Genomic DNA, 48,295 nt, shown 5'->3' with positions numbered 1-48,295 from the left:
CGCAAGCTCGCCCTCAACATCATCAAAGCCAATGACGACAAAGGCTCCATCAAGGGCAAAATCAAACGCGCCGGATGGGATGATGCCTTCCTCACAAAGCTCTTCGCTCATATGCGATAGCCCTGCCCCTTGAGGGGGGGGGTAAAATATGGGGCTCCCCTCCTCAAGGGGGGAGGGCAATAGAAAGTTCTCATGCGATGGGCGGGACCAGCTATCCGTCCTTAGAATTCAGTTTGAAATTTTAGTTCCAAAGCCATTTTCTTCGGCGACGCTCAGCGTATGGATGGCAATGGCGGTGTCTTGTACGCCGGTGCCGGTCAGGTCACAGATAGTCACATCACTGGCGGATTTGCGTCCCTTTTTCGGGGTGCTTAGGATAGCGCCCAACTCTGCAACGGGCATGTCTTCTGGCACGATTCCGGCCCCGACCGCGTGATGCAATTCGCCCAGGCGGGCCGACTGGCTGTGACGGTCACAGGTGAACAGATCCGCTTCTGCGATCACATCAGGCGCCAGTTCGTTCTTATGTTCCGCATCCGACCCCATGGCGGTGATGTGCAGGCCGGGATGCAGCATGCTGGCATCAATCAAGGGTTTACGGCTGGGGGTGGTGGTGACCACGATGTCGGAGTCCCGCACCAGACCGGCGATTGAACTGGAAACCGTAACATTGGCCGATGTCAGGCGTTCAATATCCTGGGCGCAGGCTTTGGCCTTATCGGCATCGCGCCCCCAGACATGGACCGTATCAATAGGCCGCACCATCGCCAGGGCCTGCATTTGCAGCCGGGCCTGAACGCCGGTGCCGATCACACCGGCGCGTGTCGCCCCTTCCGGGGCCAGACAGCGGGCGGCGACCGCGCCTGCCGCTGCGGTGCGCATGTCAGTCAGATAACCATTGTCCAACAGCACCGCGCGAACCTGGCCTGTCGTGGCATCATGGACAACCATCAGTCCGCTGGTGGTTGGCAGGCCGATTTTGGGATTGTCAAAAAAGCCGGGGCTGATCTTGATCGCAAATCCTTCCAGACCGGGGACATAGGCGGTTTTTACGTCCACTTCGCCATTCTTGTCTTCCATATCCATCCGCAGGATGGGCGGCATGGAGACTTTGCCCGCCGATAGTTTCTTGAAAGCATCTGCGATCAAATCGATCAGGGGCATATCCAGCGATACCGCCTGGCGCAGCTCGTTTTCTGTCAGGATCAGAATTTCCCGCATTGGGTTATGCTCCTCCGTCGGGTTGCACAGTGGCAAGGTCAACATCTTCCCCACCTGCGATGCGGGTGAAGATATCCATATCAACATTTCTGCCGCTGATCACAACGGCAATTCGTTTGCCTTTGGCTTGTATTTTATCGGCCAGCAGGGCGGCGACGCCAACGCTGCCCCCACCTTCTGCAACAATTTGTTGATCGCGATACAGGGCGCGCATGCCTGCTGCAATCTCTGCCTCGCTGACCAACAATGTCTCATCCACCAGATCGCGGCACATGGCGAAGGTATAGTCATTCTCCAGGCCAATGCCGCCGCCAAGCGAATCCGCCAGCGTCGGCGTTTCAACCACTTCAACAGGATGGCCTGCGCGGATGCTGTCATACATGGCGGGCCCGCGTTCCATGGTGACGCCGATAATTCTGGTGTCGGGCTTCAGGGTTTTCACAGCCTTGGCAATACCCGCCATCAGGCCGCCCCCGGATAGCGGCACGATGACCATATCCAGTTCCGGCCAATCCTCGATCAATTCAAGCCCAATCGTGCCCTGACCGGCAATGACATCGGGATGATCAAAGGGGGACAGATAGACCAGGCCTTCCTCTTTCATCAGGCGCAGGGCTTCCACCTCTGCCTCATCCTGGCTTTTGCCACAGATGCGGACCTCGCCCCCGAATCGTTTGATGCCATCGATCTTCACTTTGGGCACCAGTTCGGACATGCAGATCACCGCGCGCACGCCCAGCAAATTGGCTGCATAGGCAACGCCGCGCCCATGATTCCCGGTGGAGCATGTCACGACCCCCTTGGCACGGTCTTCCTTCGATAGAGTCATAATCGCATTGGTCGCACCGCGCAGTTTGAACGCGCCGGTCGCCTGTAAGGTTTCCAGCTTCAGGCGAACCTCTGCCCCACACGCATCGGACAGCGGAAAGGCTGGCACCAGGGGGGTGCGCAGCACATGCGGGGCTATTTGATCGCGGGCCGCCTCAATCGCGGAAAAGGGAACGTGTTTCTGTGTCATCCTGCCAAGGTATGTGCCTGAACCCGATAGCACAAGATACCGATGTATTGTCGGCGAAACACGAACCTGCTCTAGTATGGGAAAGCCTGTTTTCATATCACTGCCCCCATGCTTCTTCTCCGAAAGGCCAATTGACGATGAACATTACACGGCAATCCGCTGGTGTTCTGGTGGCTGAAATGCGGACGGGTCGGTTGCGTTGTGTTGAGGTGATGGAAGCTTTTGCTGATCGGATAGAGCGGTATAATTCACGCGTGAATGCGATCATTCAGTTGGACCTGGTCAAGGCTTTAGATGCTGCTGCGGTCGCAGATAAGGCGCGCGATGCCGGACAGGCGATGGGGCCGTTATTCGGCCTGCCGGTTGCGGTGAAGGATAATTATGATGTGGTCGGGTTTCGCACCACCTATGGCGCGCCCGCCTTGCGCAACAATTGGCCCGATTCAGACAGCCTGCATATCGCGCGGATGAAGGCGGCCGGTGCCATTGTCGTGGGCAAAACAAACATGCCGGAATTCGCCTTTGGGGAGGATACGGATAATCCCCTGTGGGGGCGCACGCGCAATCCCTATTGCCTGAGCCGCACGGCCGGATCCAGTTCCGGCGGGTCCGGCGCAGCACTGGCATTGGATCTGGTCGCGTTGGCCGATGGCAGTGATCTGGGCGGATCAACCCGCATCCCCGCCAGTTGGTGCAATATCGTCGGCTATCGCCCGACCACTGGGGTGGTGCCTAAGGTTCCCAGTGTGGCCCCGTTCGACCGGTTGCATGTGATGGGGCCTATGGCGCGCCGGGTGGATGATATCCGTCTTTCCCTGTCAGTGGTGTGTGGCCGTGATGTCAGAAGCCCGATTACCGCCCCGTTCGGACCACAGGAATTCGCCGCGCCGCTGACAGGCAATCTGGCGGGAATACGGATCTCCTTTTCCGTGGACAGCGCGATGTTTCGCATCGATTCCTCGGTGACGGACGCCCTGACCGCCTGTGCGGATGTATTGTCAAGGGCGGGGGCCAGGGTAACCGACGCCGCGCCAGACGTTCGCTTCCTTGCCCGCAGCCAGCCCATCTTTCGTGCCCTGTGCGCGGCGGAATATGCCGGCTGGGCAGTGGATGAGCATGGTTTGGAACTGGGGCATCTGATCCTGGACCTGGTGGGCCAGTCCCGCCGTCTGACAGGGTATGAGATTGAGCGCGCCAATATGATGCGGGTCAAGGCCTGGCACCGCATGGCAAATTTCTTCGACAGTTATGATCTGGTCTGTTGGTCAACCAGCAGCGGTTCCCCCTTTGCGCCGGATATGCCGGGCCTGAAGGAATTTGACTGGGATACCGTTTGCATCAGCCCGGCGCTGGATTTGCCCAGCATCTCTGTGCCGGCAGGGTTCACCCAGGATGGATTGCCAACAGGCCTTCATATCCTGGGCCCGCCCGGCAGCGACCGGCTGGTGCTGGAAGCGGCGGAGGCAATAGAGCGCGGTCTGCAAATGTGGCAGCGCAATCCCCCGAATGAGAAACTGGAATTGGCCGTTTCCAAATGAAAAGACACTTCCAGTGGACCCGGAAGTGTCTATATTCATTCTGGTAACTGGATTATTGCCAGATAACAGATTTACTGCATGCCCTGATAGCGCTGCCGCAATTCGGGGTCGGTCTGTAACGTTTCAAAGATCATATTGTATTGTTCAACACTCAGGCCCGCTTGCTCGACCGCCATTGCCATCTGGGTCCTGATGTCTTCGACCGCTTGTGGGTCGTTGGGGTCAACCTCGCCGCTATCGACCCGGCTTTGCCATTCTTCCTGTATGGCGACCACTGAGCTTTGTGCAGAGGCAAAGGATTGCAGTTGTGCATCGCTAATGTCGGCAGCAGCTGACTGAGTCAGCTGAAATTCCTGAGTGATTTTCTGGCTTGCGGGTGTGCTGGAGTCAGCTAGGGCCGGGCCGGTCGCTGCGCCGATGGTCAATGCGCCGACCACAATCATGCTTTTGATCATGGCGCTAGATCCGATTGCCTTGAGCTGTGTCTTGATGGTCAAGATTCTGTCCTCCTGAGAGTGTCAATTAGGTGTGTCATGCATCTTGTGATGCCAGTAAGCGTGTCATGCATCTTGTGATGCGGGCACCCCGCAATGCGGGGCGTCACACTATCGACAGCCGGGAGGAGAAATAGTTCCATCCAAATGTGTGCTTTTTTCAGGGAACTTTTCTGGCGTGGCGGCGTCCCTATATTACGATACGCAAGGGAGCCTGTTTCGTATGTCGAAGGAAAAGTTTGAGGTCACGTCCAGGATCGCAGCGGAATTGCCTCATTTGCGCCGTTTCGCGCGGGTTCTGACAGGGCATCCCGAAATGGCGGATGATGTGGTGCAGGATACGGTAGAGCGCGGATTGCGGAAATGGTCAAAATGGCGGCGCGACGGGTCGATCCGAAGCTGGTTATTTGGCATTGAATATCGCGTTTTTCTGGATCACTGCAAACATCGCGCGCGCCCGGCAGAGGTCGGTGTCGCCCAAGATTTGGATGCGATGTCAGAGTCACGTGCGGATTTTGCCGATGATCCGGCGCAAATCCACCATCTGACGTTATCGCGGGTTATGGCAGCGGTTGAGGAATTGCCCGTGCAACAGCGTTCTGTGCTCTCTCTGGTGATATTGGAGGGGATGAGTTATGACGAGGTGGCGAAGATTGTGAATGCGCCGATTGGCACGGTACGCTCGCGGCTGTTTCGCGCCCGGGAGTCATTGCGAACCGTGTGTCCAGACGACGCAGATATGGATCAGGAATCCGAAACAGCGACAGACGCCCCCTATTTGAGGCAGGTCAAATGAGGAATATTCTCAAAACTGTATTCGCATTCAGGTGGATCGGAACTTCCGAAGGGGAAGACGCGATTCTGAAATCGCGTGAGATACGGGTGATCAATGCCGTGGATGGCCCCCGAATAGGCGGGACGGCCCGTTCGAAGGTCAGCCATCCCCATCGTGATGAGACCCGTGCGAATGTGGCAGAACTGGAAACGATCGCGGCACATCGTCGGGTCGACGGGTATCTTCATGCGTGTTTTGATCCGGTCCTCACAGAGGAAATTCCCCCGCGACTACTTCGCGCCCTTGAGTCCGATCAGGAAGTATATCGCCGTCAGGACGAAAAGAATGGACCCATTGGCACACGCGGTATGTTGATCATTCCCCATAAACAGGCGATTGCCGCCTGCCTTGTGATCTGTGCCTTTTCCGTTTTTATCGGATGGCATGTGGCGGATATGGTCTCGCCCGGTAGCAATGGGACAAGTCCCGTCGCCTCAGGGGGGACAACCGGGACAGAGGCATCGATAGTTGGCGGCCTGCCACAATCAACCCTACAGGAAACGTCGACCCATTATCCAAACGCCAATGGCAATGTTGAAAAAGCAGGCATGCCGACCCAGCAGACGGCTGGCACGTCAGCGGAACTGGCCTTGCCTGATGGCTATGGTGTCAGTCCCGCGGTCACTCCAATAACCGGCGATACGACCGCCCCGATCACTGTTGAAAATTAGGAAATCTGTGGAATTGGATCCAGGTTCAACAGCCTTTGTCGGATGGATTGTTCGCTGATATCGAACCGGCGGACGACATCCTGGCAATAGGGGTTAAAGCGGCAGACTTCTTCAAACAACTGCATATCATGGCGCACGCTGTCGACCGCATCCATCAGGAAGCCGAAGGACACCGTGTCGATCTCTGTGCGCTCAAATCCGCTATGGGAGATGATCTGACCGATGTAATGGGTCAGGAACAGCGTTTCTGCCAATTCCCGGTCATGGGTGTCGGCAGTTTTTTCCACCACGACAAAGCCTTCCTGGCGCAACCGATCCCGGAAGGGCTGGTCCAGTTCAGGGCTTAGATTCGATTCCGTGATGACGATGCGGAAACCAGAGACATTTCCCGCCTTCTTCGCATAGCTTTCGGGCCCGAACATCGGGTGGGTGCAAATATAGGGCTGATTGGGCACCAGATCGCGGATCAGCTGGCCCGTATAGCCTTTGACGGTTGCGACATCGATCAGGATGGTATCCGGGCGCAATCGGTCGCGGATCGAGAGCAGCGTATCGGCATAGGCACTGATTGGCATGCACAACAGCAAGGCATCACAGTTCAAAGCGTCTTCCAGCGTTGTGAACAGGCCGTCTCCCGGTGTGGCGCGACGACGATACAGGCGCACGGATACATCTGGCAGAAAACGCTCTGCCAATTTGTGCAGGAACGAGCCGAAATGCCCATAACCCAAGATACCCAGCGAGAAGCCCGCCATTTTCACCACTCCATACTGCGATAATGCCGCGTCTTTATCGGCTTCGTCGCCAATGGGCAACCGTGCTGCCATGCAAACGCAACAATTGAAGCATTGGACGAACCGGGTTTAGGGGCGATATACTAGGGGAAACATAAGGAGCAATGCGGAATGGCGGATTTTGAGAAGAAGACTTTGGCGGAATGGCGCGCCCTGTTGGAAAAGGAATCCAAGGGGAAGGGCGAAGCCGATTTGACCTGGGACTCCCCGGAAGGAATATCGGTAAAGCCGCTGTACACCGCTGAGGATCTGGCCGGGCTTGAGCATATCGACACGATGCCGGGTTTCGCGCCCTTCACCCGCGGCCCCAAGGCATCGATGTATGTTGGTCAGCCCTGGACCGTGCGCCAATATGCCGGTTTCTCTACCGCCGAAGAATCAAATGCATTCTATCGCCGCAATCTGGCGGGTGGGCAGAAGGGGTTGTCTGTTGCCTTCGATCTGGCGACCCATCGTGGCTATGACAGTGATCATCCTCGTGTCGTGGGCGATGTGGGCAAGGCGGGTGTTGCGATTGACAGCGTTGAGGATATGAAGATCCTGTTCGACCAGATTCCCCTGGATCAGATGTCGGTTTCCATGACCATGAATGGGGCGGTGCTGCCGGTTCTGGCAGGCTATATCGTCGCGGCGGAGGAACAGGGCGTATCCCCGGAAAAGCTGTCCGGGACGATCCAGAATGATGTGTTGAAGGAATTCATGGTCCGCAACACCTATATCTATCCCCCCAATCCATCGATGCGGATCGTGGCGGATATTATTGAATATACCGCCCAGAACATGCCGCGTTTCAACTCAATCTCGATTTCTGGCTATCACATGCAGGAGGCGGGATCGACGCTCACTCAGGAACTGGCGTTTACGCTGGCTGACGGGCTGGAATATGTGCGTGTGGCGGCTGCCAAGGGATTGGATGTGGATGCCTTTGCGCCGCGTTTGAGTTTCTTTTTCTGTATCGGTATGAATTTCTTCATGGAGGTCGCGAAGCTGCGCGCGGCGCGGTTCCTGTGGGCCGATCTGATGAAAAAGCACTTCCAGCCGAAGAATCCAAAATCGTTGATGTTGCGCACCCATTGCCAGACATCCGGCTGGTCGCTGACGGAACAGGACCCCTATAACAATGTCGTGCGCACGGCGGTTGAGGCGATGGCAGCCACGCTGGGCGGCACGCAATCGCTGCATACCAATGCTTTTGACGAGGCAATTGGCCTGCCCACGGATTTCTCTGCCCGGATTGCCCGCAATACGCAATTGATCCTGCAGGAGGAAACCCAGATCACCCGCACCGTCGACCCGATGGCAGGCTCTTATTACGTGGAAAGCCTGACCGGTGCGATGATTGAGGAAGCCCGCAAGCTGATCGATGAAGTCGAAGCCATGGGTGGTATGACCAAGGCGGTCGATACCGGTTGGCCAAAGATGAAGATCGAAGAAAGCGCGGCAGCCCGCCAGGCCCGAATTGATCGGGGCGAGGAAACCATTGTTGGTGTCAATAAATACAAATCCGGCGATAAGGACCGCATCGATATTCTGGATATCGACAATGATCAGGTGCGCGAGAAACAGGTTGCGCGGTTAAAGAAAATCCGCGCCAGCCGGGATCAGGCGGCGTGTGATGCGGCCCTGGACGCCCTGACCGCTGCGGCGCAGGATGGTTCTGGCAATTTGCTGGACCTGGCCGTTAAGGCCACGCGGGCGCGGGCTACAGTGGGCGAGATTTCTGATGCGATGGAAAAGGCGTTCACCCGGCACCGGGCCGTCATTCGCTCCATTACCGGGGTCTATGGCTCCGCCTATGACGGGGATGCGGGCTTTATGAAGATACAAGAGGATATTGCCGGATTTGTCGAACGCCAGGGCCGCCGCCCACGCATGCTGGTGGTGAAAATGGGCCAGGATGGGCATGATCGTGGCGCCAAGGTCATCGCCACCGCCTTTGCCGATATCGGCTTTGACGTGGATATCGGGCCACTGTTCCAAACCCCGGAAGAGGCCGCCAACCAGGCGATTGAGGCGGATGTTCATGTAATTGGTGTTTCTTCTCAGGCAGCGGGTCACAAAACACTGGTGCCCCAGATGATCAAGGCCCTGAAGGACAAGGGCGCCAATGATATCCTGATCGTCTGTGGCGGCGTCATTCCGCCTCAGGATTATGACTTCCTGCTGGAAGCAGGCGTCTCAGCAATTTACGGCCCGGGAACAAATATCCCGGCGGCTGCGGGCGAAATTCTGGGCCTGATCGAAGAGGCGGTGGCAGCACAGGCAGCTGAGTAGGGTTGCAAAAAGGACCATATAGACAGCGTCGCTATTAGTGCCTATATTAACATCATAAGATTTAGAGGTGAGAACGGCCTCCTCACGCACCCGGGAACGGGTATAGTAGCCGAAAGGTGAAGAGATCCAGGGGTGGGCAACCTGGCTAAATCTGATTGAATTGGTAAGGCTCTCACAGAAATGTGGGAGCTTTACTTTTTGGGCACGCTTTTAAGGTATCCCTTTCCACATCGATTGGTGATTTTAGCAAAGGAAACAGGATAGAATGAAGCGATATGATAGTTTCCTGATGAATCTCTTTGAATTGAAAGTGCAATCAAGAGGCCATTCCCAAGTTCAGGAATCAGCGAAATCAACTCAATCTTATTCTCATTTTTAAAATCATCTCCAATATAATCGGGTGTTGAGATAACGCGCTGTAAATAGGGCAGACAGCGGGAAAAATCTTCAGGATGACGACGTGCCGCGTGAATTTGAGCATTTGATGAAAGGATAACATCTCCTTCTTCCAACTCTATACCCTGGCATTCAAAAATTAAATTCACTGGCATTGGGCCAAAGTTAAGTGGTGAGTAGACTTGAGGTGTTCTGATTATTTTGTTGGACGTTGTCATTTTACAATTTTCACTAGTTTTCTGTTTTTAACTCTCTCCTCATCTTGTTAGCATTCAATGTTGCTAGAATCATTGACCTTTTTCCGGCATCCGTTTTACGCAACACGGTAACTGCAAGGTTTTGGTTTGCAGTGTTAGGATTTAGTCTGTGCCGGGCTTGTTGTCCCGGATGAGTCCGCGCCTGCGGGAAAAGTCGCTGAGGCGCAGTTGGGTGCGTTGGCGCATCAACTGAACATGGCTGCGCAGGGTGGGGGTCTGTTTGGGTTCCAGGACCAGGCCAATTTCTGTGATTTTTCCATCCTCATCAATGGTCCGTACCACCAGTTCGACGCTGCCCAGGCGGGCGCGGTCGCCTTGGGCGGGCTGGCCATGGAATTCCTGGGTCATGAAGTCCGCCAGGGACAGTTGGGCATTTGCGGCAGGAACGGTCGCGCCATATTGTTCTGATACATCCGCCAGTGTCGCCTCCGCCGATAGGGTGAAGTCGCCTAGAATGGCGGTGTCATCGGACCCGGCGGGTGCCGCATAGATGTTATCCAGCAAGGAGATCAGGCGGGGGGCGGCGAATAGATAAACATGGTCATTCGCCTTCAAAGGCCCTGCCTTATGCACGGTCAGGGCCTGACCATCGCGCAGGATCAGCACCGGCCTTGCCCAGCGCGGTACGCGATCGCCCCGGGCGACGGTGCTGTCTGGATGAATGCGATAGGAAATAAGCTCCATCGCAGCATTGCCGGGCAGTTCCAGTTCCACACGCTCAACAATACCCGGCTCGTCCGGGGCCAGCACCTTCAGTTTTCGGGCGGTCAGCGGGATCGTCCAACCCTGAATCAACAGGGACGACAGAACCATGATGAAAACGATGTTGAAGTATAAATCCCCATTGGGAACCCCACCCAAAGTGGGCATGACTGCCAACAGGATAGAGACCGCGCCGCGCAGCCCCACCCAGCCGACAAAACCGATTTCGCGGTTTGAGAACCGAAAGGGCTTGAGGCAAAGATAGGTGGCAACGGGCCGGGCGATGAAGATCAGGAACAGCGCCAAAATGATCGCGGGCAGGGCAACAGCGGCAAATTGTGAAGGGGTCGCCAACAAACCCAGCGCCAGGAACATGCCAATCTGGGCCAGCCATGTCATGCCCACCTGAAAGCGCCGCAACCGGGCGGCATAACGAACCCCGCGGGCGCGGGCGACGACGCCGGCCAGATAGGCCGCCAGAAACCCGCTGCCGCCAATCAATCCGGTTCCGGCAAAAAGCATCAGGGCGGCGGCCAGGGCCAGGATGGGATACAGCCCGGCCTCTAAACTGCGCATCCAGTTCAGCATCCAGGCGATGGCGAACCCACCGACCAGCCCGGCCAGGAAACCGATCCCAATTTGTTGTGCGAACCGGTTCAGCAATTCCCATCCCAATGTATCCAGCGGCAACCCTTCGCTTGCGGCAATCAGACTGACCAGGCTGGCGACCAAAAAGATTGCCATCGGGTCGTTGGCACCGGATTCGATTTCCAGCGTTGTGCGCACACGATTGCGCAGCGTAATGCGCCCCGTGCGCAGCAAAAAGAACACCGCCGCCGCATCGGTAGAAGCAACGATCGCACCGATCAGCATCCCTTCCTGCCAATCAAGATCCAGTAGAAAGTAAGCCGCCACACCGACCAGACCGGTCGTCAGGATGACGCCCAATGTGGCCAGAACCAGGGCCGGTGCGCCGGCCGTGCGGTAACTTTTCAAAGGGGTTTCAAAACCACTGTCGAACAGGATGATCGCCAATGCCAGGGAGCCGATGAAATAGGCCGTGGCCCCGCTGTCAAAATCAATCCCCAACAGGCCGTCTTCGCCGGCCAAAAGGCCGATACCCAGAAACACCAGCAATAGGGGCGCGCCAACACGCTGAGAGATCAGGCTGGTCAGCGCACTGATGGCGACCAGCCCAGACCCGATAAGGATTGCAATGTTGATGCCGTCAAACACGTTTTTTCTTCTTTATAAATGCAATGAACTAGATATAGGGCATCTGACGAATATTTATAGCGATAGAATTGTTTGCAGGCAGCCAAACAGGCCTGACCCCCTACAATGGGATCACCCCCCGGCCTGACTGCGGCACAAGGCATCGGCGCGGGATTTGAACAGGGTGGCCTGCTGGGCAGTGATGGTGCCATCTGCCTGCATCTTATCGATCCCGGCATCGCGTTCGGTGACACAGGCCTGATAGGCGGCCTCTGCTGGATCAATGGGGGCAATGGGGGCGGGCATCAGGTCGTCGCGGTGGTGCCAGGCGATCACACCGGCGCTAGCAATCATGACCAGAACTGCAATCACACGACCCAGCATGATTGGATCCTTACTGCATGGGATTAAGCGACATCAATGGTACCATTAATTTCCACAGTCAGGTCCACCCCGTCTACCGTCAGGACCATTTTTGCTTTAAGCGGTGAGTCCAGTCCCCCTTTTTCTGAGGCCTGGCGCACCGCAGCCTCTATTTCCCGTTGGGAGGTGACCCCCACCGTTTTCAGGAACTTGCGGACGGACATGTTAAAGGCATCTTCATTCATGGCAGATTACTCCTGTTTCAGCCGACTTCATTCAAGGGCAGGTTGACCAGAAGGTTCTGGGGCTTCATGCGCAGGGTGTTGGTATCATCCATCGCCAGGCCCAGATAGATCGGTCGACCCTGGACCCGCTCCAGCACTGCATCCTGGTTTTTGATCTCCAGACGGAACAGAGACAACAGACGGGCAAGCCGGGCTTCTTGAGGCTCCTTCCCATGATACAGATCATTCAGCAGCGCCGAGGATTCCGTGTCCAACCCGGTATGCCAGACCCATTTCTCGTCCCGAATGGATTGCACGGGGTGAATCCGGCATTCCACGTCCAGAAAATAGGCGATCCATTTCTCCGCCACCCGACAAAAGGCATCCAGACCCGGCTGGGCGAAGGTCAGGTTCAGCACCGTATCAAACCGATCAGATCGGGCCCAATAACTGCCTGCCGTTTCTTCGGTCAGGACATCCAGATCCACCTGGGGCATCGCGGTTTTGCTTTCCACCAACAGGCGTCCCAGGTCGCCAAACCCGCCGGTCGTGGCATAACGATCCACGGTTTCTTCATCGGCCAGCATGATCTGACCATCCTGAATGGTTACCTTTTGCGTGCGAAAGAACAGCTCTGCTGCGCGCGCTTGCAGCGGGTTTTGTTCGGCATTCAAAATGTGACGCATCACGGCATGGGCCAATTGATCCATAAACAGCGCGGGGACGGGAAAGGTCGGCCCCTGGACCAGTTTACGATATGCGGCTTCCAGGGTTCCGGCCTGAACCAGAAGGTCGCGGAAATTCAGAAAAACCTCAAAATTGTAACGCGCATCCTGGTCTTCGAAAGCATCCAGCCGCGCGGTTTCAATATGTTGACGTGGGTTGTCCATCAGGTCGGCATGAACCGCCCGCTCTATGGCGCAGGACTCGGCGACCGGTGCTAATTCCGGGCGGCTCAGATAGGCGCAAATCAGCGCATCGGTGACCGGCAAATGCCCTTCGGCATTCGGGGGGGTCAGTCCATAACCGGAGGATATCCAAAAATCGGGTCGAGAGGCCATAATCACCTATAACTCCCAGCTTGGGCCAGCAAGCAAGCCGCTGAGCTTCAGGGTTTGAGGCTTTCCATCGCTGGTGATGATCAAGTCACCCGTGTCCGTCAGGTCTGTGACCAGACCGCGCACCAGCGTCCCATCATTGGGGAAGCTGACCTGACTATCGCGCCCGGCGGCGCGTTCCAGCCATAAATCCTTGATAGAGACCAGGCCATCACGCTGCCAGCGATCCAGCCAGTTCAGAAAATAGCGACAGAAGCTTTCCAGCAAAGCCGGGGCTGAGGCTTCCCCGGCCCCCTCTTCATACAGCGATGTGCGGTCCAGTGTTTCACCGGGAAAGGGGTTTTTAGGATTGCCCATGATATCAATGGAAATCCGCGCCAAGATCCAGTCAGGAACAGTTGAAAGGTCCTCTTGCTGGGTGAATAAGGCCAGCCCCCCGGCCAGAGCGCCATTCACAAATAAGCGGTCAGGCCACGCCATATGAACCGCAACGCCCGGCGGCAGGGTCGCGCCCAGGGCATCATTGGCCGCTAGCATCAGGGGATAGATCACCTGAATCGCGTGCGATAATTCCGTTTCCGGTGCCAGCATGATAATGGCGTCCAACTGATCGGGGCGTTGTGAATAGCACACCGTACCGGGATCCATCCGCCTGCGTGTTGCGCGATACAGTGCCTCCCCCGGCAGGTTTGCATCGGGGGCGAAACCCATTCCAGTAAACAGCGGTGGTAGATTCAGGTCTTGTGACGGCACAGAGAACACACTTTCACGAAACGAAGTCTTGCGGTCAGCGTTTCTGACGTTAAGACTGTCCAATATTAATCCTTGTGAATATCTTTACGGTATCGGAGCCGACGTTTCCAGATGTCGAAACAGCATTTGATGACAACCAGTGAAATTGCCGCCTATCTGCGCATTAAAGAGCGCAAGATTTATGATCTGGTCGCCTCGAACCGGATCCCGTGTACGCGGGTGACCGGCAAACTTCTGTTTCCCAAGCCCTTGATCGATTTATGGATCGCGTCCGAAACGGAAGGCGGTGGATTGGAGCGGACAGAGCGCCGCCCCCCAATTGTTGCAGGCAGCCATGATCCATTGCTGGATTGGGCCTTGCGACAGGCCGATGCCGGGTTGGCGACCCTGTTTGATGGCAGCCTGAATGGATTGCGGCTGTTCCTGGAGGGTCAGGCGCTGTTCTGTGGTCTGCATGTGCCCGATGCCAGCGCCGAAGACCCTTTGGGGGCGACGGCGAACCGATATCTGTTTGGTGCTGGGGGAGAGGCTGGCGGCGCTGCCGCCCGTGTGGTTCTGGTGGAATGGGCACGGCGCAGCCAGGGACTGATCCTGCCCAAGGGGAATCCAAAAAATATTCAATCCTTGCAGGATCTGGCTCAGCAGGGGGCGTTGTTACGTCCACGCCAACCCCAGGCTGGCAGCCGGGTTTTGCTGGAAACCCTGATCATGAAAGCAGATATGAAACCCGGTTCTGTGCAGATGGATAAGACCGTCGCCCGCAGTGAGATGGAAGCTGCAACCGCTATTGCCGATGGAGAGGTCGATGCGGCCTTTGGCATTGCAGCGGTCGCGAAACGATTCGATCTGGATTTCGTCCCACTGGCGACGGAACGCTATGATCTGGCCATCGACAGGCGCGATTATTTTGAAGAACCGTTTCAGGCCTTGCTGGCCGTTACCCGCAGTTCGCAATTTGCAGAGCAGGCAGAACGGCTCACCGGCTATGACATTTCCGGTCTGGGCCAGGTCATGTTTAACGGCTGAGGGTTAAATCGCGGTTCTGTTACAGTACGTCATCGGAGATGGTACGCAGCGTTTGCCAACCGCCCTCCATGGCGATGAACAGGCCCGGCACTTGCGGCAGAATGTTTTCCGCATAAAATCGCGCTGTGGCAATTTTCGCCTTCAGGAATTCAGTATCCCCTTGTGGGTCTTCAGCCAGCTTTGCCAGGCACGTGCGGGCTGCGCGGGCCAGGACGGCCCCCCCTGCAGTAATGCCAAAGGCGCGCAGGTAATACGCAGCACTTCCGCCCACTGCATCCGGATTATCCTTTGCTGTGTCCAGCAACCATTCCGTGGCATCTTCCAGCGTATCGACGGCAATGGCGAAACGCTTGCGAATGACGGCCATATCGTCGCCTTCGACATCGTTCAGGGCGGTGATCAGGATATGAACCTCATCCAGATATTCCTGGGCAGCCTTGCCTTCATCGCGCAGCAGTTTACGACCGACCAGATCCATTGCCTGAATGCCATTCGTGCCTTCATAAATTGGCAGGATACGACTGTCGCGGAAATGCTGGGCGATCCCGGTTTCTTCAATAAAGCCCATCCCGCCATGAATTTGCACGCCCATGGACGTTAGTTCGACCGCCATATCGGTAAACCAGCCTTTGATTACAGGCGTTAACAGACCCACCCGGCGTTCTGACCACAGGCGCCAAGATTCATCATGATGTCGCTTTTGCTGATCCAGGGCCAGCATGGTTTCCAACACCAGCCCGCGCATCGCTTCTGCATGGCTGCGCATCGTCATCAACATGCGGCGCACATCGGCATGATCGGCAATGGGGGCCAGCTTCTTGTCGCCCGCGCGGCCCTGTTTGCGATCCAGGGCATAGCTGCGCGCCTGTTGATAGGACCGCTCGATGATGGACAGGCCTTGCAGGCCAACGGCCAATCGGGCGTTGTTCATCATCGTGAACATATATTCCAGGCCCCGGTTTTCTTCCCCGACCAGATAGCCGATTGCCCCGCCATTATCACCATAAGACATGACGCAGGTAGGTGATCCGGTGATCCCTGTCTTGTGTTCGATGGAGACACAGCGCAAATCATTGCGGTCCCCCGGGGTGCCATCGTCTTTAAGGATATATTTCGGCACCACGAACAGCGAGATTCCCCGCACCCCTTCTGGCGCATCTTCACAGCGGGCCAGTACCAGATGGATAATATTTTCCGCCATTTCATGTTCGCCATAGGTGATGAAAATCTTCATCCCCTGAATGCGATAGTGATCACCATCCCGTTTGGCCCTGGTCTTGATCAGGGATAAATCCGATCCGGCCTGTGGTTCGGTCAGGTTCATCGTGCCGGACCATTCGCCGGAAATCATTTTGGGCAGATAGGCCGCTTGTTGTTCCGGCGTGCCATGGACCTGCAGCGCTTCGACCGCACCCTGATTCAGCAGGGGGCACAGCGCCCAGGCCATATTGGCCGATTGCCACATCTCGGTAACGGCGGTGGCAATCGTCCAGGGCAGTTCCTGGCCGCCATATTCTGCCTCAAACGGCACGGAATTCCAGCCGCCTTCAACGAAGGCATGATAGGCCTCTGTATAGCCATCGGGGACACGCACGACGCCGTTCTCAATTGAGGCACCCTGCTTGTCGCCGGAATAGTTGATCGGGGCCAGTTGCTCTGAGGCAAATTTTCCAGCCTCCTCTAAGATCGCATCCACCAGATCAGGAGTTACCTCTCCGCAGCCGGGTAACTGCATGACCTGTTCCAACAGGCCCATGTCTTTCAGGACGAATTGCAGGTCACGGATCGGCGCGGCGTAAGGAATCATGGGAACCTCATTTCAACAGGAATTGGCGCAGATCTTTAAGCGTCAGGGATCGTTTTGCCGGGATTCATAAGTCCTTTTGGATCAAATAGAGTTTTCAGCGACCGCATCATATCCAATTCCACCGCAGATTTACAACGCAACAACTCGTCGCGCTTGGATCGCCCGATACCGTGTTCTGCTGAAATCGACCCATCCAGGGACAGGGCGACATCATGAACACGATGCTGCAACTCGGCATAACGCCCCAAAAACTCCCTGGCGGGCATGTCGATCGGCTGGGACAGATTGTAATGAATATTGCCATCGCCGACATGGCCGAAGGGATAGGGGCGAATGCCAGGCATCATCTCTTCCACCGCCGCATTGGCCTCGCGGATAAAGCGTGGAACCTGGCTTACGGGGACGGAGACATCGTGCTTCACCTGAGCCCCTTCGCGAACTTGCGCTTCGACAATGGCTTCGCGCAGGAACCAGATCTGGGCGCGTTGATCTTCCGATTGTGGCAATACCGCATCGATCACAAGGCCGTCTTCAAAGGCGTTTTCCAGCAGCGATTCCAGGGCTATCTTTGCGGCCCCATCGGTGCGGGGCCCACCGATTTCCATCAGGATCGTCCAGTCATAGGTTGTGTCGAAGGGCTGTTTGGCTCCCTCGACATACTTTTCTGCCCAATCCAGCGCAAATCCAGGCATCAATTCAAAGGACATCAGCGCATCGCCGCTGGCGGACCGGGCCCGCTCCAACAGGGTGACAGCCGTATCAAGATCGGCAATAGCCACCAGGGCGGTTGCACGTTCTTTTGGCAGCGGGAACAGCTTCAACACCGCTGCTGTGATAATGCCCAAAGTACCTTCGGACCCTAAAAATATCTGTTTCAGGTCATAGCCGGTATTGTCTTTGCGCAACCGTCGCAATCCGCTCCAAATCCGCCCGTCGGGCAGCACGACTTCCAGCCCCAGCACCAAATCGCGGGCATTGCCGTAACGCACAACATTAATACCCCCGGCATTGGAGGCCAGATTACCGCCGATCTGACAGGACCCTTCCGCCCCCAGGCTGAGTGGGAACAGTCGATCTGCCTGTTCCGCCACGCCCTGCAGGTCTTTCAGAATGCAACCCGCCTCAACCGTCATTGTGTAATTGGCGGCATCCACATCGCGCACGGAATTCATGCGCCCCAGATTAAGCAATAATTGCCGTCCCGTCGTATCGGGTGTCGCCCCCCCGACGCGGCCCGTATTGCCACCCTGTGGCACAATTTGCAGACCTGCTTTGTAAGCGATTGCCAGTATTTCGGCAACTTCCTGTGTATTGGCGGGGCGGGCCATTCCCAGGCACCGTCCTTCATAGACGCGCCTGGAATCAATCAGCCAGGGGGTCAGCGTTTCAGCATCGTCGACCCATCCTTTTGGGCCGAGGCATGTGCGGATACGAGACAGCGCGTCGCGCTCCACGTCGGTTGGTGTATAGGGCATCTCTGTCATAAGGTCAGATGTAGACCTTGATCCGCCGTCAAGCAAGAAGCTGCGTAAGGGGATGGGCGAAGGACACCCAACATACGATATGAAATATTAAATTTGTCACATCCGGGTCACACAGAAGTAACGCAGAAAAACTAAGAATGTAAACGGTTACAGCCTAGACTTGGGCGTACCTTATTTTGTGCGGATTTGATGGAAGATGTCAGATAAGAAGCGATCAAAAAATACGATCCGGGATGTGGCGCTGGATGCAGGGGTTTCCATCGCAACGGTTTCCCGGGTAGTCAACAAATTGGGGACCGTCAGTAAGGAAACTGAAGAGCGGGTGCAGCAATCCATTGATCGCATGGGTTTTCGGTTAAATGCATTTGGGCGCGGCCTGTCGACATCGCGCAGTTATACTATCGGGGTGATGATCCCCAGCCTGTCCAACCCGGTTTTCGCCGATGCGGTATCCGGGATCACTCAAGAGGCCAGCAAGGCTGGCTATAATGTCATGATCGCTGCAACGGACTATCAGCATGCGGCAGAAATCAGCACTGTTTCGACATTCCTAGAGCGACAGATCGACGGAATGATTTTAACCGTCGCCGACCCGATGCACAGTGATGCCCTGGATATGCTGGAGGCTGCACAGGCCCCCTATGCCCTGATTTACAATCAAGTCTCAAAGAGTGACAGGCTGACTGTGACGGTCGATAACGTTGCGGCCGGGGACGCTGTGGCGCGGTGTTTTCATACTCAGGGTCACAGAACCATGGCGATGATATCCGGCAGTTTTGCAGAATCCGATCGCGCCATTGCCCGTCGGGATGGCTTTGTGACGGGGATTGCCGCACTGGGTCTGCCCACGCCCGTCATCCATGAAGTCGGCTTTGTGAATCTGGATATAGAACCTGTCTTGCAATCTCTGTTTGAAGATCAGGACAAAGCCCCGACCGCGCTGTTCTGCTCTAATGATCTGCTTGCCATATCCGTCATCAGCGGCCTGGAGCGACGCGGCCTTCGTGTGCCCGATGATGTTTCGGTCATGGGCTTTGATGGAATTGCAATCGGCACACATCTTCACCCCACTCTGGCAACGGTGGTTCAGCCGTCCAAACGGATGGGAGAAGTTGCGGCGCAGTGTTTGCTGTGTCGTATCAACGGGGAGGGGGGCATGCAGTCAACACTCCTTCCCTTCACATTAAGACTGGGAGAATCGACGGGGCGCGCCTGCAAGCAACTCCCCGCCGATCTTCAGACCCCACACAAATCCGTGCACAGGAGACCCGCACAATGATTCATAGGACCCTGAAACTGTTAGGTTTGGCCGCTGCATTCAGTGTAACGGCAGGATTATCCGCAGCGCAAGCTGAAGACGCCATTTGCTATAACTGCCCCCCGCAATGGGCCGATTGGGCAACGCAATTGACGGTGATTAAAGAAAATCTGGGTTATGACATTCCCCATGACAATAAGAATTCCGGTCAGACCTTGTCTCAACTTCTGGCGGAAAAGGACAATCCTGTCGCAGACGTCGCCTATTATGGTGTGTCCTTTGGCATCCAGGCGGCCGAACAGGGTGTCGTAGACGCCTATAAGCCCACCCATTTCGATGAAATTCCAGAAGGCCTGAAAGATCCAGAAGGCCGCTGGTTTACCATTCATTCCGGTACGCTGGGTTTTTTCGTGAATGTGGCGGCGCTGGAAGGCAAGCCGGTACCCCAGTCTTGGGCTGACCTTTTGAAGCCGGAATACAAAGGCATGGTTGGTTACCTGGATCCGACATCCGCTTTTGTTGGTTATGCGGGCGCCGTTGCCGTTAATCGCGCGATGGGGGGCAGCCTGGACGATTTTGGTCCCGGTATCGAGTATTTCAAGAAACTGGCCGCCAATGATCCAATCGTGCCGAAACAGACTGCCTATGCACGCGTCGTGTCGGGTGAAATTCCAATCCTGCTGGATTATGACTTCAACGCCTATCGCGCGAAATACAAGGACATGGCCGATGTTGCCTTTGTCATTCCCGCCGAAGGCACCGTTGTGGTCCCCTATGTCATGAGCCTGGTTAAGAATGCCCCCCATGCGGAAAAGGGCAAAAAGATCCTGGACTTCATCATGTCCGATAAGGGTCAGGCCGTTTGGGCCAACGCCTTCCTGCGTCCAATCCGGGCCTCTGCCATGAGTGCAGACGTGGCGAAGAAATTCCTGCCCGAGTCAGATTATGCGCGCTCCACGCCGGTTGACTATTCGAAGATGGCCGCCGTGCAGGACGGTTTTGCCCAGAAGTACCTTGCCGAAGTTCGCTAAGGTTTAAGCGTCTCCAGGCGCGGGGGGATGCATTCCCCCGCGCCTGGATGGCCCTTCAGCTTGGTCTTTAATTGTTTGGATCGCCCGATGAAAGCCAACAATACCCTATTGTTTTTTCTCGCCTTACCAGCGGGACTGGTCTTTTTGGCCTTCTTTCTGATCCCCATGGTTCGGTTATTGGGTATCGGCGCATCCGGGGACGAGGGAATGGCTGCCTATCTTTCCATCCTGACAACACCGCGCCATTTTCAAAGCATGATCGCGACCGTTCTTCTGTCCTGTGGTGTGACCCTGGTGGCGGTCGCTGTTTCAACGGTTTCTGGCCTGTTTCTGGTGCGCAATCAGTTTCCAGGCCGCAGCATTCTGATTTCCATGCTGACCTTACCGCTGACCTTTCCCGGCGTCGTTATTGGCTTCCTGGTCATACTTTTGACCGGACGACAGGGCCTCCTGGGGATCTTCACCAAGGCGATCACCGGGGACAAGGTTGTCCTTGCCTATTCCATGGTCGGTTTGTTCATCGGTTATCTGTATTTTTCAATTCCGCGGGTGATTTTAACGGTTATGGCCGCAGCGGAAAAACTGGACTCCGCCCTGGAAGAGGCCGCCCGGTCGCTGGGTGCACCCACCTGGCGTGTTGTGTGGGATGTTATTCTGCCTGCGCTGAAACCCGGTCTGATCGCGTCCGGGGCGATCTGTTTCGCCACATCGATGAGCGCGTTTGGCACCGCCTTCACGCTGGCGACCAATATCGATGTGCTGGCTATGACGATTTACACGGAATTTACCTTGGGTGCCAATCTTGCAGGCGCAGCCAGCCTTTCCATTGTCTTAGGCCTGGTGACCTGGGCGGCCTTATTTATCGCCCGCAGCCTGTCAGGCGCTGCTGTCGCCGGGGGCGGGTAGGAAACATCCAATGAAATCGCGCACTCTCTTTTGGCTGCAATTGGCATTCACGTTGGTCCTGTGTGCCTTCCTGATTGGACCGGTGCTGCTGTCCGTCGCTGCAGGCGTTACGGAAAACTATTTCCTGGGCATAACCAGCGGCATCACAGTGCGGTGGGTGATGGAAGTATTGGCCCTGTATATGGATACAATCTATCTGTCCCTGTGGATCGCTGTGTGTTGTTTGCTGTCCAATCTGGTCCTTGGTGTGCCCATGGCCTATGTCCTGGCAAAAAAGGGCGGGCGTCTGGCGCGCTTTCTTGAGGAACTGATCGTCCTGCCGATTGCCATTCCCGGCCTTGCCATCGCCCTGGCTTTGATTGTCAGCTATGGCGGTTTTCGGGATTTCCGAACTGGCTGGGCCTTTATCCTGGTCGGTCACATTCTCTATACGCTGCCCTTTATGGTGCGGTCAGTTCTGGCCGTCCTGCAAAGCATCAATTTCCGCGAATTGGAGGAAGGGGCTGCCAGCCTGGGGGCAGGTTTCAGGCAGCGTTTTTTTGGTGTCGTCATTCCCAATTGTCGTTCCGGCATATTGGCGGGGGCCTTGATGACATTCACGCTGTCTATCGGGGAATTCAACCTGACCTGGATGCTGCATACACCGCTGACAAAGACATTGCCCGTTGGACTGGCCGATTCCTATGCATCGATGCGGTTGGAAGTCGCCAGCGCCTATACCCTGATTTTCTTTATTCTGATCGTGCCAGTTCTGATCCTTATGCAGGCGCTGACCAATCGACGTTTCTGATCGCAGAAGGGGACCCCAATGTCCGCTAAGACTGAAATACACCTACGCCAATGTGGTAAAACATTTCCAGATGGCACCCGGGCATTGGAGCCCCTGGACCTGACCATCGCAGGCGGTGAAACGCTGGTCCTATTGGGGCCTTCGGGCTGTGGTAAGACGACCTTGCTGCGGATGATTGCCGGATTGGAAAGCCCTGATCGGGGCGGCCAGATCGTCTTTAACGACGATGATGTGACCCATCTGCCTATTGAGAAACGGGCTGTCGGGATGGTGTTTCAATCCTATGCCTTGTTTCCAAACATGACCGTATGGGAAAATGTCGCCTATGGCCTGAAGGTCCAGCGACGCCCGGCTGCGGAAATTAAACAGCGCGTCCAGGGCGTCATGGATATGATGCAGATAACCCCACTGGCCGATCGTCGCATTAATCAGCTCTCCGGGGGGCAGCGCCAGCGGGTGGCCTTAGCGCGTGCGACGGCGGTTCAACCCCGTGTGCTGCTGTTGGACGAGCCGCTGACTGCCCTGGATGCGCTGCTGCGGGACCATCTGCGCGTCGAAATTGATACCCTGCTGCGCACGCTTGGGATTACGGCGGTCTATGTCACGCACGATCAGGGCGAAGCCATGGCACTGGGCGACAGGATCGTGGTAATGAGCAACGGTCGTATCGAACAGATCGGAACGCCACGCCAAATCTATTTTGAGCCCCAAACCGATTTTGTGGCTGATTTCATCGGCACAATAAACCGGGTGCCGTCATCGCTGATCGCGAATGACAAGGGAACCTCCCATCACGGTCCTTCTGTGATGTTCAGACCCGAGGATGTCGAAATCGTGCCTGTCGGGCAGGGGGAAATGGAAGGTCATGTCGTCTCCTGCCTATTCCTTGGGGATCGTGTTCGCATTGTCTTGGACGTTGCGGCGACAAATACTGTCACGATTGATCTGCCCGCCCGTTACACTGTTGAAATTGGTCAGAAATTGGCGCTGGTCATCGCAAAGAAGATGGCCCTGTCCTGCGTCGAATAAATCATAAGGATGATCCTATGCGCATCGCGCAATTAACCGACACACATATAAAAGCCCCTGCAACCCTGGCCTATGGGCGGGTTGATACTGCCCGGTATTTGGAAGCCGCAGTCGCCCATATCAATAGCATGGCGTCGGATCTGGATGCCGTCTTTATAACAGGTGACTTGGTCGATGGCGGTAAGGCCATAGAATATGCGGTTTTGTATTCCATCCTATCAGGCCTTACCGTTCCGTTTTATCTGGCCTGTGGCAATCATGATGACCGTGCCGGCATCCGTCAGGCTTTTCCCGATCCCCGATATGACGATGACCCCAAAGCCCCGCTGCAATATGTGATCGAATGGAAAAATCTGCGCGGCATTGTGCTGGACAGTTCTGTCCCAGGCGAATCCCATGGACAGTTTTGCGAAAGCCGTCTGGCATGGCTGGCAGATACATTGAAAGCGCGCCCAGATATCCCGGCTATGATCTTCATGCATCATCCGCCCTTCGTAACCGGCATCCATCATATGGATGTTCAGAATTTGCGGCAGCCTGAACGGTTTTTTGAGGTGCTGACAAAGGCAGGCACGGTACGCCATATCGCCTGTGGACATGTTCACAGGGCCTGCGAAACGGTCCTGAACGGCATTGGCGTCAGCATCGCCCCAAGTCCTGCCCATGCTGTGTCTTTGGATTTTGACCCAACTGGGCAGCCTGGATACACACTGGAACCGCCACTGCTGAGAGTGTTCAATGTCAGCGACAAAGGACAGGTCGTTTCGCATTTGAGTCCGATTGGCCAATTTGACGGTCCCCATCCGTTCTTTAACAGCGATGGTTCTTTCTTATAATCAATCACTATCGGGTATTGTGACACACTGGTGGAGAAATATGCCGCGTTAAGCACACGTTAATACCTGCTGCTTTATCATTAATGAATATAAGGTAGTAGGAGCGTGATGACATGATATCTGCATGCAAGAATGCTGTTAGCAACGCGTATCGTATGATCGGGGATCTGGACGAGTCCGGTGCATCGCGCGTTGAGAAGCATTTGTCCGCATGCAGTATTCGCGATGCCTGTCCCTATGCACAAGAATGCAGCCGGACGCTGGCCCTGCTGCGCCGCGATATCGGTGATACGAACGGGTCAGATATCGTGTATCTGTTTTCCCGTCACGCGGCACAGTAATCTCAATGTGCTGGAAAACACAAACGCCCCCGTAACCAGAACGGGGGCGTCAATGTAACGCTGTATTGGCCCACTGATTTACAGGGCTTTCAGGATTGCCTCTGCGGAGGAAACTTCGAAAGCGCCCGGTGCTTCAACAGCCAGATGGGTGACGGTGCCATCGTCTACCACCATCGCGAACCGCTGACCGCGCACGCCCAGACCAGCCGCGACCAGATCCAATTCAAGACCCAGGGCCTTGGTGAAGGCGGCGGAACCGTCGGCCAGCATATCGACCTTATCGTCTGCGCCCTGGTCCTTGCCCCAGGCGCCCATGACAAAGGCGTCATTGACCGCAAGGCAGGCAATCTTGTCGACGCCCTTAGCCTTCAAGGCGTCGGCATTTTGCACGAATCCCGGCACATGTTTGGCAGAGCATGTCGGGGTAAACGCACCTGGAACCGAAAACAGGACGACCTTACTGCCTGCAAAATACTTTGCCGTATCAACTTCTTCAGGCCCATTCGTGCCCATCTTCTTTAATGCAATGGCAGGAATTTTTTCGCCTTCTTGTATGCTCATTGGTTTGCTTCCCTTTGATCTGGTTTGTAATGGGCCACGCCTGATTTGTGACCGCCGTTAATCGTATCTGGACATAAGCGGTTTTCAGGACTTGTCCAGAGGGTCCTGTTTCTTAATCTGAGGTCGCGATGCGCGCCTGTGGATCTGCCTGCACAGCAGCGGATTTCACCGCGTTGGCAGTCAGCAGTTCCGGCAACGCTATGCCTTGTGGGGCGGCAGGTCCATAGACAATGTTAAACGGAATACCATAGCGTCCATGCTGGGCCAGGAAGTCGGAAATAACCGGGTCCGGCCGGGTCCAGTCGGCTTTCATGGCAATCACATCGGGCCCAGACAGCCAGTCAGCGACAGATCCCACCTCTACAACCGTTTTCTTGTTCCATTGACAGGTGACGCACCAATCCGCCGTGACATCGACAAAGACGGTTTTGCCACCTGCAACAAGAGTGGAAATTGCGCCAGGGTCAAATTGTTGCCACTGAATGCCTGAAGCATCGACACGGCTTTGCCCACCGGCGGTTGGGCTGTGCGGGGTCATTGTCAGGGGGGCCAGTACTGCGGCCAGGGCCAGGACGGCGGAAACGGGCCAGGCGGCCCGCGCCAACCTGGATCCTGCAAGGTTACGGGTTCCCAGGACCAGTGCGGCCAACAGGGCCAATGCGCCGACAGCCAAGGCGTTTTCTGTGCCTATCGTGGTCCTTAGGACGGTCAGCAGCCAGACCGCCGTGCCTGCAAGGGCCAGGGCCAGGACCCCTTTCAGTGCCAGCATCCATCGGCCGGGACGCGGCAGGAACCGCACTAAATCGGGGACCATGGCGACCATCAGATAGGGCAGCGCCAATCCCAAGCCCAGCGCCAGGAAAACAGCCAGAATTTCCAACGGGCCCGCGCCCAGGGCAAAGCCAACGGCCGTTCCCAGAAAGGGCGCGCTGCAAGGCGTCGCCAATAGGGTTGCAAAGGCCCCGGTCAGGAAATCGTGAAACAGGCTATCGCGTCCCGCACCCATTGCAGCCGCCCGATCCCCCAGGCGTCCGGGCAAACGAAACTCAAACAGTCCCAACAGATTACAGGCAAACAAGGTAATCAGCGCGACCATCAGGGCCAGGAATACCGGTTGTTGGAACTGGATGCCCCAGCCAACGCTGAGGCCAGCCTGTTTGACGCCAATCGCGGCCCCCGCCAGGAGTAGGAAGGAAACGATAATCCCGGCGGAAGACGCCAGGAACCCGGCACGAATTGACGCGGCAGATTTGCCGGATTTCGCCAGAACCGACATCAGCTTCAGAGAGAGGACCGGCAATACACAGGGCATCAGATTTAAAATCAGCCCCCCCAAAAGGGCTATACCCAGGATCGTCCACAGCGTTATCTGATCTGTCGGCCCGGCCATGGCACTATCCAGAGGCAGGGCATCTTGAATGGGCGTGATATGGGATTCCAGGGCACGCGGACCATCCACCACGGTCACCGTTACACCTTCTTCTTGCAGGGATGTCAGTGTCATTCGGGGCGGGGCGGTAACGCGCAGAACTGCTGACATTTTGTCATCAGACAGGGACACTTTTGGCGCGTCAAAATAGGCACCACCGGGTCCTTCGATAAAGGCGTCGGGCTGGGTAAAGGGGGCGCCCTGTGCGGTCACGGTAATGCCAAGTTCCACCTGATCCTGGGGGCGGTGTTGCAGGCTGGCATGTGTGACAGTCATTCCAGCCAGGGCGGTATCCGTGGCAGGTACGGTGGCGCGATACTGGTCGATCAGATGCGCCCCCGACGCCAGGTCGGGTTTGCCGGTTGGAAGGTCCAGGGCGACACTGGCATGTCCGGGGATGCAGATTTCTGCACAGACCAGGAAATCAATCTCTCCATTCAACTGGATTGGCGCACCGGAATGGATGGGGGTCACTGTCAGGGGAAAGACGACCGCATCTTCGTACCCCAAAGTCCCGATATCAAAAATTTCAAACCGTTTGGGAACCGGCCACTGCATGCTGACGGCCTCAACATTGTCTGACCCGGTCCAATCTGCGACAGGGGGCAGTCCCGCGTCGCCAGGGCTGCGCCAATAGATTTTCCAGCCGGGCTGCATGCGAAATTGCAGGCCCAGCCGCAGGGCTTCATCCTGACCGACCGCCGTTGTTGCAGAAATCAGCCGGGCAGAGGCATATTCGTTTCCGTCCCAGGCGCTTTCCCCAGGGTTTTCTTGGGCATAACTTGACCCGGCGCTGCCAATCAACAGGGTGACTGCGACGATACCGGCATGGAATGCCTTAAGAAACCTGGACTGGATCGCATTTGAAAACTGCATAAAAATCCAATGTTTTCGGCTGTGCCTTTGAATACAGCCCCCTATATAGGCCAGATGACGGTTGCTAAAAACTCACAACTGCGTGCGGCCCTTCGTCGCTTGATAATTTTGATATGTGTCGATGACGCTGGAACTAAGCCATAATTTCTTGATAGACTGGGATCAATGTCAAAGTCAACTCAAACCAATGATGCGGGGCCGATGCCAGAAAAAACCCATAATCATTCTGGATACTTAACCGGACAATTCCTGGTGGCGATGCCCAGCATGAATGATCCACGCTTTCAGCGGACGGTGATTTTCGTCTGTGTGCATAATGCAGAAGGGGCGATGGGCCTGGTGGTTAATCGGCATGTAGAATCGCTGACCTTCGATGAATTGCTGGAACAGTTGGATATCAGTCGCGCGGGTATCGGTGATCCGATCAGCGTGCATTTTGGCGGTCCGGTCGAATCCGGGCGGGGATTTGTCCTGCATTCAACGGACTATATGCGCGAAGGCACCGTTGTTATGGATAACGGCATTGGATTGACGGCAACTGTTGATATTCTGCGCGATATTGCCGAAGGGGCGGGCCCCCAGGAAACCTTGTTGGCGTTGGGTTATGCCGGTTGGGGGCCAGGGCAACTGGATTCAGAAATACAGGAAAACGCCTGGCTGACGGTTCCGGGCGATGCCAGCCTGCTGTTTGATTCCTCGTTAGAGGAGAAATGGGACCGCGCCGTCGCGTTGCTGGGATTTGACCCCAATCTTTTGTCATCAGACAGTGGTCGCGCCTGAACATACTTTCTCACGTCCGCGTTACCTGCAATTGACGCCAGCGCTGTTTCGCTCAAATTTGGGATCAGGCGCCGGATTTTTGGCGTGGTCACAGTTTTTGAGGGAGCGCGATTTCAATGCTAATCAAGATCAAACGGGGATGGGAACTGCCTGAATCCGCCGCCATCAGCGAGAGCGACTATCACAACCGTCGCCAATTGTTGAAGGGGTTGGCCAGTGGCGCATTTCTGGCCGGGACTGCATTGGCAACCGGCATTGGCGGTAGCCGCCGCGCCTTTGCTGATACCGACCCGTCCGCTGGACTATATCCGGTTCCCCGCAATGAATTGTATAAGGTGCCAGAGCGCGGTCTGACCGACGAAAAGGATGCGACCACCTATAACAATTACTATGAATTTGGCAGCCAGAAGAGCATTTCTGAAGAAGCCCAGGCGCTGAAAATCCGCCCCTGGGAAATCAGGATCGATGGCATGGTCGAACAACCCATGATGCTGGACATCGATACCCTGTTGAAAAAGGTTCAGTTGGAAGAGCGCGTTTATCGCCACCGCTGTGTTGAGCGTTGGGCAATGACCGTGCCCTGGTCCGGCTTTCCCATGTCGCAACTGATCGCGCTGGCAAAACCCACTAATGACGCGAAATACGTCAAAATGCAGACCTTGGCTGACAAGGAAACCATGCCGAATCTGTCCGCTGATTGGTATCCTTGGCCTTATACTGAAGGCCTGACGATGGCAGAGGCGATGAATGACCTGACCTTCCTGGTGACCGGGATGTATGGCAAACCCGTGCCCAAGCAGAACGGGGCCCCGTTGCGCATCGCGCTGCCTTGGAAATATGGGTTCAAATCAATCAAGTCGATTGTCAGCTTCACCTTCACCGATCAGCGCCCGGTCAGCTATTGGGAAGAGTTGCAAAGCAGTGAATACGGATTCTGGGCCAACGTGAATCCGGATGTTCCGCATCCCCGCTGGTCCCAGGCACAGGAACAATTGCTGACAACCGGTGAAAGAGTCCCCACGAAAATCTATAATGGATATGGTGAGTTTGTCGCCAGTATGTATGACGATATTCGTGAGAGTGCCGGGGATCGACTGTATCGCTAACAAACACAACTCATTGAAATAGAACGCTATTGTGAGGCCCATTCCGGAGTTTCCTCTCTGGAATGGGCCTTTTTATTTTTCAAAATTAGCTAAAATACCATGTAAATTTTCGGAAATTTTAATCAGAGAAATTGGGAGAATTTGCAAAAAGTCTTATTATCAAGAAATACTGGTGTGATGGCCTTGCGACTATATCGCAAGCATATGGATTAAAGAGGTTTTGTGCCGAGGGTCATGGATCGTCGAAGCCGATAAAAACCTTGGATCCGGGCCAGAAAGTAGGTGGGTCGTCGGTCGAAGTGTGACGACCATCACCGAAGAGTGCGGACAATATATTTTATATTGGATTTAGCTGGTTTTGTATCCTGACCCCAGCGCCAGCGTTTACGGGTCTCTTGGAATAGATTGTGGGTAACGGAATATGAATATTCTTCAGGCCTTGCAGGCTCAGAACGGTTCAGAGGGCGAAACTTTCGTCGAACTGAACGCCAATGGTCCAACCGTCGTACCCGGTGGGGATGACGTTCTGTTGGGGGAATATTCACATGTCGGCCCCGATCTTCAGATTATCCTGCCCAGTGGCGAAACAATCGTTGTCGTTGATTACTTTGCAGGCGGGGGTGCGCCCCCGGATTTGGCCACAGATGGTGGGGCGGTTGTAAATGGCGGCCTGGTTTCACAACTGGCAGGACCAATGGTGCCCGACCTTCAGGTCGCCCAGACTGGCACCAGTGACGCAACAGGAGAACCTGCCGGTTCCGTCGACAGCCTGAAGGGGATTGTGACGGCGCAACGCGGCGGTGTTGAAGTTGAACTGGGCGCAGGCGATCCGATTTATGAAGGCGATGTGATCGTCACCGGCGGTGATTCGGCGGTCGGGATCGTGTTCGCGGATAACAGCACCATGTCGATGGGCGGCGATGCCCGAATCTCGATTGACGAGATGGTCTATGACGCCTCTGCGCAATCTGGGTCTCAACTGTTCGATATCGTTCAGGGGGCGTTTGTTTTCGCCAGCGGCCAGATTGGGCACAATAATCCAGAAGACGTGCAGGTCCGCACGCCAGTTGCCACGATCGGTATTCGCGGCACGAAATACGGTGTCAATGTGGATCAGGAAAAAGGCGACGCCACCGTCACCCTGTTTGAAGGGGCGGTCGTGGTGGAAAACAGCGCCGGTCAGGTTCTGTTAAGCTCGATTGGTCAGTCTACGATTGTCACCTCTGCCTTCACGGCACCGGGCAACGTCTTTACCATGGACCCGGATACTCAGACCGCCACCTATGGCGATGCCATTGATTTCAGCCCGAACGCGCCGCAATTGCGGGAAGATGACGACGGCGGGGGTAATGATCCCGATGACTTGAGTGCAGATGAACTGGAGGATCTGGCGGACCAGTTGGATGATTTGGACACCGCCGCAGGCCCCAGCGGTGCGATAGCCGGCCTCACAGAGAGCGGGCTATTTTTACGAATTCTCAATGCTGGTCTGGGCAATGACTCCCAAAAGATATCCGGGGTGTTGCCCCCCAGTGATGGGGGAGGTGGGTCTCCATTCACGCGCCCTCCAGGATCGACGCCTTTTGATGTTCCCTTGAGTCAGATCATTCCAAGCAATAACAACAATGGTAGCCAACAAGACAGTGGCAGCAGCGCCTTCCAGACATTTACATTTGGCAATTCCGGTGGCTCCTACACATACAGCTATGGCAGCGGTAACTATGATGTCTTTGGTGGCAGCGGCTTTGATCTGTTCACGATCAATGCGTCGGGCGTCACGTCGGGCACGGGGTGGAGTGTCGGTCAGGATTCTTCCGGGAACGTTCTGATTAACGAAGTCGGCGGCGTTGGCACGTCAATCAATATGGATGGCGTTGAAGAGCTGGGAGTCACTACCGGCAGCGGAAGCGACTCTATTTCGATTGGAAACCTTGTCGGCACCGATATCGCCGAAAGCACAGTTATCTTGAATACCGGCGCTGGCGATGATGTCGTCGCCGCAGCAGAAGCGGGCAAGCGCCTGGTGGTGGATGCCGGGGATGGCAATGACACCGTCGTTGGCAGCACGTCCAATGATGATATGCGCGGCGGGGCTGGTGACGATATCCTGGATGGCGGCACCGGCAATGACCTGCTGCGCGGGGAGGCTGGCGATGACATCCTGCTGGTGACGCTGGAAGGCGGCACGGTAGAATTTTCTGAAACAGCAGGACAGTCCGATTCCGAAGAATTCGAATTTGGCGACAGCGACGCTGCGCAAAACCGGGTCTATGACATTGTTGAAGGGGGCGAAGGAGACGATACGGTTATCCTGCGCTTCACCGATGAACAGGCGCTGAACGCCGATTTCGTGTCGGATTTGATCGCGCTGAAAGAATTCATTGCCAGCGGGGATACGGAAACCGTTCGCACCTTTGACACTTTGGGCCTGCAAATCAGTGGTGTCGAAAATGTTGAATTTGCGGGCAATTTCCCGGATCCCAGCTTTACCCCGACACTGAGTTTCACCCAAGGGGTTGAGGATGGCACGGTCGCGTTGAGCCTGACGCTGGATGACGGGGCCGACAGCCCGTTCTTAAGCGTCTCGGTATCCCTGACAGGCATTCCTGAAGGGGCCGTTCTGACCGCTTCGGATGGAACGCAATTTCCGGGCGGCACAGCCATTTCCCTGACCGTGGCGCAATTGGGCGATATGTCCATTCAACTGCCGCCGGATTCGGATCAGAATCTGGATCTGGATGTCTCTGTATCGGCACAGAATGTCCTGACCGATGCGTCCGGTGTGACGGAAACCACCGCCACGGTTCCTGTTCTGGGGGTCGCTGATGATCCGATTGTGACGGTCAGCAATGCATCCGGGTCGGAAGATGGGGCAATTTCCCTGTCTATTTCTGTGGCACAAGGCGACGCGGATGGGTCGGAGACCCTGACGGTTGAGATAGAAGGATTGCCCGTTGGCGCATTTCTGACCGATTCAGAAGGCACCTTGCTGGACCCAGCGAATGTGCCAGTCGCGGCCCTGTCTGGCCTGCAATTGCAACCGCCTGCGAATTATTCCGGCACGCTCTCTCTCAGCGTTGTCGCGACAAGTTCCGAAAACGGGACCAGCGCAACGGTCAGCCAAAACTTCACCGTTGATGTTGCAGGGGTTGCCGATAAAGCGGTCATCGAGGCACAGGATGCCACAGGACTGGAAGGTGGAACAGTTGCGTTGGGACTGTCCGTTGGACTGCCCGATGGTGATGAAACGCTGACGGTTGCTATTTCAGGCCTTCCATCCGGCGCGACGCTGGTGGATGCAGGCGGGAATACTGTTGATCCTGCCAATATTCCTGCGGATGGTGTCAGTGGCCTGTCGGTGCAAGTCCCAGCGGATTATTCCGGCGACATGAATTTGACAGTGACCGCAACGACCCAGGACGGCAACAGCACGGCGGTTGCCACACAATCGCTGATGGTTTCGGTTTCTGGCGTTGCAGATGATCCTGTCATTTCGGTTGGCAATATTCAGGGCACAGAAGATGGCGTGATTGCCTTGTCCTTGAATGTCGCCTCTGGGGATGCCGATGGGTCAGAAGCGATAACGGTTTCGATTTCGGGCCTGCCCGAGGGCGCGCGCCTGTTGGATGCGCAAGGCCAGGATATCACCGATCCGTCGGCGATGACGCCTGATCAACTGGCGGGTCTGCAGTTGGTGCCGCCGCTGAATTTCTCTGGCACGATTGATCTGACGGTTTCGGCGACCAGTTCAGAAGACGGAACCCAGGCGACATCGACGGAGACATTCAGTGTCGCCGTGATTGGCGTTGCCGACGCGCCAACCCTGGATGTTGTCCAGGCGGAAGGTCTGGAAGGGCAGGAAGTGCCCTTGTCGATCTCCTCTGTGCTGACCGACACTGATGGATCGGAAACGCTGAGCATCGAAATCAGCGGCCTGCCACAGGGCTTCACCCTCAGCGATGGGACCAATACCTATTCAGGCAGCCCGGTTTCCATTCCTGCCGCGTCTTTGTCTTCCCTGGCCCTGATTCCCTTGGCCGGGTTCGCAGGCTCTGTCGCGCTCAGCGTGACGGCAACCGCGACAGAAGGCGACAGTGTCAGCAGCGTAACCGAAACCCTGGGTGTGACCTTTGGGGCCGTTGCGGTGCAGCCGGTCCTTAGCGTTCTGAACGCAACGGGATCTGAAGACAGCAGCATTCCGCTGACCATAAATGCCAGTGCCTCCAGCGGTGGGGATGCAGTCAGTGTTACAATTGCGGGCCTGCCTCAAGATGCCGTTCTTACCAATACGGCAGGCGATACCTTCAGCGGCAGTCCGATTGTCCTGACGCCAGACCAACTGACGGGATTGACCGTTACGCCGGGCGCAAATTCGGATGCGGATTTCACCCTGACCATTACCGCAACTGCGCAGGATGGCGATCAGACGGCGGAATTGTCGTCCAGCCTGACCGTGACGGTTGATCCGGTGGCAGACACACCCAGCCTGACGGTTAATTCTGTCGTCGGCATTGAAGACCAGCCGATTGCCCTGTCCCTCAGCGCGGCCTTGTCCGATACGGATGGGTCGGAAAGCCTGACGGTAGAAATTGCCGGTCTGGATGAAGGCTTCGTTCTGAAAGATGCTGATGGCGTCACGTATAGCGGTGATCCGGTTGAGGTCCCAGCAGATGCCTTGGCGGGTCTGTCTTTGATTACCCCGCTGAATTTCTCGGGCAGTGTCGGGCTGACGGTGCGGGCGATTTCGACGGAGGCCGATGGCGGCGCATCGAAAGTGGTGGAAAAGAACTTTTCTGTCAGCGTTACCCCGGATCTGGACCTGCCAACAATTTCCCTGGTCAGCGCCAGCGGCGCGGAAGACGAGAGCATCCCGCTGGACATCACCATCGGCAATGTCGATCCCAGCGAGACTGTCAGCGTCACGCTGTCCAATATTCCAGACGGCGCGACCCTGACCAATTCTGCGGGGGAAAGTTTTGAAGGCAGTTCTGTCAATCTGACGGTTGATCAGTTGGACGGTTTGGCGATCATTCCGCCACAAGATTCCAGCGTGGATTTTAACCTAAGCGTGACCGTATCGACCAGCGATGGCGTTTCATCGGAAAGCACGTCGCAAACCCTGGATGTTACCGTTGCAGCCCGTGCGGATGCGCCGGACTTCACGGTCAGTGATGTGAATGTGGTTCTGGGCCGCGCTGACTCTTCAACGGAAATCGGAACCTCAGGCGATGATACGATCATCGGCGGGGCTGGCAGCGATACCCTGTTGGGTGGCGATGGCAATGACCATCTGATCGGCGATGGCGATAATCTCAGCGCAACCGTCTCATTGGATATCGCAGCGGCCGTGACCGACATAGACGGGTCTGAAATCGCGACCGTCACCTTGTCCGGCCTGCCCGATGGTGTTCAGCTGTGGCAGGACGGCGAACTGCTGGTGACCGGGGGCAGCGTTACCCTGGCTTCAGATGCTTTGGAGTCAGTACAGTTGATCGTTCCCCCTGGAACGGCTGATTTCGACCTTAGCGTCACGGCGCGGGTAACAGATCGCGACCCTGATGGTGGCGGACATTCCCGCACGGAAACCAAGAGCTTTACTGTTTCTGTCGACGATGGAACCGGGCAGGGCTCTAACGACGTGCTGAATGGCGGTGCGGGGGATGACATTCTGGAAGGCGGGGCCGGGGCCGATACGCTGATTTCTGGCGAAGGCGCTGATACCCTGCTGGGGGGCAGCGGCAATGATGCCTTGCGTGTTATCAGTGATGGCGTGGGGGTTGATGTCGTCGATGGCGGCGCGGGGGTCGATACGCTGACCCTGACAGTGATGCCCTGGGATCTGGAAAATCAGACAATCGTTGACGAGCTTCATGCCCTGGTTGAATTCGTTCAGTCGGGTGATGCGGCCACAGGGGCACAGGTTTTCTCTGCGCTTGGCCTGGATGTGCGGGGGGTTGAGGCCCTGTCAATTGTCGACATCAATGGCAGCCCCATCGACGTTGGCAGCATCGTTGTCCCGGACCCGGATGCCGGGATCGTCTTTACTGGCGATAACAGCGACAATGTTGTGACGGGCACGGAAGGGGACGATACCCTGTCGGGCGGCGGCGGCAATGACACGATTACCGGCGGTGGCGGCAATGATACGCTCAGCGGCGATGCTGGAAATGACATCTTGTATGGTGGTGCAGGCAATGACAGCCTGGATGGCGGCACTGGTAATGACACCCTGTATGGTGGCGCTGGCGATGATTCGATGGCGGGTGGTTCTGGCAATGACACAATCTATGCCGATGGTGGATCAGACACCGTAGATGCGGGTGCTGGCGATGACCTGACGGTTGTGACCATCGACCCCAATGAAGTTGGTCGGTCCCTGAACCTGAATGGCGGTTCGGGCGATGATGTTCTGCGCATCGCACTCAGCGAAAACCATCCCAATCTTGACGCCGTGATTGCTGATATCGCAGCGGCGACCGTTGCTGCCCATAAGAATAGTGCCGGGCCGCATACGATTGCCAGCCTGGGCATCAATTTCGAAAATTACGAAGATTTGCAGATCACCGTTGGCGGTGCCTTGGTCGATTTCGCACCTGAAGTCACGCAACCAGACGACCTGTCGCTGGATACTGATGCGCTGACCGGGGGCGTTGCGGTGCTGGATGGTGTTGATATCTCTGATTTCGATGGGGACCTGTTGATGCAGGCGACGGTCGAAATCTCTTCGGGCTTCAAGGCCGGGGATGCCCTGGACGTTGATACGGACCTTCTGGACAGTTTGGGCCTGACGCTGGAAACAGCGACACAGACCGCCACGGGCTATAAGCTGGTGATCTCCGGTGATGCCTCTCTTGCGGATTATGAGGAGGGTTTGGCTGCTGTACGCCTGTCTAGCAATGACAGTGTGCCGGAGCCTGGAACCCGTGTGATTGGCGTCAGTGTTATTGACGATGATGGCAATCAGTCTGACGTGGCCTCCGTCTCTGTCGGGGTGGCGATGCCCGATGCGCCGGATTTGATCGACTCCTCTGATGAGGCACAGAATTCCGCCCTGTATCTGACAGAAGCCAGCGAAACCGGGGCAACCGTTTCGGATATTGATACCGTACCCTCCACTGCGACCGAAACATTGGTGCTGGAAGTTGGCAAATTGGGCTGGGGCAGCACTGGTCAGTTCGAAGTTCTGATCGGTGGGCAATCCTATGGCACCTTCACCACGACGGTGAAGGCGAATGGCCATGAAGGGGCTTTCCAAACCATCGAAATTCCAGGGATCACTGTCAGTCGTGATCAGGAAACCAATATCGAATTGCGCAATGTATCGGCCAATTCCAACGTCGTGGTTGGCAGCATCGCCTTTGGTGCCACAACCCTGGCGGCCTCTAACGGCTGGTCTGGTCAGGGCAGTCATGACCAGGGGGATGAGGGTGACGATGAAGACAATGACCACAATCATGATCACAATGGTCATGGATGGGGTCAGTTGCTGCATTTCTTCAATTTCTATCTGTTCGGGAATCAAGGTGGCTGGAATCAGGGTGATGACGATGATGATTATCTGACCCTGTCTTCCAATGGCGACACGCTGGGCTTCACGATTGAAGCGGAAGAACTGGCCCCTGGCCTGGAAGCCTGGCAGGTGGATGAAAATGGCGTCTTGCGCGACTTTTCGGATGCGGATCTGGGCACGCGCTTTGACGACATTGATATGGGCGAAGGCACTGATTGGGCTGTCGCCGCCGCCGGTGTCACCGAAGATTTGCATGTCGATCTGTCCAGTTCTGTTTGGAATGGCACCGAAAATGTTCTGGGCGGGGCGGGCGATGATGTCCTGATCGGGAATGACGACGCCAACCTGATCGCAGGCGGCGATGGCAATGATGTGCTGATCGCAACAGGGGATAATGATCTGCTGATCGGTGGCGCGGGCGATGATGAGGGTCATTACGACATAAGTGACCTACAACAGGCTGCGCAAGCCCAGGATGGCTCAGGGTTCGGTACGCTGGATCAGGCCATTGCGGATGCCTATGCCGCCAATGACCTGGACGGTGCGGCAGCCCTACAGGGGCTGAATGCCGGATTTGATGGTGGCAGCGGCACTGATACGCTGAAACTGGGCGGCGGGGATGCAGCAGGCAACAGCCTGTCTGGCGATGATCTGGCCAATACGGTCCACAATATCGAAATCCTGGATGTCACCGGGGTTGAGGGCAAGGTTGATATGTCCCTGTCGGTCGATGACCTGATGGAGATGACCGATGACCGCGACGAATTGAAGATCCTGAAAGATGGCGAAGACACGGTCACCATCAACGATCAGCAATATGCCGCAGGCGAACATGTCATCAATTACGAGGGCGTGGACTTCAAGATCACCATTGAAGATACCGAACCCCCTCAGGTCTGACGGATCAGACTGTGCACTGAAAGACCCCGCCTTGCATGCAATGGCGGGGTTTTTCATTTCCGGCCCAATACGGTAAGACGGGCCCGTACCCCCATCATGAATTTGGAAAGTATTGGTCGGCGTGAGCACATTTGATCAGGTCCTTGGGCGCAAGGTGACGCCGCTGGAGCCCGCCCTGTTGGACGCGGCCTGCCGTCAGGCGCATTCTGTCCTGATCGATGTTGGCACCGGCCAGGGAAAATTCATCCTGGATGCGGCGCGCGAGGAGATAAACCGCCTGTGTATCGGAATTGATGCCGTGGCGGAAAACATGGCGGCCAGCGCCCGCACAGCCCGCAGCTCGCCCAAAAAGGGGGGCCTGCCCAATGCCCTGTTCGTTCGGGCGGCGGCGGAAAGATTGCCCGGCCCCTTTGCCGGTCTGGCCGATGAACTGACAGTTCAATATCCCTGGGGCTCCCTGATGCGCATCGTGTCCGAACCGGCACTTGAGCATCTGTTGTCACTGCGTGCGCTGTGCAAGCCAGAGGCGAGGCTGAGCGTCTTGTTGAATTATTCAGTGTTTGAGGATCGCCCCTATCTGGAGCGCCTTGGCATGGGCGATATTGTCGATCCTGCCGAAAACCCGGACCTGATCACCGCCTATGCGATCGCCGGATTTACCGTCACGAACCGGGAGCTGATCCATGGCGATCCCCCGATCCGCAGTGCCTGGGGCCGCCATCTGGTGCGGGGCTCTGCCCGTGCCACATTAATGATCGATGCCGTTGCGAATCCCACTTGGCAGGGGAGTTGATTGACAATGCCCCAACGCCCGCCAATCCTGCGCCCATGAAACATCCGGCAAAGCCTGTCCTGATCCACTGCAAGGGTCATCCCAATATCCGCGCCTCTCATGCCAAGACATTTGAGGTAACGCGCGATCTGGACCTGACCGCGTCTGGCACCTGCATCATCGGCGTCGATGCCCAATATGACGAGGCCGCCCTGCTGGCCCTGCGCGGCGCGGTGCAGATGACCCTGCGCTGTGGCCCTTATGAAGACACCGCGACCGCCCGCATCAATCCAAAATATCAGGCAGGCGCGCCGCTGATCTGGCGGCGCATGCCAACGCCGGAACCGCGCACCTTCTGCATCGGGTTGGATAAAGGCGCGTCCCAGCTGAACCGCGACCTGATCAAGGCACTGCAACAGGAAGGCGCGGAACTGGAAATCACCGTCGCACCGTTAGAGACCCAGGACTCCGAAGGTGACGGCATCCTCTATCTGGTGGGCACGCCCATTGGGAATATGGATGACTTCTCCCCCCGCGCCCTGTCGGTGCTGCAAAGCGTCGATATGGTCCTGTGCGAGGATACCCGCACCACCAAGGAATTGCTCTCCCCATTTGGCATAGAGGCCCACCTGACCGCCTTTCATGACCACAACGAACGCGCCCGCACGCCAGAGATGATCGACCGCCTGCGCCAGGGCGCGCGCCTCGCGCTCGTCTCCGATGCGGGCATGCCGCTGATCAGCGATCCGGGCTTCCCCCTGGTCCGCGCGGTGCGAGAAGCCGGGCTGACCGTGACCGCCGTGCCCGGCCCTGATGCCGTCACCACCGCGCTGTCCATTGCGGGCATTCCGCCCGATGATTTCCGCTTTATGGGCTTCCTGCCGCGCAAGCCAACCCTGCGCCGCAGCCGGTTCGAAGAACTGCGCGCCACGCCCTATACCTGCGTCTTTTACGAGGCCCCGCACCGCATCGAAAAGACCCTGTCGGAAATCGCCGAAATCCTGCCCGACCGCGATATCGCCCTGTGCCGCAACCTTACCAAATTCGGCGAAAAGGTCTTAACCGGCCCCGCCGCAGAGGTCCTGGCCCGGATTGAGGCGGGCGAGGCGGTCAATGGCGAATTGGTGCTGATCCTCGCCGGGGCTCCCCCTAAAGACGACACCCCCGACGCCCCTGCCGATGCAGGCGCCCTGGACCGCATGCTGGAAAGCCTGGTCGCCGCCGGCCTGCCCACCAAGGCGCTCGGTGACGCCCTTGCCAAAGCCACCGGCATCCCCCGCCGCGACGGCTTTGCGAAAGTTCAGGCGATGAAGGATGCGTTGGAGTAGGGGAATTTCTAAACCCATCCCATCGTCATTCCCGCGCAGGCGGGAATCCAGGGCCACACCACCCATCGCGCCTACCGCCCTGGACCCCGGATCAAAAAAACCAATGCCTCACCCTGAGGAGCGCAGCGTCTCGAAGGGTGTGCTCGCTGCAAGCGCCACCCTTACATCCCCTCCTTCGAGACGCGGCGTTGCCGCTCCTCAGGATGAGAATGGTGTTGGGGGTTAATGGTGGAACGTCTAAATCGTTACCTGCCGCCCTGGACCCCGGATCAAGTCCGGGGTGACGGTTCATTCAAAGGGATATCTTGATTTACGGGGAGGAGATGAGGTGATTCTTCTTATTAATCTCCCCCCAGCATCGCCAACACTTGCCGCACAGCCTTCGAGGCCTTCTGGTGGGGCGCTACCGTGACCGTCAGGGCTTTTCCCGTTGCCACCTGTTCCCCAAACGGTGCGACCAGATCGCCGGATTTTAGGGCGGAGTCGACCAGGGCGGCGTGGCCGATCAGGATTCCGGCGCTGTGTTTGGTTTCTTCCAGGGCGATGGTGTAGAGGGAGAAATGGGGGCCGTTGGGCTTTTTCTTCAGGCCCGGTGCCGCCTGGGCCAGCCAGCGGTCCCAATCATCGGCCCAGACGGCGTCATACAGCCAGGTTTCATTTAGCAGGTCTTCGGGCGATTTCAGCCGCGCGGCGACCTCTGGGGAGCAGACGGGGAAGATCACATCCTCTGCCAGGATGGTTTCCCCCGGCTGGCCGGTGGGGGTGTCCAGAAAGATGCTGATATCGAACAATTCGCGCTGCAGGTTTGGGGGTGTTTCCAGCGCCGTGACGGACAGGCGGTGCCCGGCCAGGGCGGTGCGGATCATCGGCAGGCGTGGCGACAGCCACAATTGCGCAACGCTGGGCAGGGCGGCGATGTGGATCGTCTGCTGTTCCGCGCCGGAGCGGAGATGGCGCACGGCCTGACCAATGGAATCGAAGGCTGTGGCGAAAGGCGCGGCCAGCGACAGGCCAAACTCTGTTGGCACCACGCCCTGGGAGCGACGCTCAAACAACGGCGCTTCGGCCCAATCCTCCAGCGCCTTGATATGCTGGGAAATCGCACCCGGCGTCACGCAAAGTTCGTCTGCAGCCTGGGCAAAGCCGCCCAGCCGGATCGCCGCCTCAAAGGCTCGCAGGGCATTCAAAGGCGGGCCCTTCGGGCGCGGCGGGGAGACGGGCATGGTCGATATCCCTGATCCTACTCGATTGATAATCTACCCTTAGTTTTTCTAGGGCAAAATTTAGCAAATCTGATTTGCGGGGGCAATCGGTGCGGCATAGTTTTAACTGAGCTTTCGGCAAATCCCGAGCAAACGGACTCGTTTGCGACGACGCATTTGCTGAACACCAAATGGCCAGAGTATCTTGTGCGAGCGCATGCGAGCGCATGATGCTCTGATAGGAGAGATCATCATGGCCTTGTCGCATCGCAAGTGGGTTCCAGCAGAGTGTGAAACCTATATGCAGGGGATTGCCCAACGGGTGTCCACGCAATCCTCCGCAGAGGTCGAGACCTCGATTGTGGCCCTGGCAGAGCAGAACCGCGAGATCCATGAGCGCGATTGCTTCAATCTGAACCCGGCCACCAATGTGATGAATCCAAAGGCGGAGGCGATGTTGGCCTCTGGCATCGGGTCGCGCCCCTCGCTGGGCTATCCCGGCGATAAATATGAGATGGGGCTGGAAGCGATTGAGCAGATCGAAGTGATCGCCGCCGAATTGTGCGCCGAAGTGTTTGATGCAGACTATGCAGAAATCCGGGTGCCGTCGGGCGCGATTGCCAACCTGTATGGCTTCATGGCGACCTGTCAGCCCGGGGATACGATCATCGCGCCGCCGCCCTCCATCGGCGGGCATGTTACCCATCATATGGCGGGCTGCGCCGGTCTGTTCGGGTTGCGCACCATCAGCGCGCCGGTGGATGCCACGGGCTATACCATCGATGTGGCGGCGCTGGCGGAACTGGCAGAGCGGGAACGCCCGAAACTGATCACCGTGGGCAGCAGCCTGAACCTGTTTGAACATCCGGTGCGCGAGGTGCGCCAGATCGCCGATAGCATTGGTGCGAAGGTCATGTTCGATGCGGCCCATCAATGCGGGCTGATTGCCGGGCGGGTCTGGAAGAACCCGCTGAAAGAAGGCGCGCATTTCATGACGATGAGCACTTATAAAAGCCTGGGCGGCCCGGCGGGCGGGATCATCGTTTCCAATGATGCAGAAATTACGGAACGTCTGGACGCCATCGCCTTTCCCGGCCTGACGGCAAATTTTGATGCGGCGAAATCAGCGGCCCTGGCAATCACGATGCTGGATTGGCGCGATTTCGGACCGGCCTATGCCGCCGAAATGGTGACGGTGGCCCAGGCGCTGGCACAGGCCCTGGCGGCAGAGGGCCTGCCCGTCTTTGCAGCCGACAAGGGCTTTACCACGTCGCACCAATTCGCCATCGAAGCCGCCCGCTTTGGCGGCGGTCAGGCGGCGTCCAAGACCCTGCGCAAGGCCGGTTTCCTGGCCTGCGGCATCGGTCTGCCGATTGATCCCGTCGCGGGCGATATGAACGGGCTGCGCATCGGCACACCGGAACTGGTACGCTGGGGTGTCACAGCCCAGAACGCCCCAGAATTGGCCAGCCTGATCGCCCGGGCGCTCACCTCAAACGATCCAGAGGCCGTGGCCGACGAAACCCGCGCCCTGCGGCAGGGGTTCGACACGCTTCACTATATCCGGACCTGAACGGGCGTTTCCTTCGGCGTCCCCCGTTTATTTGGGTCAGACCAGCGTCAGATCGCGGGAAAATTATTGACCTTTTCAAGTACAGATGGCTGAAATAACGGCGTTTGGGCGTAAATTCCGCATGAGAGCACGGTTGATCCCAATATGGGAACATTTTACTTGATCCCAATATGGGAACATATTATATGCGTATAACAGGAAAGAACATTCTGCAGGCGGCGATCAATAAATCGCCCCAGTCGATAATGGCGCGCGATCTCAAGGCGTGGCTTGCAATTGCAACACAGTCGAATTGGGTTGGCCCAGCGGATGTTCAGTCAGCCTTCTCCCAGGCGCGTTCGCTGGGTGGTGGCAAAATGTGGGAATTCCCGATGAGCGCGTCTGGCGTTACGATTACGGCGATTATTGGGTTCAAAGGGAACGGATCAATCGTTGTTAAAAAGGTCCAGTAAATGACGGAAATCACGGTTATTCAAAACGACCAGGATCATGCCCAAGCTTTGGCGCAATTGGAGCGGCTTATCTTGGCGGATAGGGATGAAGACGTGCCTGTGATGGACGCATTGGCGCTTCTGATTGACGCCTATGAACGCAAGAAATTTCCCATTCCGGCGCTGTCGCCCATTGAAATGATCCAATTTCGTATGGAGCAGCAAAATATGTCTCAGGCCGCGCTGGCCCGTGACACGAAAATCTGGCGCAGTCATATATCTGAAATCCTGAACGGGCATCGCGGATTGAGCTACAACGCGATTCAGAAGTTACATACCACGTTGGATATTCCCTATGCCGCTTTCTTCGATGACAATGATCAGAAAGCTGAATGATGAATGGCGCCGTTGTTTCGGATCAGAATACCGCTGAGGCCGGGACTGAAGCCGTCCCGCTTTCAACTAAAGCTGATTTCGAAGCTGCGACAGGCGTGGTAAGCGGTCTCAACTTCAAAGAGGTAGACTTGCGCGGCACCGAGGCCCCGACCGACGTTATCTTTTCAAACTGTGACTTTTCAAGAGCAAAATTTGCGAATGTCAACCTGTCGGGCTTGGTGTTCAAGGGATGTTTGTTTCAACAAACAGACTTTTCCGGCAGCATCCTGTTGGGTGCCGATTTCTCTGAGGGTTGCAATTTGACGGAGGCGATCCTGAAAGGCGTGGACGCTTCGAATGCCAGTTTTGTTGATTGTAACATGTCGCGTGCGATCGCCACTGGTGCCGAGTTTGTGGAGACGAATTTTAAAGATACGAAAATGGAAAGAGCGGTATTTGATCGATCTGATCTGTCCAACGCGAAAGATTTTGAGCCCGACTGCACGCAAGTCGACGGAACCGTGTTTACTGGCAAATCTGTGGATAGTTGGACATATCTGCGCGGTGAATATACCGGTTTGAATTTGGTCGTTGCCATCATCCCGGTGCTGATTTTTGTGATAAGCTTGCTTGGCAAGGCCTATTTAAAAGTGGCTGTAAGCGCCTATGCGACCTATGCAAATCCAGAGGCGGTTTGCGACGTGTCAGGAAATCTGTGTGAAAAAGTCCCTTTATGGGAAATCATGCTCGGTCTTCGCGATGGCACAATGGCGACTGTCTTCATTGTCTTTTCTATTGTTTACAATGTCGCGCGGTATCTGGTGACGAAGCGGGTCTCCGCCTTGGCCGAAACAGAAGATCGAACGCATACGACACCACGCCAGAAAGGCTTGGGTGGGTATCTTTTGCTGCGGCGGGTATCCTACTTCGTCTGGTGGGCGAAATGGGGGATGCTAATCTTGTTCGGTTACAACATGATTGAGCTGTTGTCTCACCCCATCCTCTTACCGAAGTGACGCCCGTCCGGTGTTCTGAGCTTGGTCGCTTAACTGGTCAGTTTAGACGCGACCCAGCGGTGGAAGATATGGGTGGGGCCGTCCATGACGGGGGAGAAATGGCCCCCGTCAAAGCGCGGGGCGTGGCGGCCCTTCTGCATGCCTTCGACGACGAAGACGTCTTCGACGAAGATACCCTTCCACTGCCGGGAATTGCGGTCGCGCAGATCGGCATAGTCGCCGTCCAGCATGCGCTGATTGGCGTAATAGATTTCGACCCGCTCGTTGGTTTCTTCCAGGCCCTTGGGCTCCAGCAGGATCGCATAGACATGGTCGCGATGGACACCAAACAGCACATTGGGGAAGAAGGACACATATTCCGCCGCCCGGTCCCATTTGTCTGACAGGCCGTCGAAATTCTCAAAGGCGCGGCCCGTATTGTCCAGTTGCGGGTTATAGACAACCGTCCCCTGACCGGAGAATTTCCCATCTTCTTCAATATGATAATGGTCTTCCAGGCGGGAATAGCTGTTCAGGCCCGGATGCACCATGGGCAGATGATAGCTTTCGCAGTAATTCTCCACCGCCAGCTTCCAATTGCAGTTCACCGACAGATTAAAGGAGCTTTCGGGGCCGCCATGATGGATCGGCTTGTCGAACTCCTTCCAGCGCGCGATCAGCTCTGCGGCATAGTCTTCAAAGGCCGGGGCCTCACCCGACAGATTGACGAAGACAACATCGCGCCACAGCGTCGCGCGGACTTCCTGCAGGCCCAGACCGGTCTTGTCGACATCGGGATGTTCATTGACGCCCGGCCCGCCGATATCCGGCGTGCTGCGCAGGCTGCCATCCAGGCCATAGCACCAGGAATGATAGGGGCAGCGAATGACGCCCCGGATTGTGGTCGGTTCCGCCACCAGGATCATGCCGCGGTGGCGACAGATGTTCTGGAACACCCGCACCGCGCCGGATCGGTCGCGCAGCATCAACAGGGGGATGCCCAAAAACTCAATCGGCACCGCATCGCCCGCGCGCGGCACATCCTTGCCAAATCCGATCCCGGCCCAGTTTTCGAAGAAGACCTTTTGCTTCTCAACCTCAAACGCGGTGGGATCGATATAGGCTTCATTGGGAAGGCCGGTCGCTTTCGCAATCGGCTGCATGACATTGTTCAGGGCGATCGAATCCAACGGCATGGCGGCTCTCCAGATAGGAATTCAACTGTCAGTCTGAATTCTATCCATAAGTCCGAATGGCATTGGCGCTCAACTGTGGAAAAATACGCGGTCGCATGCGTAAAACTCACGCGAGGGCCTGTTCCTGCAACCAGTCACAGAATTGCACCATGGGGCGGGACGGGGTGCGGGCCTCGTCCCAGATGACGTAATGGGCGCCGGGTGAGGGCATGGCCTGGTCCACCAGGCGCACCAGTTCGCCGCTGTCCAGCAGCGGGGTGACCAGTCGTTCCCACCCCAAGGCGACGCCCTGACCGCCCCGTGTAGCTTGCAGGACGACGGTGTAGTTATTCAGGCTGCGCCCCCGCTTTTGGGCACTTGTGCCGGATACCCCCGCCCAGGCGAACCAGGCGTCCCAGTCAATCCAGGACGCATCCACACCCGTCATGCGCAGCAGCGGAAGATCAGGCAAATCCGCTGCGGTGATGCCGGGATGGGTGGCGGCAAAGTCCGGGCTACAGACGGGGATCAGGTGATCTGAAAACAGGCGTATCGCGCGGATGCCCTGCCATGTGCCATCGCCATAGCGCAGGGCCAGATCTATATCGCCCCGCCGCAGGTCAATTGGATCGTCGGAAATCGCGTGATTGACCGTGACGTCGGGAAAACGTTGCCAGAAGCTGCCAATGCGGGGGATCAGCCAGTATCCGGCAAAGGCAGTCGTCGCGCCAACCGTCAGGCTGGGCGTATCGGTCTGGCTGCGCAGGCGGCGACAGACATCTGCCGTGCGCGCAAATCCCAGCGCCAGAGTTTCCGCCAGTTCTGATCCCTCAGATGTCAGTTCCAGCCCACGATGAACGCGCACGAACAAGGCGCGTCCCAATTCTTCCTCCAGCGCCTTTACCTGACGGCTGACCGCGCCTGGCGTCACATTCAGTTCAGATGCCGCCGTCTTCATGCTGCAATGGCGAGCGGCGGCTTCGAATGCAGCCAGCGTTGTCATGGGCGGCAGGTCATAGGGACGTCGGGCCATCGGGGGTCTCACCTACTTGTGATAATGACCCGAAGCTTGCAGCCTCGATTGAGTTCAACACAATCCAATCTGCGGATTATTGTATCCAAGATGCGCCGCCTTGTCCTTGCGCACCTTGTTTGGTTAAGGCATCGTTTCCGCACATTTATCGTGGAAAATACCGCGAAAACGATACAAATCACCCTTATTGAGAGGGATGGGAGCCTTGCTGATGTCGCCGACCCCCTTTTCCGCAATTCTGACATCCATCGACCGTTTGAGCGATGAGGTGTGCAGCTTCACCTTTGAGGCCGCACAAGGAATGCCCTTTCAGGCCGCTGTACCCGGTGCCCATATTGATATTCTGCTGCCCAATGAAATGTTGCGGCAATATTCATTGTGGAAATGGGCACCAGACGGGCGCAGCGGGTCCGTTGCCGTGAAACGGGAAGATGCCGGCCGGGGAGGATCGAAGGCGATGCATGCCCTGACCATCGGCACACAGGTCACCCTGAATGGTCCGCGCAACAATTTCCCATTGGACGAGGATGCCCCCCATTCGATCCTGCTGGCGGGCGGAATCGGGGCAACGCCCATCTATGCCATGGCCGCGCGCCTGTGCGATCTGGGCCGCCCGGTTCAGGTGCATTACCTGACCCGCAGCCAGGCGCATGCAGCCTTTCAGCCCGCCTTTGAGGGGTTGGGATTGGGAAATGGCTTGTCCTGTCATTATGATGACATACATGGATTGGTGGATCTGGGCGGACTGCTGGATGCCGCGCCGGTGGGATCGCATCTGTATGTGTGTGGGCCGGAACCCTTGTTGCAGGCCGCCCTGAATGCGGCAGCATCCCGTCTGCCAGAGGATCAGGTTCATTTTGAGCGATTTGCCGCCGATCCCAATGCATTGGAAGGACCGTCGGATTCGTTTGAAATCGTGCTGGCGAAAAGCGGGCGCAGCCTGCGTGTCCCTGCCGACCGGTCTATTCTGGACAGCCTGCAAGAGGCGGGTGTGGCTGTCGATTTCGGCTGTACGGAGGGGGTGTGTGGTGCCTGTATCGTCGATGTGCTGGCAGGCGAGGTCGATCATCGTGACAGCGTATTGACCAGCGACGAGCAGGCGGAAAATTCCATGATGTGTGTGTGCGTTTCCCGCGCCAAAGGAAAATCGCTGACATTGGATTTATAGGAGGTCCCCTTGAAACGCCTGTTGATTGTCGGCCATGCGCCGTCGGCCAATACAAAGCGCCTGCGCGATGCGGTCGTGGCCGGAGCCCAGGATGCCGAAGCCGAGGCGGTGGAGATTGTCGTGAAGGCCCCTTTGGAGGCCGGGCCACAGGATGTTCTGGCTGCCGATGCGATCATTCTGGGGACGACCGAAAATCTGGGCTATATGTCCGGGGCATTAAAGGATTTTTTTGACCGCACCTATTATCAGGTGATTGAGGAAAAGCAGGGCCTGGCCTATGGCCTGTATATCCGTGCAGGGCTGGACGGTACCGGCACACGCCGCGCGGTGGAAAGCATCGTGGGCGGTCTGGGCTGGAAGGCGATCCAGGACCCCGTCCTGTGCAAAGGGGAATGGGACGAGGCCTTCCCTGACCACTGCCGAGAACTCGGCATGCTGGCCGCTGCCGGATTGGATGCGGGTATTTACTGACGGTAAACCTTGGGCAAGGGTCATTAGAAGATTTACCGCAAAGGGCGCGGAGAAGGCGCAAAGGACGCTGAGGCAGTGGTGCTGCCTTTGCGCCCTCTGCGTTTTCACCCTATTGAGAAAATAGGACCGTCACCCCGGACTTGATCCGGGGTCCAGAGCCGCAGGCAGACAGTTGGACGTTTGGCCCTGAATACCCGCCTGCGCGGGTAAGACGAGGACTATATTTTAAAGATTTACCGCAAAGGGCGCGGAGAAGGCGCAAAGGACGCTGAGGGCGTGGTGCTGCCTT

At 56.7% G+C, this 48,295-nt stretch carries 40 protein-coding genes and 1 pseudogene; 24 read left to right on the top strand and 17 right to left on the bottom strand.

Annotated features, from left to right (window positions below):
* Positions 1-120 (top strand): annotated as a pseudogene (locus ACOSDR_RS15325) (ISAs1 family transposase); the annotation flags it as partial.
* Positions 121-228: 108 nt separating this feature from the next.
* On the opposite strand, the gene ACOSDR_RS15320 reads toward ACOSDR_RS15325, so the two are convergent.
* Both ACOSDR_RS15320 and eutB read right to left on the bottom strand, forming a co-directional pair.
* Entirely contained in the window at positions 229-1,266 is a 1,038-nt protein-coding gene (locus tag ACOSDR_RS15320; protein WP_420731812.1) for a cyclodeaminase, read from the bottom strand.
* Positions 1,226-2,239: a hydroxyectoine utilization dehydratase EutB gene (gene eutB, locus ACOSDR_RS15315; RefSeq protein ID WP_420731811.1), complete on the bottom strand. Its 1,014-nt coding sequence runs from the start codon at positions 2,237-2,239 to the stop codon at positions 1,226-1,228. The genes ACOSDR_RS15320 and eutB overlap by 41 nt, the downstream gene beginning before the upstream one ends.
* A 137-nt stretch (positions 2,240-2,376) precedes the next feature.
* On the opposite strand from eutB, the gene ACOSDR_RS15310 reads away from it, so the two are divergent.
* Positions 2,377-3,777 carry an amidase gene (locus ACOSDR_RS15310; RefSeq protein WP_420731810.1) on the top strand — a complete coding sequence of 467 codons (1,401 nt, stop codon included), beginning with the start codon at positions 2,377-2,379 and terminating at the stop codon, positions 3,775-3,777.
* 71 nt (positions 3,778-3,848) lie between these two features.
* Here the strand turns inward: ACOSDR_RS15310 and ACOSDR_RS15305 are convergent, their stop codons facing one another.
* On the bottom strand, positions 3,849-4,274 hold the full coding sequence (locus ACOSDR_RS15305) for a DUF4168 domain-containing protein (protein WP_420731809.1): 426 nt from the start codon (positions 4,272-4,274) through the stop codon (positions 3,849-3,851).
* 220 nt (positions 4,275-4,494) lie between these two features.
* Here ACOSDR_RS15305 and ACOSDR_RS15300 point away from each other — a divergent pair, with 220 nt between their 5' ends.
* Complete coding sequence (locus ACOSDR_RS15300) at positions 4,495-5,067, top strand: RNA polymerase sigma factor (protein ID WP_420731808.1); 573 nt, start codon at positions 4,495-4,497, stop codon at positions 5,065-5,067.
* Positions 5,064-5,777, top strand: a complete 714-nt coding sequence (locus tag ACOSDR_RS15295; protein ID WP_420731807.1) for a hypothetical protein — start codon at positions 5,064-5,066, stop codon at positions 5,775-5,777. The genes ACOSDR_RS15300 and ACOSDR_RS15295 overlap by 4 nt, the downstream gene beginning before the upstream one ends.
* Here the strand turns inward: ACOSDR_RS15295 and ACOSDR_RS15290 are convergent.
* Positions 5,774-6,532, bottom strand: a complete 759-nt coding sequence (locus ACOSDR_RS15290; RefSeq protein WP_420731806.1) for a prephenate dehydrogenase/arogenate dehydrogenase family protein — start codon at positions 6,530-6,532, stop codon at positions 5,774-5,776. The genes ACOSDR_RS15295 and ACOSDR_RS15290 overlap by 4 nt on opposite strands.
* Before the next feature lie 150 nt (positions 6,533-6,682).
* On the opposite strand from ACOSDR_RS15290, the gene scpA reads away from it, so the two are divergent.
* Positions 6,683-8,845 carry a methylmalonyl-CoA mutase gene (scpA, locus tag ACOSDR_RS15285; protein ID WP_420725449.1) on the top strand — a complete coding sequence of 721 codons (2,163 nt, stop codon included), beginning with the start codon at positions 6,683-6,685 and terminating at the stop codon, positions 8,843-8,845.
* A gap of 191 nt (positions 8,846-9,036) precedes the next feature.
* On the opposite strand, the gene ACOSDR_RS15280 is transcribed toward scpA, so the two are convergent.
* The 6 genes from ACOSDR_RS15280 to ACOSDR_RS15255 form a co-directional block, all read right to left on the bottom strand.
* Entirely contained in the window at positions 9,037-9,459 is a 423-nt protein-coding gene (locus ACOSDR_RS15280; RefSeq protein WP_420731805.1) for a PBECR2 nuclease fold domain-containing protein, read from the bottom strand.
* A gap of 141 nt (positions 9,460-9,600) precedes the next feature.
* The gene (locus tag ACOSDR_RS15275; protein WP_420731804.1) at positions 9,601-11,436 is read right to left on the bottom strand and encodes a potassium/proton antiporter; all 1,836 of its coding nucleotides are present in this window, start codon (positions 11,434-11,436) and stop codon (positions 9,601-9,603) included.
* 111 nt (positions 11,437-11,547) lie between these two features.
* Entirely contained in the window at positions 11,548-11,799 is a 252-nt protein-coding gene (locus ACOSDR_RS15270; RefSeq protein WP_420725453.1) for a hypothetical protein, read from the bottom strand.
* Positions 11,800-11,822: 23 nt separating this feature from the next.
* Complete coding sequence (locus ACOSDR_RS15265; RefSeq protein ID WP_420725454.1) at positions 11,823-12,023, bottom strand: DUF6494 family protein; 201 nt, start codon at positions 12,021-12,023, stop codon at positions 11,823-11,825.
* A gap of 17 nt (positions 12,024-12,040) precedes the next feature.
* Positions 12,041-13,063, bottom strand: a complete 1,023-nt coding sequence (locus ACOSDR_RS15260) for a DUF6352 family protein (protein ID WP_420731803.1) — start codon at positions 13,061-13,063, stop codon at positions 12,041-12,043.
* 6 nt (positions 13,064-13,069) lie between these two features.
* Complete coding sequence (locus ACOSDR_RS15255) at positions 13,070-13,813, bottom strand: biotin/lipoate--protein ligase family protein (protein WP_420731802.1); 744 nt, start codon at positions 13,811-13,813, stop codon at positions 13,070-13,072.
* A gap of 129 nt (positions 13,814-13,942) precedes the next feature.
* Between ACOSDR_RS15255 and ACOSDR_RS15250 the strand changes: the two genes are divergently transcribed.
* Positions 13,943-14,839, top strand: coding sequence for a substrate-binding domain-containing protein (locus ACOSDR_RS15250; protein WP_420731801.1), 897 nt, complete (start codon positions 13,943-13,945; stop codon positions 14,837-14,839).
* A 19-nt stretch (positions 14,840-14,858) separates the two neighbouring features.
* On the opposite strand, the gene ACOSDR_RS15245 is transcribed toward ACOSDR_RS15250, so the two are convergent.
* Together ACOSDR_RS15245 and ACOSDR_RS15240 are read right to left on the bottom strand one after the other, a co-directional pair.
* Entirely contained in the window at positions 14,859-16,646 is a 1,788-nt protein-coding gene (locus tag ACOSDR_RS15245; protein ID WP_420731800.1) for an acyl-CoA dehydrogenase, read from the bottom strand.
* A gap of 35 nt (positions 16,647-16,681) precedes the next feature.
* Positions 16,682-18,130 (bottom strand): FAD-binding oxidoreductase, encoded by a 1,449-nt coding sequence (locus tag ACOSDR_RS15240; protein WP_420731799.1) that lies wholly within the window; start codon positions 18,128-18,130, stop codon positions 16,682-16,684.
* Between the two features lie 196 nt (positions 18,131-18,326).
* On the opposite strand from ACOSDR_RS15240, the gene ACOSDR_RS15235 reads away from it, so the two are divergent.
* The 7 genes from ACOSDR_RS15235 (at position 18,327) to ACOSDR_RS15205 (ending at position 24,321) form a co-directional block, all read left to right on the top strand.
* Positions 18,327-19,409, top strand: a complete 1,083-nt coding sequence (locus tag ACOSDR_RS15235; protein ID WP_420731798.1) for a LacI family DNA-binding transcriptional regulator — start codon at positions 18,327-18,329, stop codon at positions 19,407-19,409.
* Positions 19,406-20,419 (top strand): ABC transporter substrate-binding protein, encoded by a 1,014-nt coding sequence (locus ACOSDR_RS15230; RefSeq protein ID WP_420731797.1) that lies wholly within the window; start codon positions 19,406-19,408, stop codon positions 20,417-20,419. The genes ACOSDR_RS15235 and ACOSDR_RS15230 overlap by 4 nt, the downstream gene beginning before the upstream one ends.
* Positions 20,420-20,506: 87 nt before the next feature.
* A complete protein-coding gene (locus ACOSDR_RS15225; RefSeq protein WP_420731796.1) occupies positions 20,507-21,325 on the top strand; it encodes an ABC transporter permease in 819 nt (272 codons plus the stop codon).
* A 10-nt stretch (positions 21,326-21,335) separates the two neighbouring features.
* The gene (locus ACOSDR_RS15220; RefSeq protein ID WP_420731795.1) at positions 21,336-22,115 is read left to right on the top strand and encodes an ABC transporter permease; all 780 of its coding nucleotides are present in this window, start codon (positions 21,336-21,338) and stop codon (positions 22,113-22,115) included.
* Positions 22,116-22,133: 18 nt separating this feature from the next.
* Complete coding sequence (locus tag ACOSDR_RS15215; protein WP_420731794.1) at positions 22,134-23,144, top strand: ABC transporter ATP-binding protein; 1,011 nt, start codon at positions 22,134-22,136, stop codon at positions 23,142-23,144.
* 17 nt (positions 23,145-23,161) lie between these two features.
* Entirely contained in the window at positions 23,162-23,980 is an 819-nt protein-coding gene (locus ACOSDR_RS15210) for a phosphodiesterase (RefSeq protein ID WP_420731793.1), read from the top strand.
* Positions 23,981-24,093: 113 nt separating this feature from the next.
* Entirely contained in the window at positions 24,094-24,321 is a 228-nt protein-coding gene (locus ACOSDR_RS15205; RefSeq protein ID WP_420725466.1) for a hypothetical protein, read from the top strand.
* 78 nt (positions 24,322-24,399) lie between these two features.
* On the opposite strand, the gene ACOSDR_RS15200 is transcribed toward ACOSDR_RS15205, so the two are convergent.
* Entirely contained in the window at positions 24,400-24,882 is a 483-nt protein-coding gene (locus tag ACOSDR_RS15200) for a peroxiredoxin (RefSeq protein ID WP_420725467.1), read from the bottom strand.
* A 112-nt stretch (positions 24,883-24,994) separates the two neighbouring features.
* Complete coding sequence (locus ACOSDR_RS15195) at positions 24,995-27,187, bottom strand: protein-disulfide reductase DsbD family protein (protein WP_420731792.1); 2,193 nt, start codon at positions 27,185-27,187, stop codon at positions 24,995-24,997.
* A 201-nt stretch (positions 27,188-27,388) separates the two neighbouring features.
* Here ACOSDR_RS15195 and ACOSDR_RS15190 point away from each other — a divergent pair, with 201 nt between their 5' ends.
* The 5 genes from ACOSDR_RS15190 (at position 27,389) to rsmI (ending at position 39,583) form a co-directional block, all read left to right on the top strand.
* Complete coding sequence (locus tag ACOSDR_RS15190) at positions 27,389-27,967, top strand: YqgE/AlgH family protein (RefSeq protein WP_420725620.1); 579 nt, start codon at positions 27,389-27,391, stop codon at positions 27,965-27,967.
* Between the two features lie 116 nt (positions 27,968-28,083).
* Complete coding sequence (msrP, locus tag ACOSDR_RS15185) at positions 28,084-29,073, top strand: protein-methionine-sulfoxide reductase catalytic subunit MsrP (RefSeq protein ID WP_420731791.1); 990 nt, start codon at positions 28,084-28,086, stop codon at positions 29,071-29,073.
* Between the two features lie 421 nt (positions 29,074-29,494).
* Positions 29,495-37,483 (top strand): FecR domain-containing protein, encoded by a 7,989-nt coding sequence (locus tag ACOSDR_RS15180; protein WP_420731790.1) that lies wholly within the window; start codon positions 29,495-29,497, stop codon positions 37,481-37,483.
* Between the two features lie 121 nt (positions 37,484-37,604).
* The gene (locus ACOSDR_RS15175; RefSeq protein WP_420731789.1) at positions 37,605-38,276 is read left to right on the top strand and encodes a hypothetical protein; all 672 of its coding nucleotides are present in this window, start codon (positions 37,605-37,607) and stop codon (positions 38,274-38,276) included.
* Positions 38,273-39,583 (top strand): 16S rRNA (cytidine(1402)-2'-O)-methyltransferase, encoded by a 1,311-nt coding sequence (gene rsmI, locus ACOSDR_RS15170; protein WP_420731788.1) that lies wholly within the window; start codon positions 38,273-38,275, stop codon positions 39,581-39,583. The genes ACOSDR_RS15175 and rsmI overlap by 4 nt, the downstream gene beginning before the upstream one ends.
* A gap of 341 nt (positions 39,584-39,924) precedes the next feature.
* Here the strand turns inward: rsmI and ACOSDR_RS15165 are convergent, their stop codons facing one another.
* A complete protein-coding gene (locus ACOSDR_RS15165) occupies positions 39,925-40,806 on the bottom strand; it encodes a LysR family transcriptional regulator (protein ID WP_420725473.1) in 882 nt (293 codons plus the stop codon).
* Positions 40,807-41,038: 232 nt separating this feature from the next.
* Between ACOSDR_RS15165 and glyA the strand changes: the two genes are divergently transcribed.
* The 4 genes from glyA to ACOSDR_RS15145 all read left to right on the top strand — a co-directional run bounded on the left by glyA (position 41,039) and on the right by ACOSDR_RS15145 (position 44,180).
* On the top strand, positions 41,039-42,358 hold the full coding sequence (gene glyA, locus ACOSDR_RS15160; protein WP_420731787.1) for a serine hydroxymethyltransferase: 1,320 nt from the start codon (positions 41,039-41,041) through the stop codon (positions 42,356-42,358).
* A gap of 185 nt (positions 42,359-42,543) precedes the next feature.
* Complete coding sequence (locus ACOSDR_RS15155; protein WP_420725475.1) at positions 42,544-42,810, top strand: hypothetical protein; 267 nt, start codon at positions 42,544-42,546, stop codon at positions 42,808-42,810.
* Positions 42,811-43,185 (top strand): helix-turn-helix domain-containing protein, encoded by a 375-nt coding sequence (locus ACOSDR_RS15150; protein ID WP_420731786.1) that lies wholly within the window; start codon positions 42,811-42,813, stop codon positions 43,183-43,185.
* On the top strand, positions 43,182-44,180 hold the full coding sequence (locus ACOSDR_RS15145; RefSeq protein WP_420725477.1) for a pentapeptide repeat-containing protein: 999 nt from the start codon (positions 43,182-43,184) through the stop codon (positions 44,178-44,180). The genes ACOSDR_RS15150 and ACOSDR_RS15145 overlap by 4 nt, the downstream gene beginning before the upstream one ends.
* 29 nt (positions 44,181-44,209) lie before the next feature.
* Here ACOSDR_RS15145 and ACOSDR_RS15140 read toward each other — a convergent pair whose 3' ends face one another.
* Positions 44,210-45,355: an aromatic ring-hydroxylating oxygenase subunit alpha gene (locus ACOSDR_RS15140; protein WP_420725478.1), complete on the bottom strand. Its 1,146-nt coding sequence runs from the start codon at positions 45,353-45,355 to the stop codon at positions 44,210-44,212.
* A gap of 106 nt (positions 45,356-45,461) precedes the next feature.
* On the bottom strand, positions 45,462-46,367 hold the full coding sequence (locus tag ACOSDR_RS15135) for a LysR substrate-binding domain-containing protein (protein ID WP_420725479.1): 906 nt from the start codon (positions 46,365-46,367) through the stop codon (positions 45,462-45,464).
* 211 nt (positions 46,368-46,578) lie between these two features.
* Here ACOSDR_RS15135 and ACOSDR_RS15130 point away from each other — a divergent pair, with 211 nt between their 5' ends.
* Together ACOSDR_RS15130 and ACOSDR_RS15125 are read left to right on the top strand one after the other, a co-directional pair.
* Positions 46,579-47,535, top strand: coding sequence for a PDR/VanB family oxidoreductase (locus ACOSDR_RS15130; protein ID WP_420725480.1), 957 nt, complete (start codon positions 46,579-46,581; stop codon positions 47,533-47,535).
* Between the two features lie 9 nt (positions 47,536-47,544).
* Positions 47,545-48,006: a flavodoxin family protein gene (locus tag ACOSDR_RS15125; RefSeq protein WP_420725481.1), complete on the top strand. Its 462-nt coding sequence runs from the start codon at positions 47,545-47,547 to the stop codon at positions 48,004-48,006.
* Positions 48,007-48,295: the final 289 nt, after the last annotated feature.

It is taken from the genome of Hwanghaeella sp. 1Z406, from assembly GCF_048892425.1.
Taxonomy (GTDB): domain Bacteria; phylum Pseudomonadota; class Alphaproteobacteria; order UBA8366; family Aestuariispiraceae; genus Pacificispira.
Note: the sequence above shows the minus strand (reverse complement) of the source record. Positions and strands in the feature narration are given on the sequence as shown.

Bases quoted from the DNA above. Each gene is read 5' to 3' on its own strand.
- ACOSDR_RS15320 (WP_420731812.1), bottom strand. From the start codon at position 1,266: ATGTTGACCTTGCCACTGTGCAACCCGACGGAGGAGCATAACCCAATG.
- eutB (WP_420731811.1), bottom strand. From the start codon at position 2,239: ATGACACAGAAACACGTTCCCTTTTCCGCGATTGAGGCGGCCCGCGAT.
- ACOSDR_RS15310 (WP_420731810.1), top strand. From the start codon at position 2,377: ATGAACATTACACGGCAATCCGCTGGTGTTCTGGTGGCTGAAATGCGG.
- ACOSDR_RS15300 (WP_420731808.1), top strand. From the start codon at position 4,495: ATGTCGAAGGAAAAGTTTGAGGTCACGTCCAGGATCGCAGCGGAATTG.
- ACOSDR_RS15295 (WP_420731807.1), top strand. From the start codon at position 5,064: ATGAGGAATATTCTCAAAACTGTATTCGCATTCAGGTGGATCGGAACT.
- ACOSDR_RS15290 (WP_420731806.1), bottom strand. From the start codon at position 6,532: ATGGCGGGCTTCTCGCTGGGTATCTTGGGTTATGGGCATTTCGGCTCG.
- scpA (WP_420725449.1), top strand. From the start codon at position 6,683: ATGGCGGATTTTGAGAAGAAGACTTTGGCGGAATGGCGCGCCCTGTTG.
- ACOSDR_RS15280 (WP_420731805.1), bottom strand. From the start codon at position 9,459: ATGACAACGTCCAACAAAATAATCAGAACACCTCAAGTCTACTCACCA.
- ACOSDR_RS15270 (WP_420725453.1), bottom strand. From the start codon at position 11,799: ATGCTGGGTCGTGTGATTGCAGTTCTGGTCATGATTGCTAGCGCCGGT.
- ACOSDR_RS15265 (WP_420725454.1), bottom strand. From the start codon at position 12,023: ATGAATGAAGATGCCTTTAACATGTCCGTCCGCAAGTTCCTGAAAACG.
- ACOSDR_RS15260 (WP_420731803.1), bottom strand. From the start codon at position 13,063: ATGGCCTCTCGACCCGATTTTTGGATATCCTCCGGTTATGGACTGACC.
- ACOSDR_RS15250 (WP_420731801.1), top strand. From the start codon at position 13,943: ATGACAACCAGTGAAATTGCCGCCTATCTGCGCATTAAAGAGCGCAAG.
- ACOSDR_RS15245 (WP_420731800.1), bottom strand. From the start codon at position 16,646: ATGATTCCTTACGCCGCGCCGATCCGTGACCTGCAATTCGTCCTGAAA.
- ACOSDR_RS15240 (WP_420731799.1), bottom strand. From the start codon at position 18,130: ATGACAGAGATGCCCTATACACCAACCGACGTGGAGCGCGACGCGCTG.
- ACOSDR_RS15235 (WP_420731798.1), top strand. From the start codon at position 18,327: ATGTCAGATAAGAAGCGATCAAAAAATACGATCCGGGATGTGGCGCTG.
- ACOSDR_RS15230 (WP_420731797.1), top strand. From the start codon at position 19,406: ATGATTCATAGGACCCTGAAACTGTTAGGTTTGGCCGCTGCATTCAGT.
- ACOSDR_RS15225 (WP_420731796.1), top strand. From the start codon at position 20,507: ATGAAAGCCAACAATACCCTATTGTTTTTTCTCGCCTTACCAGCGGGA.
- ACOSDR_RS15220 (WP_420731795.1), top strand. From the start codon at position 21,336: ATGAAATCGCGCACTCTCTTTTGGCTGCAATTGGCATTCACGTTGGTC.
- ACOSDR_RS15215 (WP_420731794.1), top strand. From the start codon at position 22,134: ATGTCCGCTAAGACTGAAATACACCTACGCCAATGTGGTAAAACATTT.
- ACOSDR_RS15210 (WP_420731793.1), top strand. From the start codon at position 23,162: ATGCGCATCGCGCAATTAACCGACACACATATAAAAGCCCCTGCAACC.
- ACOSDR_RS15205 (WP_420725466.1), top strand. From the start codon at position 24,094: ATGATATCTGCATGCAAGAATGCTGTTAGCAACGCGTATCGTATGATC.
- ACOSDR_RS15200 (WP_420725467.1), bottom strand. From the start codon at position 24,882: ATGAGCATACAAGAAGGCGAAAAAATTCCTGCCATTGCATTAAAGAAG.
- ACOSDR_RS15195 (WP_420731792.1), bottom strand. From the start codon at position 27,187: ATGCAGTTTTCAAATGCGATCCAGTCCAGGTTTCTTAAGGCATTCCAT.
- ACOSDR_RS15190 (WP_420725620.1), top strand. From the start codon at position 27,389: ATGCCAGAAAAAACCCATAATCATTCTGGATACTTAACCGGACAATTC.
- msrP (WP_420731791.1), top strand. From the start codon at position 28,084: ATGCTAATCAAGATCAAACGGGGATGGGAACTGCCTGAATCCGCCGCC.
- ACOSDR_RS15180 (WP_420731790.1), top strand. From the start codon at position 29,495: ATGAATATTCTTCAGGCCTTGCAGGCTCAGAACGGTTCAGAGGGCGAA.
- ACOSDR_RS15165 (WP_420725473.1), bottom strand. From the start codon at position 40,806: ATGCCCGTCTCCCCGCCGCGCCCGAAGGGCCCGCCTTTGAATGCCCTG.
- glyA (WP_420731787.1), top strand. From the start codon at position 41,039: ATGGCCTTGTCGCATCGCAAGTGGGTTCCAGCAGAGTGTGAAACCTAT.
- ACOSDR_RS15155 (WP_420725475.1), top strand. From the start codon at position 42,544: ATGCGTATAACAGGAAAGAACATTCTGCAGGCGGCGATCAATAAATCG.
- ACOSDR_RS15150 (WP_420731786.1), top strand. From the start codon at position 42,811: ATGACGGAAATCACGGTTATTCAAAACGACCAGGATCATGCCCAAGCT.
- ACOSDR_RS15145 (WP_420725477.1), top strand. From the start codon at position 43,182: ATGATGAATGGCGCCGTTGTTTCGGATCAGAATACCGCTGAGGCCGGG.
- ACOSDR_RS15140 (WP_420725478.1), bottom strand. From the start codon at position 45,355: ATGCCGTTGGATTCGATCGCCCTGAACAATGTCATGCAGCCGATTGCG.
- ACOSDR_RS15135 (WP_420725479.1), bottom strand. From the start codon at position 46,367: ATGGCCCGACGTCCCTATGACCTGCCGCCCATGACAACGCTGGCTGCA.
- ACOSDR_RS15130 (WP_420725480.1), top strand. From the start codon at position 46,579: ATGTCGCCGACCCCCTTTTCCGCAATTCTGACATCCATCGACCGTTTG.